Genomic DNA, 55,213 nt, shown 5'->3' on the forward strand with positions numbered 1-55,213 from the left:
CGTACGAGTCGGGGACCATCCGCGTGACGGGGGACCCGCCGTCGGACCTGCCCGGCGTCGAGTACGACGAGCGCTCGCAGACAGATCGAGCGCCGGCCTACCGGTACGCCGAACTCCGGGCCGCGCTCGACGAGCGCGGGCTGGCATACGAGGACCACGTCAGTTCGCTCCCGTCGCTGTCGCTCTCGACGACGTACGACCTCAGAGCCTACCAGCAGGCAGCGCTGGACGCTTGGCGAACGACCGGCGATAGAGGCTGTCTGGAACTCCCGACGGGGAGCGGCAAAACCGTCATCGGCATCGCGGCGATGGTCGCGCTGGGGACGCCGACGCTGGTCGTGGTCCCGACTATCGACCTGCTGGAGCAGTGGCAGCGCGAGCTACAGCGGGAGTTCGACCAGCCGGTCGGCCGCATGGGCGGGGGCGAACAGCGCGTCGAGGACATCACGGTGTCGACGTACGACTCGGCGTACCTGCGGGCCGACGAACTCGGGGACCGATTCGGACTCGTGGTCTTCGACGAGGTCCACCACCTCGGCGGGGAGGGGTACCGGGACATCGCTCGGCTGCTCGCCGCGCCGGCACGGCTCGGGCTGACGGCGACGTTCGAGCGCCCGGACGGAGCCCACGAGGTTATCGAGGACCTCGTCGGGCCGCTCGTCCAGCGAGTCAGCGTTGACGACCTGGCGGGCGAGCACCTCGCGGACTACGATATCAAACGAATCGAAGTCGCGCTCACGCCGGACGAGCGGGACCGCTACGAGGAGTCTCAGAGGACGTTCACCGACTACCTGAAGCAGTCCAACATCCAACTCCGGTCCGGCAGCGACTATCAGGAACTCGTGAAGCGGTCCGGCAACGACCCGGCGGCCCGCGAGGCGCTGCTGGCGAAACAGCGCGCCCGCGAGGTGATGATGAACGCTCAGCGGAAGGTCGACCGGCTGGCGACGATTCTGGACCGCCACCGCGAGGACCGCATCATCGTCTTCACCGCCCACACCGACCTCGTGTACCGCCTCTCCGAGCGGTTCCTCATCCCGGCGATAACACACGAGACCGGTGCGAGCGAGCGTCGGGAGATCTTAGAGCGGTTCCGCGACGGGACCTACTCCCGGGTCGTGACGGCGAACGTCCTCGACGAGGGTGTGGACGTGCCCGACGCCAACGTCGCCGTCGTCCTCTCGGGGAGCGGGTCAGAGCGGGAATTCACCCAGCGACTCGGCCGGATTCTGCGGCCAAAAGCCGACGGCGGTCGGGCGCTGTTGTACGAACTCGTGACCGAGGAGACTGCCGAAGAGCGCGTCGCCAGGCGACGCAGATAGCGGGCGGTGCAGCATCGAGGTAGCCCTTAAGCGTATCGAGAAATTGCCCTGACTCCCTGTTTTTTGTCGCTCCGTGGCGGACACACGCGTGTGCTGACGAAAGACCTCCTGCGGGTGTCCCGGGCCGGCGGCGGCTACCACCTGCAGTTCGCCGACGCCGACGCGGAGCGGCTGGCGGCCCGCGTGCTCGGAATCTATCAGGGTCACGTCGGCGAATCCCGCGGGACGCTGGTGGCGGCACTCACAGACGTAGAGCGAGAGGCCGACGATTTCAAACTCGTCCGCGGGCTGGCGAAACTCGTCGAGCGGGAGGCGACCTTCGGGACGCAAGCCACTGTCGACCCTGTCCGCGCCCGTCGTCGAGTGTTCGAAGCCGCTGCGGACGTCGGCGTCGTGACCGAGGCCGAGCGCCAGCAGGCACTCTCCGAGGCGGCCGACCACTTCGGCACGGATGCCGAGACGCTGGCCGACACACTGTACGCCGACCGCGACTCACGACAGATTCTCACCGATGTCGACTCGCGCTGGGGGCCGGCCGAACTGCGGACCCAGTACGACCTCTCGCTGGCGCAAACGGCGCTGTTCGACGCCACCGAGGTACGGGTCCGCTCCTCCGACCCGAAGGCGCTCGTCTCGGCAGTCAAGCGCCTCCGGCTGATGTACGAGATTCGACAGACTGCGAACGGTCGGGAGGTCATCGTCACGGGGCCGGACGCGCTGTTCTCGAATACACGCCGGTACGGCACCCGCTTCGCTCGTCTCCTTCGGACAGTCGCGGCCGCGAGCGAGTGGGAATTGACGGCGACCATCGATGACCGGGGTACCGAGCGGGAACTCACCTTTTCAGATGCGGATGTCTCCGTTCCCGGCGTCGAGCCCGTAACTGAGGTCAGCTACGACAGCGGCGTCGAAGCCGACTTCGCCGGGCGGTTCGCCGCGCTGGACCTTGACTGGGACCTGATCCGGGAACCGGAGCCTCTAGCGGCAGGGGAACACGTCATCATCCCGGATTTCGCCTTCGAGTGGCGACCCGGCGCTGATACCGGCGTTCGGGACACCGGGCGCAGTGGCGGGGGCTCGGACGGGGCTGCCAGTGACGCTCCCTTCCGGATTTTCTTCGAAATTATGGGTTTCTGGACGCCGGAGTACGTCGAGAAGAAACTCACCCGCCTTGACGCCTTGGAGGACGTCGAGATGCTGGTCGCCGTCGACGCGTCTCTTGGCGTTGGGGAAGACATCGAAGCGACGGAGACCCGAGCGATCCCGTACTCCGGGACGGTCAGCGTGAAAGACGTGCGGGACGCGCTGCGGCCCTACGAGGAGCGGCTGGTGCGCGAGAGCGCCGCGGAGATACCCGATGAACTCCGGCCGGATGCCGACGTTACCTCGCTCGCCGACCTCGCCGCGGAGTACGGCGTCAGCGAGGATGCGCTGGAAGACGTGGCCTATCCTGACCACGAGCGCGTCGGGCGCACGCTCGTTTCCCCTGCCGTGTTAGACGACTTGGCCGAGGAGATCGAGCCCGGAATGGCGTACGAGGCGGCGAGCGACAGACTGGCAGACTACGGTATCGAGGACGACAGCGCCGCCCTCGCACGCCTTGGCTACCGCGTTGCCTGGGAAGGGCTGGGTGAGGGGACAATCCGGCCACGGGAGTGAGCCGCCTGTGGGATACCGCTGAGAATCAGCCCCCAGATACAGCGAATCGTCGCCGGAACGAAGCGAGCGACTCGGCGTTCAGGTCGCTTCGTCAAGTGGCTCTTCGGACCGCTGTCGCTGCCACTGTGGCACTTCGAGGAGGAGTCGGAGCGGCCAGATGACGTAGTACAGCGGATGCAGCGGGCCGGGGAGCGGGCAAAACTGGTACTCCGAGTAAGTCGGGTGAAGCGACGAATGCAACAGCAGGAGCGGCACCAGCGCAGTTGCCGAATCGCTGGCAGCCAGGTGAAACTGAGCGGCCTCGAACTGCGTGAGTGCCTGTGGCGTCCCAGCGGCCAGCGACTCGACGACGGCCTCGGTTAACTCGGTGACGCGGTCGTCCGTGCGAAGGCGATCCAGTATCGGCGTTGGGAGGGCATACCCGAAGACAGTACGGGCGAGCGCGGCCCCGAGCAGTAGGTTCCGCTGGACGCCAGTTTCCCGCGCCCGAGCGAGGACGTGTGACCAGTCGGCTTCCGTCGACTCCAGCGCCGCAACGAAATCACAGAGCCACTTCAGGAGATACCAGCGGTGCTTGGTGCCGTGGAACGCTAATACGAGTAGCCGATCTGGCTGTGCAAGCGCCGGAAGCGGTTGGCCGCCGACCGATACGGTGTCGCGGCGGTCCCAGAGTTCACCGAAGGATGTGGAGAACGGTCGCTCGGCATCGCCAACGCGCCAGCGAAGTTCCACGTCGAACTCCGGACCGCGCATTTCGTACTCGTGAACGATAGCCTTCGTCACGGGACCGCCCAACAGCGCCGCGTCGTCCAATCGCGGCGTGCCCCCGCGCCACTCGTAGCCTCGCTCTTCCAGAATATCCGCGGCGACGGTGATATCTTCAGGATGGACGAGCAGATCCAGATCGTTGTACTCCCGCACCGTTGCGTCGTCATAGGCGGCGGCGGACAGCGTCGGTCCTTTGAACGGTACCGCGCGTACACCGCGTGTCTCAAAACTCTCGATTATCTCCTGTAGCTCGGTCGTGAACGCGAGATTCCGCATCCGCTTTCCCTGTACTGTGCTGTTAAGTCGTGTCAACACGGACTCTGGCACGGTGAACGCAGCACTGCTCTCGCGTGCCATCGGTTCCAGCCCCTGATAGAGGAGTTGCACGACGCCGTGATACTGAGCGAGTTCAACGACGCGGTCCCAGTCTGGCGTGTCATCCAGCGCGGGAAGCTCGGGGGAAGCGTCGGTGACGATTGCGGTACGAACACAGTCGACTACCAATTGGAGTTCGGGTTCAGCCTCCGTTAGCATGGCTTACTCTCGAGATCAGACTGAATCCGGTCTACGACCTCCGGGAGTATATCGAGATCGAACGGTCGGCGGAGCCGTTTTATATCTGTCATATCGACGATCTCCCCGCAAGCACTGAAATTGGCCACGGCCTGGCCGTCGGCATCCAGCGCGCCCAGCGTGTACGTGTTATCGACGAGCGCCATGACCTGTTCGTCCGGCCTGACTGAGTCCACCCCGATAGATTCACCGTCTTCGAGCAGATAGATGCGTTCTAGCGGCACCGGAGTCGCGGGCTGGTCGTGTCTGAGCCCGTAGAAGTGTCGCGGGCGCCCGCTGTGGACCTGTTCCGGCGGCTCGACCGGGGGGTCAAACGCCGCAACTGCCTCCGGGTCGAGTTTCATCGATGGGTAGCCGCTCCGAACGACTGGTCCCGCATTATCCAGCGTTATCGCAGCCACGTCGTCGCTCAGGACACGGTGCCCGTCAAGCAAACAGGCCATCGCAGTCGTCGTTTTTCCGACCCCGGACTCCCCGACGAACGCCACTGCACGCCCGTCGATGCTGACAGTACTGGCGTGCAGTACGAAGTAGCCCCGCTGGTCCAGCAGGTGGTTCAACGCCGGGCCGACCAGTACGTGGCGGAGGACTTCGCTTGGCACGTCCGAGGCCGGGTCTACAGCGATGGACGTCCCGTCGAGAATTCTGACCGTTGCGGCGTCGTATAGAAGGTAGTATTCGCGCTCGTCTACCGCGTGAAAGGTCGATTCGGAGTCAGCCGACAGTGGGCGAGGGAGCCGTTCTTCAGTGATGGTGACGTCGGCCCGCCCGTCGGGCTCTGTCTCAGCGGGCGGAAGCTCCGGTACGTCGAATGCCGAGCGGACTGTCAGTCCAAAAGCTTCGTACGTGGCTGTGCTTACTGTTGCCATCCTGCTAGGTCCCTCCCTGCGTAGTTGTCCATCGATTCCGTCCGTGCTGAAACACACCCCATCTACGACACCCCTGGTTCATACCAGATCGCTTGACTTCTGTGGTGGATAAGAATGCGCTCTCTACTTCCGACACACAGCCACGAAACCGTCACGACGTAGCCATTGACCGGTGCCAGTGTCGGGGATCAATAAAGGAGGGATCAGTTAGATACGTGAACCGACTGCGGACTTTAGCTCCACTTCCCGTATCCGTCGTCGTGGTCCCACCAGTTCGTCTTTTCTTCGACAGTTCCATACGTTTCGACCGACGGCGTTTCGTATTCCTTCATGGGTTACCCCCGCCTCTGGTTTCAGATGTAGGTGTATTTGTTATAGTATCCATTACCGTTGAATTCACACAGAATAGCGTGTTTACTATCCGTTAGCCACGTACTTCGCGTTCCGTGAGTGTGCGGAAGCGCCCGAAGTCGTCGACATCCCCGATAAGGACAGCCCCGTTAGACTCGATCCAAGCGTGAGCCTCGAACGTCTCGGACTGGGTGTCCACGCCGAAGCGGAGACGATGCGGCAGGTTGTTGGCTACCAGCAGTGTGCTACCAGTGAGCGCTCGGTCAAGACAATCGTAGGTGCCCGGAAGACGTGATCCCGCTGTCAGAACCGCCCACCGCACTGACTCTGGTGACCCGGACTGACGATGACACGGGAGGTACTGAGAGACTATACCGAAATATCGCTCTGCGTCCTCCAGCCCAGCGACTGCAAGCAATACCTTGCTCGCAACGATCAGTACCACAGCTTCACAGAGCAATAGCTTCTGCGCCCGTGGCAACGCCCTGAACTCACGGAGTCGGGCTCGCATCGATCTTGACGAGTTGCTCCGCGGCAAGCGTTTCCAGGAATCGTTCCACGTCAGTTGCCACTCGGTCTCTGTCGACATCGTACTCCTCGACTAGCGTTGAGACGATAGCCGCTGGTTCCGTCGGTTCCTGGATTCGGTCCCAGATGTCCGGGCCGACGCCCGACAGGCCCTGGTACCGCCCCGTCTCGTTGTTGAGCAGCACGATCTCGCCGTCGATAGTCGTGGTCACACAGTTATCAGTTGCGACGACAGTCGATCCAGAATCTATCGCGACCATATGAGGACTCCAGGGATACTCGCACTATTTGTTATGGCCTCTTTTCGTCGCCGTCACAACCCAGACAGGTGGTAGACGCTCCCTTCGCTCCCGTACTGCCCAACCGTAGTGAGTCGGTAACTATGTTACATAGCACTCGCATCCGGAACAATGACTGATACTCCCTCCGTCAGTGAAAAATACGCATCGCTGCGCCGTGTGGCACTGTATCGTCCGGCACTGACGGGGAGTATCGTCGCCGCCAGCCTCTTCGTGATGCTGCTGGAGGGCGTTGGCCTCTCGTTCCTGTTTCCCATACTCGACGCTGCACAGGGCGGGCAAGGCCTCCCACTGCAGGCGGACGGCGTCACCGGCCAGTTCCTGTCCGCGTACGCCGCCGCCGGACTGCCGCTCACGCTCGAATCCCTGTTACTCGGTCTCGCGTGCGTGATGGTCGTCCGGTTCACGGCATCGTTTGCGGTGAAGTGGCTCGCGGCGAAGCTTACACAGACGTACGAACGCGATCTCAAGAACAGGGCCTATGAACTGGCGATGGGCGCGTCGGTCGCCTACTACGACGACAAGGGCTCCGACGACATCATGAACACGATTCTGACACAGACCCGGTACGCTGGCCGTGTCATCGGCCGGATTATCCAGTTCTTCCAGCAGGCAATCCTCTGTCTAGTGTATATCGGGATCGCACTCGCTATCGCTCCGGTGCTGGCAGTCGGTGCAGCTGTCGCTCTCGGCGGTGTCACGGCGATCATCAGATACGGCATCGAGCCCGGGTACGCCGTTGGCGACCGTGTGGCGACGGCAAACGAACAGCTACAGGAGACAACACAGGCGGGGACGCAAGGTATCCGTGACGTGAAGCTGTTCGGTATGCGCGACGGACTGCTTGCCGAGTTCCGGGCCACGCTCGACCGATACACCTCGACCAGCATCGCCGTTCGCCGGAACGAGGTCGCAATCGGTAGCTTCTATCGGCTCTCGGTCTCGCTGCTCCTGTTTGGGCTCGTCTACGTCGCAATCAGTTTTCGGGCGCTGTCTATCGCGGAACTCGGCGTGTTCCTGTTCGCGATGCTCCGACTCGCGCCCCGACTGAGTTCGCTCAATTCTACCATCTACGCCGTCGAGGGAGAGCTCCCACATCTGGTTCGCACCCACCAGTTCATCGACCGCCTCGAAACCCAGCAGGAGCCCACTGGCGGGCAGCCAGTCCCGGACTGCATCGAGGAAGTCGCGTTCGAGAACGTCTCGTTCGCCTACGAGGACGAGCCAGTGCTCGCGGACTTCTCGATGGCTGTCGAGCGAGGCGAGTTCGTCGGTATCGTCGGTGAGTCCGGTGGTGGCAAATCGACAGTCGTCTCGCTGCTCACTCGGCTCTATGCGCCGGATAGCGGTGACGTTCTGGCGAACGGGACGCCGATTTCGACCTATGCCCTCGACGAATGGCGTGACGCTGTTGCGATGGTCCGACAGGACCCGCATATCTTCAACGACTCCTTGCGGTACAACCTCACCGTCGGCAGGGATATCTCCGACGAGACGCTGTACGAGGTCGCCGAGAAGGCCCTCGTCCTCGAATTTCTCGATGACCTTCCGCAGGGGCTCGACACGGTGCTGGGCGACGACGGCGTGAAACTCTCCGGCGGGCAACGCCAGCGCGTCGCACTGGCCCGCGCGCTGCTGACGGACGCAGAGATACTCGTACTCGATGAAGCCACCAGCGACCTCGACTCGAACCTGGAACGGCAAATCCATCGAACCGTCGAGACGCTCGACGGGGACCAGACCGTGATCGCAATCGCCCATCGGCTCTCGACCGTCTCTAACGCCGACCGAATCTACACCGTCGAGGACGGGCAGGTCACAGAACGGGGCAGCCACGCCGAACTGCTTGACGACGACGGCACGTACGCGGAGTTGTACGCGATGCAGGGAACGCCGGCCGCGAAGTCTTCCAGTGGCTAATCGGTTCTCAGTGGGACGGGTGGGTCCTCGGGTTAGACCTCTCGGCGACGTCCTTTCGGCACCTGGGACCTGAGTTCGCCGTACACGTACAGGCCGACGCCGACCGGTTCGGCCTCGCCGGCGAGGTCGTGGGTGACGACGAGATACCCCCAGTCGCCGTCCCAGTCGAGTTCCTGATCCTCGCCCGCGACGAACGCTCGGGCAGTGTCCTCGTCGAGGTGAATGACGTTCTGGCTGGCGTGCTCGCCGAATCGCTGGACGGCCTCCAGCGTCGGCTTCCAGTGTTCCTGGCGCGTCCGCAGGAACGTCATTCCAAGGCCCTCGATGTCGACAGGCGATGGCGGACTCCCCTGATACAGCCACAGTTTGCCAGCGCCGCGTTCCCAGAACGTGTATCCCTCGAAAGTCTCCGGCGGGACGCCGAACCGCTCGGTCCAGAAGTCGAGGACTTCCTCGCGGGTCGCCCGCTCGGGGTCTTCTCGCTCTTCGTCTGTCTCTGGGAGCCGCGTGAACTCCGTGCTCTGGTCGCTCATTCCGCGGGTACCTCCAGTTTCGCACAGAAGAACCCGCCCGTGTCGTTGTGATGCGGGTAGATGCGCTTGGCGTCGGCGACGCTGGGGTCGAATGTCTCGTCCTGCCACTCGGTGATGCCGGGGGCGTGGTCGAGCGGGAGGTCGTAGTCCACAATTTCGCAGGCCGTCTCGCCGAGAACGTAGTCCAGTACGGCCTCGTTTTCCTCCGGGGCAAATGTGCAGGTGGAGTAAACGACGGTTCCGCCGGGTTCGGTCACTTCGACGGCTCGCTTGAGGATTCCTTTCTGGACGCCGGAGATGCCTTCGACGTGCGAGAGCGTCCAATCTTCCAGCGTATCGGGGTTCTTTCGAATGGTCCCTTCACAGGAACAGGGGACGTCAACGAGTGCCCGGTCGTATCCCTCGCCGCCGAAGGGCTTGAGCGAGTGGTTGCGCCCGTCCTCGTGGGTGACAGCGACCGTGGTCGCGCCCAGCCGCTCAGTGTTGGTCCGTAGCGCCGAAATCCGTCCGAGGTTGTTGTCGGTCGCGACGACTTCGCCGGTGTCCTCTATCAGCGCGGCGAGCTGGGTCGTCTTGCTCCCCGGTGCCGCACAGGCGTCCCAGACTCGCTCGCCAGGCTGGGGGTCCAGTACGGTCGCCGGAATCACGGACACTTCCTCCTGCCCGTGAATCCAGCCGTGGAAGTACGGCCAGTTCGCGCCGGGGGAGTCCTCGGGCAGGACGAACAGGCCGTCGTGCCAGTCGACGGGTTCGTAGGCGATGTCCGCGTCCGCAAGCGCCGTTCGGACCCTCTCGACGGAGGCTTTGATGGTGTTGACCCTGACAGCCGACGGTAGCGGGCGTTCACATGCGTCGATGAACGCCTCGAAGTCGTCGATGATGGGTCGGTAGCGGTCGAGTGGTTCCATTGTCCGGCGTTCGCTGGCGGTCGGTTTGTGGGTTTCGAACGGCACTGGCCCATGGCTTTCAAGCCGCCGGCGGCCGATACCACAGACATGGCACACATACAGGTCCACCGCGACGACATTTCGCTCGATTCCCCGACACTGGTCGAGGGGCTCCCGGGCGTCGGACTCGTCGGCAAGATAGCCGCCGACCATCTCGTCGACGTCTACGATATGGAGTACTACGCGTCAGCCCACTGCGAGGGACTGCCAGAAATCGCCGTGTACGGGACGGACGATCCGGACGTTCGCCCGCCGGTCCGACTGTACGCGGATGAGGGCCGTGACCTGCTCGTCCTCCAGAGCGATGCACCGATCTCCCCGTCCGGCGCGAAGGAGTTCGCCGGCTGTATGGTCAGCTGGTTCGAGGCCAACGACGCGACGCCGATCTACCTCAGCGGCCGTCCTGCCGAGAAAGACGGTGTACCGGACGTGTACGGCGTCTCAACCGGCGACGGGGCGGCGATGCTGGAGGAGGCGAACGTGGACTCGCCCTCGGAGAACGGCGCGATCACCGGGCCGACCGGGGCGCTGGTCCACGAATCACAGCGGGTCGGGCTGACGAGCATCGGGCTCATCGTCGAGGCCGATCAGCGCTTTCCTGACCCGGAAGCGGCGCGGGCGCTCCTGCAGACGGCGATAAGCCCGCTGGCCGACTTCGAGGTCGATACCGAGGCACTGGTCGAGCAGGCCGAGGAAATCGGTCGAGCCAAGGCGCAACTCGCACAGCAGCTTCAGGAAAATCAGGAGGAGAGCACGAGCGCACAGCCGCTCGGGATGTATCAGTAATGGCGGGCACAGACGACATCGTTCGTGGGTTACTGGTCGTAATTGTGGTCGGTATCGGCACGGTCCTGGGCTGGGTGCTGTTCGTCAGAACGCCCGACAACCTCGCCCAGTTGCTCGGCGTCCTGCTGGTCGTCGCTGTCGCCGTCGCCACCGCCCGTATCGGCAGCAACATCGCCGGTTCCCTCCTCCCGGCACACAACGTCGCGGAGGTCGCCGTCGAAGGGCCGATCAGCCGTGACGGCGGTGGCGGCATCACCAGTCCACCGGTGGGCGCGTCGGCCGACGACATCGTCGAACAGATAGACCGTGCCGACGCGGACCGGGGCTCAGAGGCGCTGCTCCTGAAACTGAACACGCCGGGCGGCGAAATCGTCCCCAGCGAGGACATCCGCATCGCCGCCGAGGAGTTCGACGGCCCGACCATCGCCTACGCCACGGACGTCTGTGCCAGCGGCGGCTACGACATCGCCGCCGGCTGTGACGAGCTCTGGGCGCGCGAGGGCTCTATCGTCGGCTCGATCGGCGTCGTCGGCTCGCGGGTCAACGCCAAGGAACTGGCCGACCGGCTTGGCCTCTCCTACGAGCAGTTCACCGCCGGCGAGTACAAGGACGCCGGCGTGCCGTTGAAGGAGATGACCGAGGACGAGCGCGAGTACCTCCAGGGTATCGTCGACGACTACTACGACCAGTTCATCGACACCGTTGCCGAGGGCCGCGAGATGGACGCCGAGACGCTCAAGGACACCGAAGCGCGCATCTTCCTCGGCGACGAGGCCGAAGAGCGTGGGCTCGTCGACCGGCTCGGCACGCGCGACGACGTCGAGGCGAGCCTGGAGCAACGGCTGGGCGAGGCTGTGACGATCAAGGAGTACGAGCCCGAGCGCGGCCTGACCGGCAAACTCCGCGGAGGCGCACAGCAGGTCGCCTTCGCCCTCGGCGCGGGTATCGCCGGCGTCGCCGACGGCGATATCGAGGGCCTCTCCTTCCGGCGATAGCTCGGGAGGTTTTTTATTCGGGGACCGCCTTCGCCGTAGTGTGACTACGCTGGTGGTGTGTATCGACAGGGACAGTCCGGCCGCAGCGGCGTGTCCCGTCGTCGGCCGCGACGCCGTCGAGTCACTCATCACGCAGACGGGCGTCGTTGACCCGGAAGACAGCCGGGTCAACTGTTTGCTGGAAGGGCTCGCGGTCGCGGACGAACTCGAAGCCGAGGGGTCCTCGCCGGTGCTTGCCGTCGTCGGCGGCGGGAGCGACAGTGTCGGCTCGGACCGGGAGATCGCCAGCCAGATCGACGATCTGGTCGCCAAGCACGACCCGGACTCCGCGGTCGTCGTCGTCGACAGTGCCGACGACGAGCGGCTGGTTCCCATCATCGAGAGTCGCGTCCAGGTCGACGCCGTCGACCGGGTCGTCGTTCGTCAGGCCCGCGACATCGAATCCACGTACTACCTGCTCAAGCAGTTCCTGGCCGACGAGGAACTGCGCAAGACGGTGCTGGTCCCCGTCGGGATCATCATGCTCGCGTTCCCGCTGTTGCTCGTCGTCACCAGCCCGACCATCGCCGTCGGCGCTATCGCGGCCGCCATCGGCGTGTTCCTCATCTACAAGGGACTGGGTATCGACGCATACCTCTCCCGACTTCCCAGCCAGACCCGGGAAGCCCTGTACTCGGGACAGGTGTCGCTCGTGACCTACGTCGTCGCCGCCGGCCTTTCGCTCGTCGGCATCTTCGCCGGCGTGCTGGGCGTCTCGGCGGTCGGCGATATCAGCCCCTTCCTGCTTGCGAACCGCTTTGCCTTCGCGTCCGTCCCGTGGCTGACCGGCGCGGCACTGGCCGCCTCGCTGGGCCGCCTGCTGGACGAACTCATCCAGCAGGAAGGGGTCCGGAGCGCGTACGTGAACCTCCCCTTCGGTGCGGTCGCGGTCGGGCTGGTCGTTCGCGGCTTTTCTGCGTACTTCCTCGAACGCGGTGGCGTGTTCGAGCCGTTTCACGTGCCGGAGACGAACCTCGGCATCGTACAGATTCAGGGGTTCTCGCTGGAGGCGGGGACCCGCCTCGGGCTGTTCATCCTCGCAGGTATCCTCATCAGCATCGTCGGCGTCCGGGTGGCGACCTACGTCAGCCACACCGACATCGAGGACGAACTGGTGGAATAGACAGCGATTTACGCCGCCGCCGGCTACCGGCGGCTATGACAGACGGCGCGTGGGTTTCGCTGTTCTCCGGCGGCAAAGACTCCTCGTGGGCGTTGTACCGGGCACTGGAACGGGGCCACCCTGTCGAACATCTGGTGACGGTCCACCCGGAGGGCGACTCCTACATGTACCACGTTCCGGCGACTCGACTGGCCCGCCTGGCCGCCGAGAGCATCGGTATCCCGCTGGTGGAAATCGAGCCCGATGACTTCGAGGCCGACGACGTGCTCGACTCCGGCGACCAGGGCGACGCCGAACTCGAACCGCTGGAGGCCGCGCTACGCGAACTCGACGCCGAACTGGACGGCGGCATCACCGGCGTCACCGCTGGCGCAGTCGAGAGCGAGTACCAGACGACCCGCATCGAATCGATGGCCGACCGCCTCGAAGCCAACGTGTTCGCGCCGCTGTGGCAAGAGAACCCACGCGACCTCGCCGACGCGATGCTCGACGCCGGCTTCGAGATACGGATCATCCGCGTGGCCGCCTACGGGCTCGATGAGTCCTGGCTGGGTCGCACGCTCGATGCCGACGCGCTCGACGAACTGGAGGCGCTCAACGACGAGTACGGCGTCCATATTCTCGGCGAAGGCGGCGAGTTCGAGACGCTCGTCACCGACGGGCCACACATGGACCGCCGGATCGAACTGGAGTACGAGACGGAGTGGGACGGCAGTCGCGGGACGCTACAGATCGAAGACGCGTGGCTGGCGTAATCGGGAGAATCAAGACGGCTAGGCGGAGTCAGTCGCCGTTCGTCAACTGTGTGTGTGCGCCGATGAGCGCTCCGGCGAGGTCCAGACTCTCGACCTGCGTATCCCGGTCGATAATCGACTCGCGGATGTCCGAATCGAGGATGGTCGTGTCCGGGAACACGATGGTGCCGTCGAGGCTGGAGTTGACGATTTCTGCCCCCGAGAGGACGTGGACGTTCTCGCCGAGCGTGGTGTTCTCGATGGTGGCGTCCTCTGCGACGACGTTGTCGCCGTCGAGTTCCCACGCGACGGCCTCCAGATAGCTTTCGGGCGTCCCGATGTCGTACCAGGCGTCGTCGAAGGTGAACGCCCGGACCGGACCGTCGTCGACGAGCCACTGGATGAACCAGCCGGGTTCGTCGGGGTTGTTTCCATCTTCGAGATACTCGTTGAAGCGAATCGCATCGGCCGGGAACGCGTAGCAGGCAATCGAGACGAGCGTGCTGTTGGGGTCGTCGGGCTTCTCTTGAAAGTCCGTGACTTCCTCGCCGTCCAGTTCGATGAGGCCGTAGGAACTCGCCTTCTCCCGCGAGCCGACATCGTAGGCGGCGAGCGTGGGATCGCCGTACTGCTCGAAGTAATCGACGAAATCGGCGATGTCGAAGCTGATGAGGTTGTCGCCGGCGATGACCAGCAGGTCCTCGTCGCCGAGCCCCTCCCGGTCGACCAGTTGGGCGAGCGCGCCGACGACGCCGAACTTCTCGTCCTCTTCGGCGGTTTCCTCGACGGTCAGGGACGGCTTCTCGAAACTACTCGCGGCGATGTGGTCCCGGAAGTCGTCGGCAAAGCGCTGATTCGTACTGACGAACACGTCCGAGATGCGATCGTCCTTCTCCAGTTCGCCCAGAATCCGGTCGATGACAGTCGTCTCACCGACTGGAAGCAGCATTTTGGGCCGGTTCTTGGTGACAGGCCAGAGCCGGGTGGCGTACCCGCCTGCGAGGACAATCGCTTTCATGTCCGGAAGCAGACAACCAGAATACAAGTTCTTTTTCATCGGCTGGACCGCGGCACTTATCGGTGGCCCGCAGTATCACCTCGTATGACTGGCGACGACACCCCGGCCGACGCGGAGGCCGGCGACGCGAACCTCACAGAGAAAATCAACCAGACGAACGTCGACAAGCGCATTGCGAGCCTGGAAGCGGCCTACGACGAGGTTCCGGTCACCGAGGAGGCCTTCGAGCTGTCGCCCGACGAATACGCTGACGTGTTCGCTGCGACACGCGGGACCGGCTACTCCGGAAACAGCGTCGTGTTCGTCACTCGGGACGGCTCCGAGTTCCCGGAGCTAAGCGACCAGATACCCGATCAGGCGGCCGGCGACACCCGCAACCGCGTTCTGCTGGTGCTGGGCCGCGGCGCTGATATGTGGGCGCTGCCGGGCGGCGGCAAAGGCGACGAATACGAATCGGTACAGGGGACCGCCGTCCGCCGCGTCAACGAACAGACCGGCATCCGCTGTACGGTCACCGGCGTCGCAGAGGTCGTTCACTCGAAGTACTATCCGGATACCGACGCACAGGGGTCGGTACACACGCTAGACATCTACCTCGAAGCGGAGTACAAGAAGGGAAGCCTCGATGTGGACGAGTCGGAACTCGTTGGAGCGGCGTGGTTCGCGGAGCCGCCCGAGCGGCTCACGCCCGGTGCCGAAGAACGGTTTGCAGCGTTGCTCGACGACGAGTGAATCCGGGCCCGGGACGAGAAGCCGATTAGTGTTCGACTAACTCCACGAGCACCCCACCGGTCGTCTTCGGATGGAGAAAGGCCACGTCGTGTCCCCACGCGCCGGGCCGCGGCTTCTCGTCTATGAGGTCGATGCCGCAGTCACTGACTGTCTCTAGCGCGGCAGCGATGTCGTCTGTCTCCAAGGCGACGTGATGGATTCCCGGGCCGTTGCTGTCGAGATATCTGGGAATCGCGCCGTCGGCGTCCGGCAGCGGTTCCAACAGTTCGAAGTACCCGTTGCCCATCTCCAGAAACGTCACCTGCAGGCCGTCGAACGTCTCCTCGTGGACGACCGGTGTTTCGAAAGCCTCGGCGAACAGTTCCGCGAGCGGGGCGGCGTCGTCAGTTGCGATACCGGCGTGGTCGAATCGCATGGACGGCCGTACACCGGGGTAGCTTATAATTCTGGAGCACAGATGGCTCGAAAACAGGACGGTCCCGCGTTTCGACCGACCTTACATCGACGAACCGGGCTGGTACTCGCCGAACACGTCCCGGAGCACGTCACACACCTCGCCGGTCGTGGCGTACACCTTCACGGCGTCGATGATGTAGGGCATGACGTTCTCGTCGCCCTCGGCGGCCCCCCGGAGCGCGTCGAGTTTCGCCTCGACGGCCTCCTCGTCGCGCTCCTCCCGGACGGTGGCCACGTTGTCTTGCTGGGCCTGTTCGACGGCCTCGTCGACTTCCTCGATGTCCTGTTCGCCCTCTTCTTCGACCTGATACTCGTTGACGCCGACGATGATGCGCTCGCCGGCCTCCTGTTCGCGCTGGCGCTCGAAGGCCACGTCCTGGATCTGGCGCTGGACCCACTGCTCCTCGATGGAGCGGCGCATCCCGCCGCGGTCGTCCACCTCCTCGATGAGGTCGCGGGCCTCGGCTTCGAGTTCGTCGGTCAGCGACTCGACGTAGTAGCTGCCGGCTAACGGGTCGATTGTGTCGGCCGCGCCGGATTCGTGGGCGAGTATTTGCTGGGTCCGCAGCGCAGTCCTGACAGACTGCTCGGTCGGCAGGCCGATGGCCTCGTCCTTGCCGTTGGTGTGGAGGCTCTGGGTCCCGCCGAGGACCGCCGCGAGTGCCTGGTAGGACACGCGGACGACGTTGTTCTCGATCTGCTGGGCGGTCAGCGTCGACCCGGCGGTCTGAGTGTGGAACTTCAGTTGCTTGGACTTGGGGTTCTGGGCGTCGAAGCGCTCGTCCATGATTTTCGCCCAGAGGCGACGCGCGGCCCGGAACTTCGCCACCTCCTCGAAGATGTTGTTGTAGGAGGCGAAAAAGAACGACAGTTGCGGGGCGAACTCGTCGACATCGAGGCCGGCCTCGATGGCTGCCTCGACGTACTCGATGCCGTCCCCCAGCGTGAACGCGATTTCCTGAGCGGCCGTCGAGCCGGCCTCGCGGATGTGATACCCCGAGATGGAGATGGTGTTGAACTTCGGCGTTTCGGCGGCACAGAACTCGAAGATGTCGGTGATGAGCCGCATCGACGGCTCCGGCGGGTAGATGAACGTGTTCCGGGCGATGTACTCCTTGAGAACGTCGTTCTGGATGGTCCCGCGGAGTTCCTCGCGGTCGACGCCTTGCTTGTCGCCGACGGCGATGTACATCGCCAGCAGCACCGACGCGGGGGCGTTGATTGTCATGCTCGTCGACACCTCGTCCAACGGGATGCCGTCGAACACGGTCTCCATGTCGTCCAGCGAGTCGATGGCGACGCCGGTTTTGCCGACTTCGCCGGCAGCCATCGCGTGGTCGGAGTCGTAGCCCATCTGGGTGGGCAGGTCAAAGGCCATCGAGAGCCCAGTCTGGCCCTGGTCGAGCAGGTAGTTGAACCGCTCGTTGGTCTCCGTCGCAGTTCCCATCCCGGCGTACTGGCGCATCGTCCAGAGGCGACCCCGATAGCCGGTCGGATACACGCCGCGGGTGTACGGTTCTTGGCCGGGAAACCCTAGGTCCTCCTCGTAGTCGAGATCGGAGATGTCGGCCGGGGTGTACAGGCGGTCTACCTCGTGACCTTCGGTGTCCGTGGTGAACGTCTCCTTGCGTTCGCCAAAGCGGTCGACGGTGGGCTGGACGTCGTCTTCCTCCCACTGAGCCTTCGACTCCCGTATCTCTTCCAGCTCGTCGGGGTCAAACATGGACGGATTGTCGGACGGCGGAGGCTTAAGGGTTCTTAAATCCTTCACGGTTTGTAATACATCCCGTCACGATACGGCAGCGCGCTGTTCCGAGGTGGGTTTATATCGTCGGTATCTATCGAGGACGTATGCCAATCGAACCGGGAGACGGCGTCACCATCGAGTACGTCGGCCGCTTCGAGGACGGAAGCGTCTTCGATACGTCACGTCCCGAAGTCGCCAGAGAGCACGGACTCATCGAGGCACAGGGCGTCGAGGCGAGCGAGTACGCACCGCTTTCCTTCACCGTCGGTGCAGGGGATATCATCGAAGGGATCGACGAGGCCATCGCCGGAATGACTGCGGGTGAGGAGGCCACTGTCACGGTGCCTCCGGCGAAAGCCTACGGAGAGTTCCAGGCCGACCGCGTCCGCGAGTACGACCCCGAGACGTTCGAGGGTATGGTCGGAAAAGAGCCGGAGGTCGGGCTCCACGTCGAGGCCGAGAACGGCCTCCACGGGGACGTGACTGCGGTCCGAGACGACGCTGTCGAGGTGGATTTCAACCACGAACTGTCCGGCAAGACGCTCGTGTTCGATATCGAAGTCGTCGACGTCAGATAATCCGTCCGTCGTCGGATAATCAGTCGCCCGTGTCGTACTTGTAGGTCGCTTCGTCGGGATCGATGCCGAAGTCCTCGGGTCCCTCCTCCGGCTCGGGTTCCTCGGACTCGCCGGCACTGGCCTGCTTGAACCGTTTGCGGAGGTGCCCCGGTACTTCGAAGCGGTCGATGGCCACCCGGAGCGGCACCGCGTCGGGCTGGATGTTCTCCTGTTTGGTCGCGAGCCGGTCCCGGAGCCGGTCGGGGAGTTGCGCCGGTTCGATGCGCTCGAAGCCGAACTGCGAGAGATACTCCGAGGCGTTCGTCAGCGAGTAGACTGTGTCGAACCCCTCGTCGCCCGCGTACTCGACCAGGCGCTCGATGACGTGTGCGCCGACGCCTTGGTTGCGCCATTCGGACAGGACGCCGATACTGGTCAGTTCACAGACGGACTCCTCGTCGCCCTTGTGGATACGGATACGGCCGAAGCCCGCCTTTTCGTGGCTCTCCTCGTCGATAGCGACGACGTAGTCCCGGGATCTGAAAGCCGTCTCGTCCAGCCCCATCTCCTCGATACGGTCGAGCAACCAGACTTCCTCTCGGTTTTTCGCATCCCGGACGTACATACTCGAAAGTTAACTGCCGCAGTCAAAAGGGTTTGCGGCGTAACTGGCACGGTCGAGTTACGTAGCGGATAGGCAATCACTAAGAGAGTTCAACATGATTGATTACTCATGATCTCGCTCGAGATGGACATGGTCCAGTACGACTGTCCGTATATCGACACAACACGGGACTACGAAGTGTCGTTTCTGGCCAAGCAGTGGGATTTCCACCCTGTCGAGCGGGAGTTGGAGACGCGGATCATGGTCAACGGCGCAGACCGGGAGGAACTGGATCGCGGGCTGAACGCGCTCGAAGCACACGACCACATGGAGTCCTATCAGCTCCTCCGCCGGAAAGGCGACCTGGCGCTCATCCGCTCACGAATCGACGAGACGAACGCGATGAGCGTCATCCGCGACCACAGCGGCTACATTACCGGGCCGTTCCGCATCCGGAACGGGTCGGAAATCTGGCACGTCGGCTTCGATACCGAACGCGTCGCGGAGGGCACCCTGTCTGAACTGGAGCGGGACAACGACTACACCATCCGGTCCCGCGAATCGGTCGACCTCGAAGACTACTACGACCTGCTGCAGAACATCGACTCGGCAAAGCGGCTGGTCGATGGCTGCCGGGAGCTGTCGGATGTGGAGCGGGACACGCTGGAGAAAGCCGTCGAGGGCGGCTACTTCGACACGCCGCGGGACGCCACCCTGTCGTCGCTCGCCGAGGAGTTCGATGTCTCTAAGATGGCTATTTCGAAGAATCTGCGCCGCAGCCAGCGGAAAATCCTCGACCGCGTCACGACGGCGATGAACGACGTGACCGAGTAGGCCACCGATCCGGCGCTCCGGTTTTCCGCTACTCCGTACCGCTCCCCTGCATCAATTTCTGGATGTCTTCGTCGGCCGCCAACTCCTCCGGGTCGCCGCTGGCGACGATGTCGCCCCGTTCGATGACGTACAGGCGGTCGACGACATCGGGGACGTGCGTGACGTTGGACTCCGCGATGAGCACCGCGATGTCGCGGTCGTTAATCTCCCGGATGTAGCGTTTGAGGCTCTCGACGACGACCGGGGCTAGCCCCTCTAGCGGTTCGTCGAGGATGAGCAGGTCGGGCTGAAGCGCTAGCGCCCGGCCAATAGCGACCATCTTTGCCTGGCCGCCACTGAGGTTCTGGACCTTCGCGTCCCGGCGGTCGTCGAGTTCGGTCAGCACGTCGTAGACGCTCTCGATGACCGCGTCCTCGTCGTCGATACCGCGGGCCTTCCCACTGGTCCAGATGGGGAGCCGGAAGTTTTCGTCGACAGTCATCCCGGTGAACAGCTTCCGGTCCTCGGGCTGGTAGCCGATGCCCCGCTTGGGAATCAGCTCCGAGCGGATGTCGGTCAGCTCCTCACCGCGGAACCGGACCGAGCCGCTCCAGACTGGCGTCAGGCCCATGATGCCCCGGAAGGTACTCGTCTTGCCGGCCCCGTTCCGGCCCACGAGACCGACCGCCTCGCCGGCGTTTACGTCGAGGTCGACGTCCTCGGTCACCTGAAACCCCTCGACGGCGGCGTTGAGACCGCGGACGGACAGCAGGGCGTCGCTACTCATCGTCACCCACCCCCAGGAGGAGCCGTCGGAGTTCGTCGTCCGTTTCGAGCATCGTCGGCGGACCGACCCCGTGGACGGTCCCCTGATGGAGGGCGACGACGCGGTCGGCGTACTCGGTGACGATGTCCATGTCGTGCTCGATGGTAACCGTCGTGACGCCTTCGGCGCGGCCGACCTCGACAATCGTCTCGATGACGTACTCCTTCTCGCGGGTCGACACCCCGGAGGTCGGCTCGTCGAGCAGGAGGTAGTCCGGGTCGAGACCGAACGACATCGCTACGTCCAGTAGCTTCCGGTCGCCGTGGGGCAGTTCCTCGGCAATGGTATCGGCCGCGTCTTCGAGCCGGAACTTCGCAAGCAGTTCATCGACCTTGGTCTCCACTTCCGCGTGGCCGTCGGCCATCGAGAACAGGCTCCAGGTTTTGCCCTGTTCGGTCAGCACGACCGTCCGGAGGTTCTCACGGACCGTCATCTCCTCGAACACCTTGACGACCTGGAAGCTCCGGGCGATGCCGGCGTCGACGCGCCCGTTTGCCGACATGCCGGTGATGTCGTCGCCGTCGAGGACGATGGAGCCCTCGTCCGGCGAGAGAAAGCCGGTCAGCAGGTTGATGAACGTCGTCTTCCCGGCCCCGTTCGGGCCGACGATGAAGACGAGTTCGCCGTCCTCTTTCCCGAACTCAAGCGTGATGTCGTCAGTCGCGACCAGTTCACCGAATGACTTCCGCAGATTGCGTGCTTCGAGCATATCAGTCGACTCCGAAGAGGATTATCCGCAGGCTGGTCAGCGACTCGGCCACCTTCTGCTCTATCGATTGCACGGCGGTCCGGCCCCACGATGACAGGACGGAGGGCTCTCGACGCAGTTCATTGAGCCGCGTGTTGACGATGCCGCCGGACCGGAGCGAGCCGACGATTCCCCGCGGGAAGCCGTACACCAGGATCAGGAGCACTACGCCCGTCAGGAAATCGTAGTACTGGGTCACGTCCTGCCCAACGTCCTGCAGGAAGACGAGGACGACACCGCCGATGAGCGGGCCGGCAAGCGTCCGGAACCCACCCAGAATCGCCATGAACAGGATGTCACCGGACCGGAGGAAAAACAGCGTCCCCTCCGGACGGACGTACTGGCGGACGACGGCGTACAGCCCGCCCGCGACGCCGCCGTAGATGCCCGAGATGACGAACGCGGCCCAGACGTAGCGGCGGACCGGCAGGCCGATGAACCGCGCCCGGGTCCGTTCCTGCCCGATGGCGTCGAGGGCGTTTCGGAACGGCGACTGCGTGATGCGGTACATCACGAACAGGCCGATGAGGATGACGACCACTGTCAGGTAATACGTCAAGATCTGGTACACGTCGGGGCTAAACGCGGTCCCGAACAGGAGCGGCTGGTTCGCCGGCCCCGGCCGGATCGGGAGCCCGTCGCTCCCGCCGAGCGCGCTCTGGCCGAGCGCGATGGCGTACAGGAGCTGGCCGAAGGCCAGCGTCAGGAGGGCGAAGTACAGCCCGGTGTGTCGCAGGGATAGCACTCCGATGATGGCCGCCATCACCGTCGCGGCGGCGATGGCCCCGAGCAACAGCAGGCCGACGCTCTGGACGCCGGCGTAGCGGGCCAGCACTGCGGTCGCGTACGCGCCGGTGCCGAAGAAGGCCGCGTGGCCGAACGACGTGAGCTTCGTGTGGCGAAGCAGGAGGTTCAGTCCGACCGCCGCGAAGCCGAACAGCAGGCCCTGGTGGATGACGCTGAGCTGGAGGCTGTCGGAGACGGTCGTGAGGTCCGGCACGATGAACAGAACGACGACCCCGAGGACGAGGAAGGCCGCTTCCCGACGGGTCACTTCGACCCCGAGGAAACGATACGCCGGCGTCCCGTCGCGGTCGACGCGCTCCGGCCTCACGCTGTCTCACCCCATGTCCCGAACAGCCCTTCGGGCTTGACTAGCAGGATTAGCGCCATGATAGCGAACGGGGCGGCGATCTCACCCGGCGGATACAGCGTGATCATCCAGCTCCGGATGACGCCGACCAGGAGCGCGCCGACGAACGCCCCGCGGAGGCTTCCCAGGCCGCCGATGACGATGACGACGAACGAGAGCACCAGCGGGTTGGTGCCCATCTCCAGGGTCGCCGACGTGGGCGGGACCGCCATTGCACCGGCGAAACCGGCGAGGAAGGCTCCGAGCGCGAACACCAGCGTGAACACGCGGTCGGTGCTGACGCCGATGGCGGTGGCCATCTCGCGGTCGATGGCCGTCGCGCGGATGATGCGCCCCGTCTTTGTGCGCTCGAAGAACCAGAACAGGCCCACGACGACGACCGAGCCGACGAGGATGACGAACACGTTGTAAGTCGGGTAGTTCAGCCCGACGAGTTCGCTCGTCGGAATCGTGTTGATGGCGCTGTACACGGCGTCGGTCCGTATCGAACTGTCCCCCCAGATGAACTTCTTCACGTCGAGGAGGATGAGCAAGAGGGCGAAGGTCAGCACCAGCTGGTACACCTGGTCGCGGTCGTAGATCTGCCGGAGGAACACCGCCTCGAAGAGGGTCCCGACGGGGAGGAGGATGGCTGCTGTCACCAGAACGGCTGCGAGAACCGCGAGAACGAACACGGCGGTGCCGACGACGCCGCCCCCCGGTGGGCCGACGACACCGATAATAAACCCGAACACACCGATGGCGGTGTACGCGCCGATGGAGAACAACTCTCCGTGGGCCAGGTTCAGGACGTCCAGGATGCCCAGGATGACGGTCAGGCCCGAGGCTATCATGAACAGAATGAACCCGAACTGGATGCCGTTGAGCGTCTGGACGAGCGCGGCTGTGGGTGTTACGGCCATGGCTCGGTATCAGGCGCTCCAGCTGTCCAGCCAGTCGCTGCCGGTGACGCCCGGCGGCGGCGCGGTCTCGGTCGCCGCGTAGGTGTTCACGTCGTCGAGCCTGGCCGCGCCGAGGTCGTCGTCGTACACCATCTGGCCGGCGAAGGAGTTCGACGCGCCCTGGTGGTCCTCGGCCATGTTGTGGTAGCCGGCCGGTGTGAAGAAGCCGTGGCCCTCCAGAACCTGCGCGATTTGCTCCTGGCTCGGGTAGGTGCCCAGCAGGTCGATGGCCTTCTCGACGGCCGTCGCCCACGCGGTGACCGCGCCGTAGCCGCTCATGTAGTGAGCCGTCGGGACCGTCACGCCCTCTTGCTGTGTCGCGGCGTCGAACAGCTCCCGGCCGGGCTGCCAGTTGCCCAGCGCCGGCTTCCCCCAGTAGTAGTTGCGCGACCCGGAGTAGATATCCGTCCCGGCCAGCGCGTCGCCCGGTACGTCGCCGGCCGCGCTGTACAGCGTCGTGCCGAACACCGTCGTGTTCTCGAACATGTCGTTGGCGTTCGCCTGTCGCACGAATGTCGTCACGTCGCCGCCCCACAGGCTGGAGAAGGTCACGTCCGGCTCCTCGTTGTTGATCGAGGTGATGTGGTTCGACATGTCGCTGGCTCCGAGTTCCGGGAACCCCTCGTAGACGATTTCGGCGTCCGTGAGTTTCTGGATTGCCTGCGTGAACACCCGCATCTCGTCCTCGCCGAAGGAGTAGCCGGGGTTGACCCCGGCGACGGTCGAGATGTTGTCCGCACCGATGCGCTCGACGGCCTCGCGGGCCATCGTCACCACCTCCATGATGTCGTAGTTCTGGAAACGGAAGGAGTAGGTCGGGTCAGGGACGGTCTCCTCGTAGAGCGTCGTCACCGTCCCGTCGGTGCTGACGTTGATGATCTCGTTTTTCTCGACTTCGGGGGCGATCTGGCTGTGCGTGCCGCTGGAAATCGGGCCGAACGTGACCTCTTTTCCCTCCTCGATGAACTGGTTGTAGCTGTCGAGCGGGTTCGACCCCTCGTTGACGACGTCCAGTTCGATTTCGCGTTGTCCACCGACACCGCCCGCTTCGTTGATGCGCTGGACGGCGAGTTCGGCCCCGCGCTGGGCCTGGATACCGAGTACGCCCGGTGCGCCACGCGTGAACGTCAACAACCCGGCCTGTATCGGGTCGTCGGAGATATCGCCACCGGACTGCCCGCCCTGGTCCGCTGTTTCACCGTCGCTCAGCAGCGTCGAGCAGCCAGCGAGTGCTGCGGCGACGGCCGAGCCGCCGACGGCGGAGAGCAGTTGTCGCCTGCCGATGCCACCAGTGTCATGGTCCGTTGTCGTTTGTTCCATAGGTGTGTCCCAATACGCCCCGGATGAGTCCGGGATGTCTGGTCACGCGGTGTGTGCCACGCTCACAGGGATGACTGATTCTTCCGACGTAACCCCCGAATAACGGGAGGTTTACACGTAAACCACGTCGTCGGTGAGACAGCGGAGCAGCGTTCTCGCGCCGGGCTGTGACAGCACCACACGGTCAGTCGGGTATACATGTCAACCCGCCCCTATTCGGACATGTCTAGAGAACGTGTGACTGAATGGCATCCAGCACCTCTCACGAACGGCTCGAAGTCGAGCCCATCGACGAGTCCTCGATCCTGTTCGTCGACGACGACCACTACACGAGCGACACGGTCTGTCTGGTGACCGGCGGCGGATCGGGCATCGGCCGGGCGACAGCGCTGGCGATGGCCGCCAACGGGGTGACTGCCGTCGCCACGGATATCGACGAAGACGGTCTCGCTGAGGTCGCGGACACGGCGGCGGACCTCGACCTTGATGGGGCCGTCGAGACCGTGGCCGGCGACCTCGCAAACGACGCGGATATCGAGTCCATCGTCGAGACCGCGGCCTCCCACGGCACCATACGGTATCTCGCGAACATCGCCGGCCTCCAGCACATCGACGCCATCGAGGACTTCCCGATGGAGACGTACGACCAGATGCACGACGTAATGCTTCGCGCGCCGCTCGCGCTGTCGAAGCGCGTCATCCCTCACATCCGCGGGACCGACGACGGCGTAGGTGCCATCGGGAACATGGCATCGGTCCACGGCCATTACGTTACCTCGGATAAGGTGGCCTACAACGTCTCGAAGTTCGGCCTGCGGGGACTGACACAGTCTATCGCCGCGGAAGGCGGTGACGGGCTCCGTGGGTTCTCTATCAGTACCGGCTACGTCAAGACGCCGCTGGTGGTCGACCAGATTCCCGACACCGCCGAGCAACGTGGCATCAGCGTCGACGAGGTCATCGACGACGTGATGCTGGGCCAGGCGCGGGTCAAAGAGATGATGGACCCCATTGACGTGGCGAACCTCTTCGTGTTCGGGCTCTCGACACACGCCGACCATCTCAACGGCGGGGACCTGCTGTTCGACGGCGGCATGACAACGACCTACGAGTGAGACAGTGGTGTGTGGACATGCACTGTCCCTGCGCCACACACAAGCGACGCGGAGTCGGGCTACCCCGACCGACCAACGGACGCACGGGGCAGCGGCGGTACGAGTTTATACCAGACGGCCAAACACTACGGAATACTGACGCTATGAGTGAACAAGACCACGTAGACTCCATCGTCCACGAACCGAGCCACGCGTTCGTCGAGTCGACGAACGTCTGGGAGTTCATGCAGGAATACGACATCGACAACTACGACGAACTCATCGAGCGAACGACCACGGACCTGCCAGAGGAACCAGAATCCGGCGTCGAGTGGTTCTGGGACCTGCTCCCGGAGTACCTCGACATCGAGTTCTTCGACGCGTACGACGAAGTCCGAGACGATAGTGAGGGACCACAGTTCACCGACTGGTACCCCGGCGGGACCATCAACGCCGCCCACAACGTTCTAGACCGCCACGCTGCGCGGGACAGCCCGACTCGAAACACAGTCGCGCTCATCTGGGAGGGTGAACCCGGCGACGTTCGGGAGGTCACGTACCACGAACTGAACCGGCAGGCCAGCAAGGTGGCGAACTACCTGGAATCCGTCGGCGTCGGCACCGGCGACACTGTCGGCCTGTACATGCCGATGGTCCCCGAGGTGGCGTCGATACTGTACGGCTGTCTCAAGGTCGGCGCGATCGCCGTGCCGATCTTCTCCGGGTTCGGCGTCGACGCGACGGCGACCCGCATCGCCGATGCCGAGTGCTCCGTCCTGTTCACTGGTGACGGCTTCTATCGCCGGGGCTCCGGTGTCCACCTCAAGGAAAGCGCCGACGAGGCCATCAAGCAGGCCGGCGAGGAACTCGGGACGACACCGGTCGAACACACTGTCGTCTATGACCGCCTCGGTATCGCGGACGACCCCGACGAGACCATCCGCTGGACCCGCCGCGACGAGTGGTGGGACGAAGCGATAGAGACCGCCAACGACGAGTACGCGGCGAAGGAACTCCCGAGCAACCAGGAGTCGATGCTGCTGTACTCCTCCGGGACGACCGGGAAACCGAAGGGCATCGTCCACACGCACGCCGGCGCACTCATGCAGGCGGCCAAGGAGATCTACTTCGGCTTCGACCACAAGCCAAGCGACCGTTTCTTCTGGGTAAGCGACATCGGCTGGATGATGGGGCCCTGGACGCTGCTCGGGAACCACGCCTTCGGCGGCACCGTCTTCATGTACGAGGGTGCGCCGGACCACCCCGAACCGGACCGCTTCTGGGAGATGATCGACCGCCACGACATCACCACGTTCGGCGTCTCGCCGACCGCGATTCGGGCGCTCCGAAAGAAGGGAGACGAGTGGCTGGAGGGCCACGACCTCTCCAGCCTCCGGTTGCTGGGCTCGACCGGCGAACCCTGGGACCCCGAGAGCTGGCTGTGGTTCCACGAAAACGTCGGGAACGAGGACTGTCCAATCATCAACATCTCCGGCGGGACCGAGATAATGGGCTGTTTCCTCATGCCGATGCCGATTCAATCGCTCAAACCCTGCACACTCGGCGGTCCGGGACTGGGGATGGACATCGACATCGTTGATTCCGATGGCGAATCGATAGCCGACACCCACGAGCGCGGCTATCTGGTCGCCAGGGACTCTTGCCCGTCGATGACCCGGTCGCTCTGGTCGGGCGACGACCGCTACCTGCATGAGTACTGGTCGACCTGGGACGACGTCTGGGACCACGGCGACTGGGCGCAGAAAGACGAGGACGGCCTCTGGTTCCTCCACGGCCGAGCGGACGACGTGCTCAACGTCGCCGGGCGGAAGGTCGGGCCGGCGGAGGTCGAGGGTGCGGCGATGGAACACGACGCCGTCAATCAGGCCGCCGCCGTCGGTGCGCCGGACGACACCACCGGCACTGCCGTCGTCCTCTACGCCGTGCTGGAACCCGGCTACGAACCCGACGACGACCTCCGGGACGACATCCGCGCCGCCGTCGGCGAGGAACTCGGCAAGCCGTTCCGGCCCCGAGAAGTACTATTCGTCGATGAGTTCCCCAAGACCCAGAGCGGGAAAATAATCCGCCGGGCAATCGCCGGCGTCTACCGCGGCGAGGACCTGGGCGACATGTCCAGCATCGAGAACCCGGGCGCACTGGACGAGGTCCGCGAGGCGTCGTAGTCAGCCCCCGACGGCGTCCTCGGCCGGCTTCTCCAGTCGTAGCAGTCCGGGCAGCGCCAGCACTGCGAGGACGACCTCCGTCCCGCCGGCGACGAGGAACGCAACGGGGTAGCCGAAGGCTCCGGCGACAGTGCCGCCGACGAGGATGCCGGCGAGGAAGCCGACGCTACCGAAAATGTTGAAGCCGGCCATAGCGGTCCCACGCTCCGTCTCGACGGCGAGGTCCGAAACGAGCGCCATCGTCGCAGGGGCCATCAGTGCCCCGATAACGCCGGTCAGTACCATCCCTGCACCGGCGATGGCCACCGTCGGCGCTTGCCCGACGCCGACAACAGTGAGTCCGTACAGCACCGACCCGACAACGATAGGAGCGGTTCGACCGATGCGGTCAGAGAGCACGCCGAAGGGATACTGCAGCAGGGCAAACGGAGCGAAAAACAGCGCCAGCATGACACCGGTTTCGCCGGGGCCCAGTTCGAACGTCTCCCTGAAATACAGCGTGCCGACAAGCGCGAAAAAGCCCGCAGTGAGCCGGTCGATAAACCCGAAAGCGTACGGCACGCCGAGCGTCGGTCGCTGTTTGAGCCCGGACACGGTCGCGGCCAGGCCTGACCGCCCGTCCGACGGTGCGCGGTCGGTCACGAGCAGCGTGGCCACTGCGACGACAAGCGACAATGTACTCGCCACATACAGCGGGAGCGTCGTCTGGATTTCGTAGAGTTGGCCGCCGAGTGGCGCCCCAAGCGCCGTCCCACTGCCGATAGCGATGCCTGCCGCACCCATGTTCTTGCCGTGGCCGCCGCCGAGGTCCATCAGCATCGTCATTGCCAGCGAGAACGCGGCGATAGTGGCCCCACCCTGAAGCGCTCGCAGGACCAGTACGCCGGCAAACGGGAGCGAGACAGCGCCGGGGAGCCACGCGATGAGGGCGTACAGCACTGCGCCGGCGCCCGCCCCGCCGATGATGAACGGCGTGCGCCGTCCGGTGGCGTCGCTGAGCACGCCCCATACGCCAGCGAAGACGACGAAAGACCCGAACTCAGCGGCCAGGAACCACATGCTGGCGTTCAGGTCCGTCGTCGCACCCAGCGACCGGACGAGCCTGTCGACACCCGGATACAGCAAGACCTGCGCCAGTAAAACGGCGAAGATAACGCCCGCGAGAACGCCCCGGTCTGTGCGGTCCGTCACAGACAACGGATACAGCGAGCCGAGAAAAATAGATGTCGACCCGAATACGTGACGCTAATCGTAGGATTCCACAACTATCTACCACAGAACGTCGCAGCCGCTAACTCGGGCCAAACCGCCTTACTCAGCGCTATGCGGCGGAACGAACCCGCAGTTCGAACAGCCGTTGTGCTTCGTCGTCTGGTAGCTCAATTCCGCCCCGCAGTTCGGACAGTTGTACTGGTCTGAACTCATTCACCTACTCGTATTGTTCGACAGTACCTAAACCTTTTCTCGACAACCGTCTATAACGTTTTTTCGGCCGCGTTACGGGACGTAGCGAGGCTTAGACTGCAATCAACCGGCTTGTGGGACGGATAATTGCATCGTTCAGAAAGGATGAACAAGGGTCTAAAACGGGTATTGGTCGCCGCCTGTAGCCGTTGCCGCGCACATAACGGCAGCCGTGTCCACTCTGTGCGTTCGACCACACCGGGTTCGGGATTGCTGCCGGCGCGGAATACATCGACTCCTGTCGAAGTGTTAGAGTGACAATATTCAGTGCTGATAGGGGCTTCTGTGCTCCGGGGGTCAGCTACCGGCGACCACTCGTCTCGGTCGACAGGCGGATTCGGCCGTGTATTTACTGTTTGTCGTGGCGAACGTCGCTACTGAGACAGCAAGAGAAACAGCGATACGGAACCGGCGTCGTTCCGTGGCCGTTTACATGTAGCCGAGGTCGCGCAGGCGCTCCATCAGGTCTTCCTTGTCCTGGGCGCGGCCGGCGCGCTCGGTCGTGTTCGCCATGTCCTGCAGCCAAGCGGGCTCTTCGGCGGACTTGTCGGTGCTGACCTCGCTCCCGAGCGAACGGAATCCGGCGAAGTACTTCGGCGAGACCGGCACGTCTTCCTTCTCGATGCCCTCAGGCAGGTCGTCCTGTCCCTGCGGGACGTAGCCGTCGTCCGGGTAGCCCTCGACGGTGTCCGGGACGACGAAGTTCCAGAAGGCCTCCCACACGTCGGCTTCCGCGAACTGGAGAATCGACTGGATGCGGTCGTGCGGCGGGTAGATGTCCGGGTCGTGACGCGGCGAGAAGAACGTCTCGTCGGCGCGGGACTCCTGCTCGTCCCAGCGGATGCCCGACAGGATGCCGTCGACGTCGTGCTCCTCGATAGTGTCGTTGAGCGCCACCGTCTTCAGGAGGTGGTTGCCGACGTAGGTGTCGAGCAGGAACGGGAACGTGTCCTCCTCGTATTCGAGGATGTTCCGAATGTGGTGCTGGTTGTGCTCAGAGAGTTCGTCGACGGGGATGTCGTCACCCGGTTCGAGGCCGTTTTCGTCGACGTAGTTGCCCACGTCCTCGTTGCGCGCCCAGATGACGTCGAGGTCCCACTCGTCGGCCCAGTGTTCGACGAAGTCGATGAGTTCGTCGAAGTGCTGATAGTGGTCGATGAAGACGACCGGGGGTACTTCGAGGTCGAAGCGCTCGGCGACTTCCTTGACGAAGTACAGCGTCAGCGTCGAGTCCTTGCCGCCGGTCCACATCACGACAGGGTTCTCGTACTCTTCGAGGCCGGTCTTCGTGACCTCGATTGCCTTCTCGATCTTGTGGTTGACAGTCGGGTACTCTTCGGGGTCTTCGCCTTCCCCGTCAGTGTAATCAACGTCCAGATAGTCCGGGAACTCTGCTGATTCGGACATAGTGTAATGAGATATAATTACGAGTGCCAAGTACTTTTTGGATGGCCGACAGGTGTGTGAGGCGGTGGCAAATAAAACGGCGGCCGCGCCCGTTCAGGTCACTCGGGTTTTTTGCTGCCGGCGCGAAAGGCGTGGTATGGACGACCGCCCAACCCTCCCGGCTCGCCTCTTTCACCGCTGGCTGTTGCGCTATGTCCCTGTAGCCGCGCTGATCCTGATAGTCAGTGGACTCCTCGGGTACGGACTCGGCAGTCAGGTACCCGCCGAGTGGCTTCAGAACCCCGGAACGACCGGCGAGAATCCCTTCATGCCGGCTGAGCTCACGACAGTCTCTCTGACCGTTAACAACCTCGGGGCGTTGCTCGTGATGGCACTCGGCGCTATCTCGCTCGGTTCGATGACGGTCCTGTCGCTCGTCTTGAACGGCCTGCTCATCGGGGTCGTCGTCGGTATCGCACTCAAGCAGGTCTCGCCCGTCGTCGTCGCCGCACTCATCGTCCCACACGGCCTCATCGAGATCCCCGCACTGCTCATCGTCGCCGCCGTCGGGCTCCGGTTCGGGTGGCGCACGATACAGTACATCCGCGGCCGCACGGACGAACTGGTCACCGGACAGGATCTCCGGGAAGCCGGCTGGCTGCTTGCGACGGCCGCCGTACTAATCGTGATTGCGGCCTACATCGAAGCGAACCTCACCATTGAAATCGCATCACGGTTTACCGACGCCGACCTCTCAGGTATCGCGTCGGCGTAGCGACTTGAACTGGCCGCTATACGGCGTTGAGCTACGGCTCGGCAAAATTGAATCCGTGACCGGACTACGCGCGTTACGAGATGAACTCGTTGTCGCGCCAGTTGACGCCCTCTTCTTCCTCGCCGTCGCGGGGTTCCTCTGCAACGTTGATCGCGGCGGGTCGCTCTTCCCCATCGACGATGCGGACAGCTTCGAGTTCCTCGTCGACCGCCGCAATTGCCGTCAGCGTGCCCTTTTCCGCGACTTTCGCGACCTCACACAGGACCTCGAACATCGCGTACTGGAGCGCTGTGTTCTGGAGCACGGTCTCGCGGTCGCCCTTGAAGCAGGCGTACTCAACGAGTTCGGACTCGATTTCTTCCTCTTCCTCTTCGAGTGCGCCCCACTGGGGGCCACCGCCGGAACTCCCGGTACTCGCGGCCCCGGGCGGTCCCATCTCGTCGGGGTCTTCCTCGTACACCCGATTCTCCGTGACGCTGGCCTTGAGCTGGGCCGTCGGGGTGTACTTACTCATGGAGTCGTCTTTGGCGACAGCGCTGACGATTAGCGTATTGTTTCGACGGGTGATGTCGATGTCAGCGATTTCGGGGGGAAGGTCCGGATCCTCGAAGAAATCGTAGGCGTCTTCCAGTGGCAGTTCAAGTGTCGAGTGAAGTCTGTATACGCGGCTGGTCATGGTTGGGGAAGCGTGTATCAGTCGTCGAAGGCCGTCCGCTGACGCTGTAGTCACTACTCTATAGGGGCCACTTGCTTATATGACCTGTCCTTCATTCGCGGTTTCACCGCTCTATATCAGGCAATATATCAGGCGTATGTTAAAGGTATTTACAGACCTTCTAGCAGGCTATATGGTAGTGGTATTCAGTGCCTACTAGTCGTCCGCAGGCGTGGGATCGCCGTCCTCCAGGTCGACATCCGCTTCAATACTGGGCGGGTACTTCCCGCGGTCGAGTTTCAGGTCCGACTGCGGCCGCGCCATGCAAGTCAGTGCGTAGTCCTCCCGTTCCCGGTCGGTCAGTCCGCGGGCGGCAGGCTGGGTAACCGACCCCTCGACAATCTTCGCCGAGCAGGCCAGGCACATCCCCACGCGGCAGGAGTACTCCTGGGCGATACCCTCCTCGATACACCGCGAGAGAATCGTCTCCTTCTCGGAGACGGTGATTTCCTCGCCCGTCCCCACGAACGTCACCGTGTACTCGGTCATGCTCGGCCCTTTGACACCCCCCAGCAAAACTCTTTATCACCGCTGTCCCGGAGTGAAACGGACCGCTGTCCGTCAATGCCGCATGACGCACCCGTAGTCGGCTGTGCATCGCAGAAACAGTTATAGCAGTGCGTAAAACCGATAGTCGGAATAATTTTCTCTCTCCGGGCAGGACGGGAGTGCATGACCACACACCAGGACGGCAACGCCGGCGGAGCGTCGGCGACTGCACGGACCGTTTCCGTGGACGTTGTCGTCGTCGGGGCCGGGACATCCGGCTGTTACGCCGCAGCGACCATTGCGGACGCGGGCTACGACGTCGTCGTCGTAGAGCGAAAGGACGAGACCGAGGCCGGCCACATCGCCTGCGGGGACGCGCTCAAGGGAGCCAGCGACTTCCCTGAAGCGATTCCGAAGTCACAGCTCGAACCGGCGTTTACCAACACCGATGTCGACCACGGCCGGTTCGAGATTCCACAGGAGGACACCGTTCTCGAAATTCCCGTGCCGGGCGAACTCGCCGTCATCGACCGCTGGGAGTACGGTCGCTGTCTCATCGAGGGTGCAAACGACAGCGGTGTGGAGTTCCACTACGACACGGTCGTTCAGGACGTGTTGCAGGACGACAGCGGCCGCGTGACAGGCGTGAAAGCCATGCGGAAAGGCGACCCCGTCACATACGAGGGTGACATGGTCATCGACGGGGCCGGCGCGCTCTCGATTCTGCAGGACAAGACCGACCTCGAAGACGCGACCTTCGACACGAACGTCCAGTACTCGCAGTTTTGCTCTGCCTACCGGGAGATTATCGAGGTTGACGAGCCGGTCGAGTGGGACGACGCGCTCGTGTTCAAGCCGACCGAGCGCTCCGCCGGCTACCTCTGGTACTTCCCGCGTACGGACACGGAGATCAACGCCGGCCTCGGTTTCCAGATGAACGAGGAGCCGATGGAACTGGTCGACGACCTCAAGCGCGACCTGCAGGGCCGAAGCGAGTTCAAGGGCGCGGAGGTACAGGATAAACTCGGCGCTGCGCTGCCGACGCGCCGGCCATACGACTCCGCCGTCGCGCCCGGATTCATGGCCGTCGGGGATGCCGCTGGACACGTCAATCCAACCACCGGCGGCGGTATCGCCGGTGCGGCCTACGCCGGGACCTACGCCGCCGAACAGGCAATCGAGGCTATCGAATCCGGCCGGACGGACGACGAAGCCGCGCTCTGGGAGTACAACGAGCGCGTGATGGAGCACTTCGGCGCCCGGTACGCGGCGCTTGACGTGTACAACATCTTCACCACCGCCTACGACGTCGACGACCTGATGGCGCTGCTGGCCGCGTTACCCGGCGAGAAGCTCGCCGAGGCGCTGTACGGCGGCTCGACCAGCATCGGGCTCGGACTCAAAATCAAGATGGCAGTCAAGAGCATTGGCCACCTCGGGACCATCCGGGACCTCTACCAGACGAAGAAAGCTGCCGACCGGCTGCTGGACCATTACCAATCCTACCCCAGCGACCGCAGCGGCTTCGAGGCCTGGCAGCGCGAGCGTGATTCGATTATGGACGATATCTACGAAGTCACTGGCGCAGAGCCCAAGTACTGATTCCGCGGCTCGTTGCGTTTTCCGTTTGATTCTGATATTCTGGCGCGGGGTTGCCAGCAGCAGCGACGGCGTTTCGAACAGCTATTCGGATAGTAGTTGCTGAAATCATGAACTATAGTTCTGAACAACAAGTTTTATTATTTAACAACATGATATCAAAATGAAGTCACACTGGGGTCGGTCGACCGGGGGGTCACCGAGACGGAGACAGCGTGTCGACCGTCGCCCGAGTGGGGGTCAATCATGCTAGCACGCAGATTCCAATCCGACGATAGTGCAGTCTCGCCAGTTGTTGGTGTCATTCTAATGGTTGCAATAACAGTGCTGTTGGCGGCGACAGCAGCGACGTTCTTCCTCGATTTCGGTTCTGGGAGTCTCGGCCAAAGCGCGCCACAGGCGGCGTTTACGTTCGATTACGACGCGGGTAGTCCCGACAGCCTGACAATCGAGCACCGGAGCGGCGACTCTATTCAGGCCGGGAATCTGTACATCACCGTTAGCGGGGCTTCAACCGCCAACGGACAGCACGATTTCCCGAGTCTCGGCGGCGCACCGGCGGCCGGTTCGGAAATCACAGCCGGGTCGAAGGTGACGTTTTCGAAGGCCGCTGATCTCTCGGATGCGACGGTCACGCTGAACTGGAAGTCGCCGGATAGCGGCAAATCGATCCAACTCGCCAGCTGGGAAGCGCCGTAGCGTATTCACTCACTCAGTTGGCTAATCGCTTTACTGACGACATCGATACCGATTGCCAGTGAATTCTCGTCGACGTCGAACGTGGGCGTGTGGTGGCCGCCGGGGTGGTCGGTCCCGATACCGACGAACGTCGCCGTCCCGCTGCGGCCCTGGACGCGGTCCATCAGATAGGTCGCGTCCTCGCTCCCACCGAGGTCGTCGGTCCGAAGGCGGCTTGTGACGCCGGGAACTGATTCTGCTGCGTCGTACACTACACCCGCAAGCGCGTCGTCGCTCACCGCACTCGGCGCTTCTGCGGTCGTCTCGACAGCGACTTCGCAGTCGTGCATCTCGGCCGCGGACGACATGACGGTGTCCGCCCGTTCGCTCATGTATTCCTTGAGCGAGGTCGTCTCACCCCGGACTTCTCCTTCCAGCGTCGCTTCCTCGGGGACGATGTTCGTGGCTGTGCCACCCTCGACGACCCCGGCGTTGACCCGGGTCGCGCCGTCGCCGTGCCGTCGAATCGCGTGAAGGTTCTGGACGGCAGTCGCCAACGCTTGTACGGCGTCCCGTCCCTGTGCGGGATGCCCTCCAGCGTGCGCCGTCTCGCCGGTGAACGTCGCCTCGAACTGCCGAACCGCGAGGAAGCCGCCGACGCCGGCGACGATCTCACCGGTCGGATGATCGAGACCGATATGTATCGCCAGCAAGTGGTCCACGTCATCCAGATGTCCACTCTCGGCGACGGCCTTCCCGCCGCCGATAACCTCTTCGGCCGGCTGGAAGACGACTTTGAACGTTCCGTGGAAACCGCTCTCTTTCACTGCCTCCAGCACGCCAAGGCCAATCGTCGCGTGGGCGTCGTGCCCGCAGGCGTGCATATACCCCTCGTTGGCTGAGCGGAACTCCTCCGTCACCGGGGCATGTGCCACGCTGTCTGACTCCGTTATTGGAAGCGCGTCGATGTCGACCCGGAGCGCGACGGTCGGCCCATCGCCCTGTTCGAGCACAGCGAGGGCACCGGTGAATCCCCCAGTGGCGGCCTCCAGCACGTCCTCACGGGCCCCGGCCTCTCGGGCCTTCGCCTGCCAGTCTTCGAGTTCATCAGCGTCCGGGACTGCCATCCGCGCGTCGCCATCCACGACATCCTGACCGAGATGCAACTGGTCGACGCCGATCCGTTCGAGTTCGTCGACGATGCGACTGGTGGTGTAGAACTCCCGCCACGCGGGTTCGGGACAGCTGTGTAAGTCGCGCCGAACGGACCTGAGCCGTTCCTGTTGAGACTCGTTCATGCCGGCGAAACGGGGCACAGCTACTTATACGAATCCACAGGAGCGGACGACAGTCACTCCGGGGCTACGACCCGCTGCCGACCTGCGTCCGCTGTTCGACGCCGGCCTCGACGTGGATGGCGTTCGGGAAGGTTCGCTGAGTAACGTTCCGAGCGAACTCCTCGTACCCGACGATCTCTATCGTTCGGGTGTAGACGGTGTGGGTCCAGGACTCGAAGCGGCCGCCGCTTGGCCCCAGTGACTTCGACTGAGGAACCCGCAGCTCCTGTGGCTGCTTCGGATGCGGGCCTTTCAGTTCGACCCCCTTCTGTTCGGCGCTCTCTTTGATCTCTGTGACAATGTCCTCGAGGCGGTGTCGGTCCCCACTGGTGAAAGTCAGCGTCGTGACGAAGGGCATCTGTAGACGAACACTCAGCCGCGAGTGACAAAAGGCCATCTGTTTCCGTTGTGTCTCCGATATTCTCTTAAGTAGCGGTGTCATAAAATCCGATAATGATAGAGGCCACGAGCGCGGGAGCCATCCTCTTTCGCGATACGCGTGGCCGGCGGGAGTACCTCCTGCTCAAGAGCCGACCCGGCGATTGGGAGTTCCCCAAGGGCGGCGTCGAGGGCGAGGAAGAGCTCCAGCAGACCGCCATACGCGAAGTGAAAGAGGAGGCCGGCATCGGTGATTTCCGGCTTTTAGACGGGTTCCGCGAAGACTACGACTACGTGTTCGAGGCGAACGGCAACACCATCCACAAGACGGTCCACCTGTTCGTCGCGAAATCGTTCGAAGCGTCAGCCGAACTGTCCACAGAACACCGCGACCTGCAGTGGCGCGACTACGAGCAGGCCATCAACACAGTCACGCAGGACGGCCCCCGCGAGATACTCGAACAGGCAGACGAGTTCCTCGACGAACGAGCGGACGACGAGGAGTAGAGAGAGCGGCGACACTCGGCCGGATTCATCCAGCACCGACGCGGCGCTCTGGATAGCTACCGCTCCGTCGTCGCTTGCTGACCGGCTCAAGTGACCTCACCGGATAACCAGCCCATGAACACAGATCCCCTAAACTACCATATAAATTAAAATACAGAATTACATTCGATAGTAAAATGCACGACTGCCCACCCCATATGTAGCCTAACCTTTATTTCCGCGATATCATCTGCCGTTGAGATAATTACGAATGGGGATTTATTTTATAAACAGTATTTCCCCCAATACTAACAGTATTTTTAAATAGGATAAGATTACAGTTTTCAAAGAGGCGTCTAAAATGTTAGAAGACGGACTATCGTACCCAATGCAAGGCGACAGTTGGATAGCACAGATGTTGATCGGCGGCGTACTGCTGGTGTTCTTTTTCCTCCTGATCCCAGTGTTCGCGTTCAACGGCTACTTGCTTCGTGTGATCGGAACGACCGTCGAGGGCGAATCCGAACCACCTGCCTGGGACGACTGGGGTGAACTCATCATCGACGGAGTCAAGTTCAGTATCGTCGGTCTCGTGTACTCTATCGTTCCCATAGCTGTCATCTTCGGTATCGGGAGCGTCCTCCTCGGATTGGGTGGTGCTGCTGGGAACTCTGGCGGCGGAATCATCGCCGGCTTCGGGCTCATGACACTGCTCCTTCTGATTCCGGTAATGTTTCTCATTTACTATATTGTCCCGGCAGCACTCGCCAATATGGCGGTCGAAGGCAGCCTTGGAGCAGCGTTCGACTTCTCGCTGCTGAAAAATGTCGTCCTTACGAGTGACTACTTCATCGCAGTCCTGATGCCGATTGTCGTTGGCATTATTACGAACCTCATCAGCAATATTCTGGCGTTTACTGTCATCGGACTCGTTCTCGTTCCGTTCGTCACCTACTACGGGCAGGTCGCCGTCTTCCGTATGTTCGGAACGGCATTCGCAAGCCAGACGAACAAGAGCGCACAGCAGGTAACAGGTCCGACCACGTCAGCCTAACCCAGCAGTTCTTACGCGGCCGGCTATTTTTTCGAGATACGTGACATCGAGTGGTGGAGCCGATTCAGACTCCGAGTTCGCCTTCGAACTGGCCGTCTGTCAATGGGCCGAGCGAGCGTGGTCGCCGTCGGACGATGCGGCGGTGCTGATCGCCAGACAGTTCGGGACGAAACACCGACGCTGGGACACGATTGTACTGGAGTGTGACCCCGACGGACTCCGCGAGCGAGCGACGTTCGGCGGAGACGCGTTCGACTCGGACCTCCTGCACGTCCTGCAGAACGCGCCGGCCGACTGGACGTACTACCGCGACGCGCTGCCTGACCCGGGCTATCCGTGGCGGTACGTCCGAGAGTCGATTCACGAGGCGGCTGACCGGGACGCCATCGAGACCCGAAAGCGGGGCAACCGCATCGAAATCCGTCGGGTGCGACCCTATCCCGACTGGCTCCGTCGGGTCGTCGCCATCGAGAACAAGCCCGACCTGACGGCCAGCGCCGCCAGGAATCTCGTCCCACAACTGGAGCGGGACATCGCGCTGTCGCTGGCCGACGAGGTGTGGGTCGCGACGGCGACGACCGACGAGCGCGTGGAACCGGTCCTGCTGGCGGACCTGCCCGCGGCCGCCGGCGTGCTGACTGTCGATCCCGAATCCGGCACAGCCGAGGCGGTCTGGCAACCGCGGTCGCTGTCAGTGACCGACCCCGGAACGCGCATTCTGGACCGACCGGACGACGACACCAGCGCGGCGCGGTTCGAGTACGCGAGTCCTGATTGGAAGCAAGAGCGGCGGCTCGCCATCGCCGAACGGGCATACGATCGCGGCTGGCGCGCGTACGCGGACACGATGCGCCCCGACTGCAGGCACTTCCAACTCAGCGCCGACGAAACTGGCGTCTATCCACACTGCGCCGCGAAAGGGTGTCTCCCGACGGCGGCGGAGTGTCGGGGGCAGTGTCCGTCTTACGAGCCGGAACCGCCGGCGTGGCGGTCGAAGGACTGGCCGCTCGACGGCGGGCCGGGCAAAGCAATAAAACGGGTGTTAGCGCGGCGACGCCGCCGCCAGCGGCCGGGGCTGTCGGAGTAGCGGACCGACACCGCGGCCGGGCTGTCAGAGTAACCGACCGGTACTGCGGGACGCACTCACTCCTCGGATAGCTCGATGTCCAGTTCGTCCCGGGGAACGGCGAGCCTGAACGTCGGCACCGTCTTCTCGACCGTCTCCACGATACCTTTGTCTGCGAGGCTGCGGAGCGCGGAGCGAACATCGTCAGTGTCGCGGTCCTCACCGACCTCACGGAGGGCGTGTAACACGGCGACGACGCTCTGGCTCTCCTCGTCCGGCCCGGCGATCACGTCGACGATAGCCTGCTGGAGCGGGGTGACTGTCACCGTCTGTATCCGTTCGGAGTCCTCCCCGTCGATGAGCGTCGTCGCCTCCGGCGTCGCACAGATGAGGCTGTTGTCGTTGCGGTAGTAGTACTCCTTGAGTTCGGATTCGAGGTACTGGTGTACCTCGCTCCCGCTGTCCATGTCCCAGCGCTCCTGTAGCTCGCCGTTTTTCGTCGGCTGGAGTTCGACGATGTCGGCGAGTCGCTCGCGGGCCTCCTCCGAGAGGGTCATGGCCCGTCGGTACGACGACCACGTATTTCGGTGTTCTGAATCCCGATCACTCGTGCCTGAGTGCGTCGATGGGGTCGACCCGCGCCGCTCGCCAGGCCGGGTAGAGACCGGCCACGACGCCGACAAGGACGCCCACGCCGACCGCGAGCGCCATCCACAGCGGCGCGAGCGAGAACGTGACCTCGGCGTACCGGGTCGCGCCGTAGCCGACGAGCAGTCCGAGCGGGACGCCGAGCAGCGAGCCGATAGTCCCGAGCAGTGCGGCCTCGACGAGGAACACCTGCATCACGTCGCGGTTGCGCGCCCCGACGGCTTTCATGATGCCGATTTCGCGGGTCCGTTCGGTGACGCTGACGAGCATCACGTTGGCGATGCCGATAGCGCCGACGACCAGTGCGATGACGGCGATGCCGGTGACGAAGCGCGTGATGCGCTCGATGACGTCACTGATCTCCTCGACGAAGTCGTTGCCCGAGCGAGCGACCAGTTCCGTGTCGTCGGCCGACAGCGACCGCGCGTCAGAATTACCGGAGAGGTACGTCTGAATCGCCGACTGCGTTTCCGGGATCGCCCGAGGATCGACGACGAGGGTCACCTGCGGATACGCACGCTGTCGCACGCCCGCCGAAGGACTCTCGACGACGGAGTCGTAGAACGGATCTATCGGGACGTACACCCGCGGCTGGCGGGCGAACTCGCTGACCGGGACCTCGCCGCGGGTCCCGTTGACGACGCCGACGACGGTGACGTTCCGTTCGCTGCCGTCGGGCATCGTCATCGTGAGCCGCTCGCCGGTCGTGAGGTTCTCGGAGAACGACCCGGCCATGCGCTCGTTGACGACGACGGCTTCCTCGTCGGCCTCGAAGGAACGCCCCTCGACGAGGACGCCGTCGGTGATGCTGGCCGGCCGCGTCGCCGTGACCTGCTGTCTGGCGAGCGTCCGATTCCCGTGCTGTATCGATTGTGTCTGGACGATTCCGCGCGGGAGTACCGCCTGTACCCCCTGGATTCCCTCTAGCTGCTGAATGTCGTACTCGGTAAACACCGGTTGGAGCGTCCGATCGAAATCGTCGTCCTCCGCCGGCGTTCCGAACACGTAGATGTTGCCCGCGTTTGACGTCTCGATGTCACCGACGATCTCGGCCTCGACGCTGGCCCCGAACGTGGCGAAGGTGATGACCGACGCGATGCCGATGACGACGCCGACGACAGTCAGCGCCGACCGGAGCTTGTGCGCCCTGATTGACCGGAGCGTGATGCGAACGCTCTCGCCGGTGTCCATCAGTGCTCGCCTCCGGAAACGTCCTCGACGGACTGGATGTGGCCGTCCTCGACGTGGACGATGCGCTCGGCCCGCTCGGCGACGTGGCGCTCGTGGGTCACCAGCAGGAACGTGTTGCCCGCCGCGTGGAGGTCGTCGAACAGGTCGAGTATCTGCGCGCCGGTGTCCGTGTCGACGTTACCGGTGGGCTCGTCGGCGAGTATCAGCGCCGGGTCGGTCGATAGTGCGCGGGCGATGGCGACCCGCTGGCGCTGGCCGCCGCTGAGTTCCGAGGGGACGTGGTCGGTACGGTCGGCGAGCCCCACCTCCGAGAGGAGCGACACTGCCCGTTCGCGGCGACGGTCGCGGTCCCAGCCGTCGAAGACGAGCGGCAAGGCGACGTTCTCCACCGCGGACAGGCGCGGCATAAGGTTGAACGTCTGGAAGACAAAGCCCACCTCGGTGCCGCGGATGTCAGCCCGTTCGGCCTCGCTAGCCGACGAAACGTCCTGTCCGTTGACCACGACCTGCCCCGACGACGGCGTGTCCAGCCCGCCGATGAGGTTCAGGAGCGTGCTCTTGCCGGAACCGCTTGGACCCATCACCGCCGTGTACGACCCCGCCGACAGGTCCAGGCTCACGTCGTCCAGCGCCGTCACCGTCCCGCCGAGGTCGTACTGCTTGCTGACGCCGTCGACGCGGACAGTCGTGTTCGCTGACTCGCTCACAGCCCGGCGTACGGACTGGACAGCAATGAGGGGTTCGCCGGGTGCAGATTCCGCCGGATACAGTCCGTTTTCTGACAAGAGGAACCCACTTACCACTCCAGTCCTAAGCCCGGACAATGACAGCCGATACCGGACGGAGACTAGCTATCGTCGCGGTGTTCGTCACCATTGGACTACTGGCTGCTGGGGCGGTCGCCGGCGTGTCCGGCCTCAGCGAAATGGGGCAGCCGTCCGGCGACGACGTGCTCGACCGAACCGAGCAGCGCTACGATGCGGCCGAGACAATTACCGGGACCGCGACAGTGACCGTCACGAACGACTCGGAATCGAAGACTGCGACGGTGGAGTACGCTGCCGCTGAGCCGAACAAGACGTGGGCCGCCGTCACGAGTGAGAACCGGTCCTACGAGATGGGGACGAACGGAACCGTCGTCTGGGCGGTCGGCGAGAACCAGTCCTACGGCCGCGAACTGCCCGAGGAAGCCGCGGCGATGAACGACACTACGGACCCGGTTCCCGAGGAGAACGTCACTGCGACGCTCCGCGGGACCGCCGAAGTCGACGGCGAGTCGACGTACGTCCTGGACCTCGAACCGACGAACGAGAGCATCGACGCGCCGAACACGACGCTATGGGTCGATACCGAGGACTACCGGGTCCACAAGCTGACCACCGACGACGGGACGAACCGGACGGAACTCACCGTTGAGGAGACGAACTTCAACGTCAGCATCGACGACAGCCAGTTCGCTCCACCGGCTGACCGGGTCGCCGTCACGACCGTCGAGAGGTACGACTCCTACGACGCGGCCCAGTCCGCGACGGACCTGGACCTGCCGAAGTACGAGAACGGGACGTTCGAAGAGGCACGGTACATCAGCCGGCCCGAGAGTACGGCTGTGGCCCAGCAGTACGACGCTGACGGGGAGAACGTGACAGTTCTGACCGCTACCGGCGCGTCGAGCTATCTTGACGACGTGGAGAACGGGACGGCAGTGCAGGTGAACGGGCAGAACGCGACCGCAATCGAGCGCGACGACAGTGCTGTCGTCTACTGGACCGAGGACGATGTCACGACCGGCGTGGTCGTCGAGGGGACGACCGAGGAGGCCGTCGCCGCGGCTGAAGAACTGTAGCGACGCCCGCTGACTTTCTACGTTCTACAGGCCGTCCAGCGTCGCCTGAACTGACGCCCAGTGGCTCCCTTTCCAGAAGTGCTGTCCACAGTCGGTACAGCGCCAGACCGTCTCGTCGTCCGCGTTCGGTGCGTACTCCGGCGTCGGTGCCACCGGATCGACCTGTTCGACCGGCCCGTTGCAGACGCCACAGTGGGCCGGCTCCGGAGCGAGTGAAAGATGGAAGCCGGCATCGGCGAGTTCCCGCAACTGGTCCTCGACTGCCCGCTCGGTGAGGAGCACGCTCTCGGGTGCGCGGGCGGCGAGGTCGCTGTCCCGAGTAATCACCAGCCGGTCCTCACGTTCCGCTATAGCGAGGAGGTCGTCATCAGCCTCGGCGTCCCGGTCCAGCGCGTACGCCGTGTCGTAGCCACACATCCGCAGATAGGTGGCGAGCTTGCCGAGCATCGCATCGAGCACGAGCCGGTCGCTTGGGGAATTCTCAGGCATCGAGGAACTCGCGGAGGTCCTCGGCGTCGCGGGTGTTCAGCACGTCGTCCGTCTCGACCCAGCCCCGCCGCGCCGTGTGGACGCCGTAGCGCAGGAGTTCGAGATCGCGTGGGCTGTGTGCGTCCGTGTTGATGGCGATTGTCGCCCCGGCTTCGAGGGCCTGCTTGACCGCGCCGCCGCCGAGGTCCAACCGGGCGGGGTTGGCGTTTATCTCCAGCGCTGTGTCGCTGGCAGCGGCGACTTCCGCGAGGCGCTTGATGTCGACGTCCAGCCCCTCACGACGGTTGAGATACCGGCCTGTCGGATGGCCAATGACGTTCACGTCGGGGTGTTCCGCTGCGGCGACGAGGCGGTCCGTGCCGTCCCCGTCCAGCGCGGCGTGTGGCGAGGCGACGACCACGTCCAGGTCCGCCAGCAAGTCGTCGGCGACCGAGACGCTGCCGTCCGCGGCGATGTTGGCCTCGACGCCGGTGAACACGTCGATGTCGGCGTCCGCCGCGACCGACTCGACCTCTACTATCTGCTCGCGGAGTTTCTCGTCCGGGACGCCGACGCCGCCGACCATCCCCGGCCCCGTCGCGTGGTCCGTGACCGCGAGGTAGTCGTGACCGAACGCGGCGGCCCCTTCGACCATCTCCGCAATCGTGTTGCTGCCGTCCGACCAGTTCGTGTGGGTGTGGATATCGCCGCGGACCTCGCCCTCGGCGAGGAGGTCCGGGAGCGACCCGTTGGCGGCGGCTTCGACCTCGCCGCGGTTCTCGCGGAGTTCCGGCGGCACCCACTCCATGCCCAGCGCGTCGTACACTGCGTCCTCGGTTTCGCTGGCCACTAGTTCACCGGCCCGCTGGTCGTCATCCTCAACGCCCTCGACATCGAAGACCCCGTACTCGTTGACCTTCAGATCCCGCTCGATAGCGCGGTTGCGGACCGCCACGTTGTGGTCCTTGCTGCCGGTGAAATACTGCAGCGCCGCGCCGAACTCCGATGGGTCGACGATCCGCAGGTCGACCCGAACGTCGTCCGCGTAGGCGCTCGCTTTCGTCTCGCCGGACTCGATGACCCGGTCGAGTCCCTCCCAGTCGGCGAACCGCTCGACGACGGCCTCGGGATCGGTGCTCCCGACGAGCACGTCCACGTCGCCGATGGTCGGTCGCCAGCGACGAATCGATCCACCGAGCGCGCACTCCTCGACGGCGTCGCCGCCGGTCATGTACTCTCGAATCCGGTCGCCGTACGGCCGCGCCTCGCCGAGCAGCGACCGCTCGTGGGCCTCGCGGGCGAAGTCGATGTTGTCGAGGATGTTCTGCTCCGTTTTCGCCCCGAAGCCCGAGACTTCCTGTATCTGGCCGGCTTCGGCAGCCGACTCCAGTTCGTCGAGAGTGGTGATGCCAAGCGCCTCGTACAGCGAGCCGACGGATTTCGGTCCCACGCCCTCGACCGCCGTGAGAGCATCCATCTCGACGGGGAGTTCCTCGCGGAGTTCGGTTAGCTCCTCGATTTCGCCAGTGTTGACGTATTCAACGACCTTCGAGGAGATTGCATCGCCGACGGCGTTGATTTCGCCGACGCTGTCTTCCCCCTCGGCGGCCAGCCCCTCGATCGCCCCGGGGAAGTCCCTGATGTTCTCGGCCGCCCGGCGGTAGGCTCGGGGTTTGTACTCCACCCCTTTCGCGTCCAGCAGGTCGGCAAACTCTTCGAGCAGTGTCGCGATTTCGTCGTTCCGGCTCATGTTAGTAGCTCCGCCCGGCACGACCCGTGCCGGAGTCCGCGTCCTCGTGACCCAGTGCTTTCTGGAGGAACTTCATCCAGCGCTTCCTGTCGGCCGTCTCCTGGGTCTGCGCTTCCTGTTCGATGTTGGCCGCACCGAGCTGTTCGAGCGCGTTGAGCGCCCGGTCGATACCGATGATGGCCGTGGCAAGCTCTTCGCCGCGCTCGTAGCTCACTTCGTTGTCCTCGATCCGCTGCTTGCGCTGGAGGCGCTCGCGCCGCAGGTTCTTTTTCGCCTGCTCGACGCGTTCGCGCTCGCCCCGCGGAATCGTCTCCCGACGCTTGATTTCGAAGACGAACGACTGGAGTTCGATCTCCTCGCCCTGCACGGTGATCTCATCGGGGATATCCGCACCGACGGTCGCGCTGTCGCGTTCGATGCGCTCCAGCAACTGTTTGCGCTCGAACTCTTTCACTACCTGAGTGTTAGACCGGGGTGCCCTTACCCGCTTCGCCCATCGGCTACCAGGGTTTACACGGGAGTGCCTGCTTCGCACCACCCGACTGAGCCCGGTCAGCGCCCTGTTTCAGGCGACCCTCGTGGGCGGCCCCGACCGATAGAAAACGAAGTCGGCGATATCTTTTTCATGGTTTCTGTCGTTCTCATTGTACGAGAGTAATACCGTCCCCCTCGCTTATTACATGACTCTAACGTTCGAACCGCTTGACGACCGCCCTGGACTTGCGGTTATTGATCAGATCGAGCGCCAGCGCTACCGGATACACACGCCGACCCCCGTCGCGCTCCGGGAGGCAGCGACCGACGTGTTTCAGTACCCGGTCGGGGACGCTGTCCGGATCCGAACGCGCGCTATCGAACTGCCGACAGTGGTCATGGTGTACGTCCGTGACGATGCCGGCGCGATAGCCGCCGAGGTTGCCCAGTTCGAGTCTGAGACGCTGCCGGCGGATGACTACGTGCTGGACCCGCTGACCCAGATCAAGACGTATATGCGGGTCGAAGACACCGCGATGGAGGTCACCGTCGACTCGGACCGGACCCGTATCGAGTTCGACGCCCCGACAGACCTGCTCATCGGCGCTCGCTCCCAGCACGACCGGCCGGCGGCCACGGTCACGACGACCGAGCAACCGACCGACGTGATGGCCGCGGTCGAGACCTTCGGGTCGGCGCTCAAGGCCTACGACCCCGAGCGCTCCTACCCGACGCTTCGCGGCCATCCACCGGCGCTTGAGGTCGGAGACAGTCTGGACATCCCGACGGATATCGACAGGCCGGACACTGGTGTCACGCTCGAACTGCCGCCTGACCTCGCTTCGATCTTCGTCGCCGCACCGCTGTCGTACTACCTCGGGGCTTCGCTCGTTCCCGCGTCCGAGCCGCGGCTCACAACCGACACAGGATTCACGTACTCGCTCGATACCGCACGGGGTTTCGAATCCGAGGTCGGACGCACGCTCAAACGCCTCTTCTTCCTCGATTGTGTCACGCGCACCGAGGGATTCCACCAGATCGACTTACACGAGCGAGCGGCCATCGAACCGTACGTCGACCTCAACTTCCAGTCGCTGTATCAGCAGCCGCTGGCGGAGCAGGTCGCTACCTATCTGCAGGTCCCGTACGACGTCATCGAGGACCACATCCCGAAGTGGCGGTTGACGACGCACATCGACCCGGTGCCGGCGAACGCGGAACAGCTCCCGTACGTCGTCGACGACCTGGCTATCGTCCGAACGCATCAGCAACAGCGGCTGAATCAGGCGAGCGTTCCGGCGGAGGTCGAGGCCGAATTCACCCGGGACGACGTCATCACCCGCGCCGCGAGTTCCGACGCTGCGACCGCTCCATCTGAGGCGGACTACGTCGAACCGCAGGCCGAGGACTCATTGGAACAGGCCTGGATCGGGGACAGCATCCCGATCGGTGCGAGCAAGCTGACCAAAGCGGCGTTCGAACACCGACTCGACCGTGACACGAACGCCGAGGACATCACGATTCGCGTCGTCCAGAACGACGCCCGCATGGACGAGGAACGGCAGGTCGTCGACGACGTGTACGGCACCCGCGACGACTTGCCGTTCGATGTCACGGTCCACGACGACCTGACGACGGCGGAGCTCAGGACCGTTCTCACGACCGACGCGGAGTTCTTCCACTACATCGGCCACACCGAACACGACGGCTTCGTCTGCAGCGATGGCAAACTGGACGTGACGGCGGTCGACTCTGTAGGGGTCGATACGTTCCTGCTGAACGCCTGCAACTCCTACAACCAGGGGTTAGCGCTCGTCGAAAAGGGTGCAATCGCTGGCATCGTCACGCTTAACGAAGTGCTGAACGACGGCGCGGTTCGCATCGGTGAAACAGTCGCCAGGCTGTTGAACTGTGGGTTCCCTCTTCGAGCCGCGCTTACTATCGCACGCGGTGAGAGTATTCTCGGTGGGCAGTATATCGTGGTTGGTGATGGTGGTATTACGGTCGCACAAGCAGACGGTGGGATCCCAAATCTACTTGAAATAGAACTAACTGAAACCGGCTACAGCGTAGGGATGAATACATACTCGACGGATAATAAGGGGTTAGGAGCTATTATGTTCCCCCATTTTAATGATTGTGAGGAGTATTATTTAGTCCCGGGTTCTGTTGACAGATTCACAATCTCCAGGGAGGAATTAGTAGATTTTCTACATATGCAACAGGTACCTATCAAAGCCAATGGAGGTCTCTACTGGAGTGCTTCGATAGATTTGGACAATATTAAGTGAAATTTCGAATTGCTTCGTAGTTTGTATTGTAACACAGAGACTACTGCGCTGTCTTAGGTAACTCTATTTTTATGGCCCAATGTACGTGCTATTATTAGCTGCTGCAGTCCCCGCCTGTGACAGTAGCATCAGGAGGGTGAACAGTGCGCCGGCCATTTTCGGGTGCTCTGCGAGGTATTCGCGCATGGTAGTATCGGACATGATACGATTTTGATGTAGGTGGGGCAATAATTAAATTTATCTGAAGTGTACCTACATATTATATATTGTATTAAGTATAGAATTAAAAGATAAATCCACAAATCAACACAGACAGCACTTATATCGCCCGTCTAGCGATCAAATAGCACGGACGGGTCGAACGTTCTCAAGAAGGCCCACAGCGATACACCCCATCAGTAGCGTTTAGTAGACTGGTATGTAACTACGGCCAGGATTAGGTATTGATGCCTAGATGGAACTCGCCTGACTATTATTTGAAATATATACGTCCTGCTGGCTCGCTTCGGGGACCAGACGTGGTGGGATCGGGGTATAGAACAATCACTACCAGCCTGACTGGATGGCTGATTGCGTTCGTCTTCTGTAGTATCGACAGCACCGGGGAAAAAAGATGACCTCTGAGGAGGAGTGGCGGCTCGGAGACAAGATAGTGGAACTCTCCAGCGAGGCCATCAGTGGAAGTCGCCGCGCGACGACGCGTCACACACCGCTTCTCCGGACCGAATCAGCGGATCAACACGACGAAATGCAGACAGAGGTACCGATTCCGCTGGCGAAAGTCGAGCAGTCCCAGCAGTGTACCGTGTTGCACGTCGACGACGATCCACAGGTGGGTGAACTGGTCGAGGTGTATCTCGAACGCATCAACGACGACTTCGACGTCGTGACGAAGACCAGCGCCGTCGCCGCGCTCGATTTCCTCCGGACCGAGCAGGTCGACTGTATCGTCAGCGACTACGACATGCCAAACACCGACGGGCTGGAGTTTCTGGAACTCATCCGCGAGCAGTACCCGGACATCCCGTTCATTCTGTTCACCGGCAAAGGGAGCGAGGAGATCGCGAGCGAGGCCATCGCGTCGGGCGTGACGGACTACATGCAGAAGGGAGGCCGGTCAGATACGTACGACGTCCTCGCCAACCGAATCGAAAATGCTGTCGAGCAACACCGCACCGAACAGCGGTTCTGGAACGCCCTCTCGTGGTATCAACGGCTCGTCGAACAGGAGCTCGCGGGTGTCTGTATCATTCAGGACGGGACGTTCGTCTACGTGAACCAGAAGCTGGCCGACATTTTCGGCTACGACCAGAGTGAACTCATCGACGAATCACCGACTATACTCACTCCAGAGGGCGACGAAAGCCGATTCCCCGGCGCACTCCGAACGGCAGAGTCAAACGAGCTTGATACGTTCCATTCGGAATTTGCGGGGCAACAGGCCGACGGCGAAACGCGCACCATTGAGGTGTCCGGCGGGTCAATCGAGTACGACGGCGAACCGGCGTGGATCGGCGTGCTCCGGGACGCTGAAAGCAACCCTGACATCGGCGAATAAGCCGCTGCGTCGCGAAACCCGTCACAGACTGACAGCCGACAGTATAAGCACAATCCCTTTCCACCGCCCACTCCTACCGTAGGACAATGTCGGAGTGCGATGCCTGTGGAAAGCAGGAGAACATGCCGTACCAGTGTGGGCACTGTGGCGGGACCTACTGTGCGGAACACAGACTGCCCGAGGCCCACGATTGCCCCGGACTGGATAACTGGAGCGATCCGGGCGGCGTGTTCGACAGCGGGTTCGACGAGAGTGTAAACACTGGCCAGACCTCCGGGGGCGGCGGCGTCGCCGACCGGCTCGGTATCGACACCGGACCCGGCGGGCCGCTGGCGTACTTCCGGGGGAACGTCACGTACCTGTTCCTGGCGATCATGGGTATCGTATTCATCCTCGAACACGTCGTCATCCTTTCCCTCGGTCGCGAAGCCTTCCAGACGCTGTTCGTCCTCCATCCGAACAATCCAGAGTACGTCTGGACCTGGGTCACGTCGGTGTTCTCACACGCCCCCTTCGGATTCTATCACATCTTCGGAAACGGGATTATCATCTACTTCTTCGGCCGACTCGTCGAGCAGCAGATCGGGTCGAAGAAGTTCGCGATTTTCTTCCTCGTGTCCGGCGCGCTGGCTGGCCTCGGACAGATCGCAATTCAGACCGTGCAGGGAACGTCCGCCGGCGTCCTCGGAGCCAGCGGTGCGGCGCTAGCTATCATGGCGTTCCTGACCGTCCTGAAGCCTGATCTCCGCGTGTACCTGTACTTCTTGATCCCGGTCCCGATCTGGGCGATCACCGGCTTCTACTTCCTGTTGAGCATCTTCGGGTCGCTCAATCCGATGGGGGCCGGCCTGCTCGGCGGGAACGTCGCCCACCTCGCCCACCTCATCGGCCTCGTCATCGGCCTCTGGTACGGCCAGAAAATCAAGGGGCAGACCCGGATGCCCGGCCAGATTCAGTTCGGCGGTGGCGGCGGCCCAGGCGGCCCCGGTGGCCCGGGCGGTCCCGGCGGTCCGGGCCGGCGTCGTCCGTGACGATGGACCCAGTTCGCCCCGATTTCATCCCCGACCCGTCGCTATCTCAGGCGGAGATGGAGGCGCTGCAACGCGACATTGCCGAGGTCGCGCGGTTCGAGGACGACCTGGATGTCTCGCCAGCGGCCATCGCGTCCGCTGGGGATGCACCGGACGACGACCAGACGACGCTGAGCGCCAGCACCGACGACACAACGAACCCGCCGCTCGTCGCCGGCGTCGACCAGGCGTTCGTCGACGACAGAGCCGTCTCGGCTATCGTCGTACTACGGAACGGCGAGGTCATCGAGCGGGTCAGCGCCGTCGAGCGAACCGAGATTCCATACATTCCCGGCCTGCTGTCGTTCCGCGAAGGCGGCGCAATCCTGGCCGCGTTCGCGGAGTTGGAGGCCGATCCGGACGTGGTACTCGTCGACGGCAGCGGTCGAATCCACTTTCGGGAGGCCGGCCTGGCGACACACATCGGCATCACACTGGACGTACCGACCGTCGGTGTCGCCAAGAGCCTCCTCTGTGGCGCGCCGGAGCAGTCCCTCGACGAGACGTACCCGGAAGGGACGCGGATTCCGATTGCAGCCGACGACAGCGTCGAGACCTGTCCCGACGGGACGGTCATCGGCCACGCACTCCAGACGCGGCAGTACGACTCGCCGAACCGGTATATCAATCCACTTATCGTCAGCCCCGGCCATCGCGTCAGCGCAAGTACGGCGGCGGACATCGTCGAAGCCACCGCCGACGGCTACAAGCTCCCCGAGCCGACCCGGGTGGCCGACAGCTACGCCGACGAGGCAAAGGCAGCCGTGAATAATCCGTCCGAATAACCGACAGTATAACTTCCCGGGGTGTGTTCTCCCGGCCAACACATGGCGAAGACGGTGCTGATTACGGGTGCGTCCTCGGGTATCGGGCGGGCGAGTGCCGAGGCGTTCCTGGCCGACGACTGGACTGTCTGGGCGACCGCCCGCGAGGAATCGGACATCGAAGACCTCGGCGAAGACGGCTGTGAGACTGCCGAACTCGACGTGACGAACCCGCGCGAATGCGAGCGGGTCGTTGAGTCGCTCATCGAGGCCGAGGGACGGCTCGACTGCCTGGTGAACAACGCCGGCTACCCGCAGTTCGGCGCGGTCGAGGACGTGTCGACGGCGGCGCTCCACGAACAGTTCGACGTGAACCTCTACGGCCCGCACCGACTCATCCGCGAAGCGCTCCCACACATGCGTGCCCGGGAGAACGGGACCATCGTCAACGTCTCCAGCGTCGCAGGCCGTATCGCGTTCCCGAATCAGGGTGGCTACGCCGCTTCGAAGTTCGCCCTGGAGGGGCTCAGCGACGCGCTCCGGATGGAGGTCGAGGAGTTCGGCATCGACGTGGTGCTCGTCGAACCCGGACCGGTGGAGACCAACTTCGACGACCGCGCCGAGGAAGAACTCGACGAGCTCGACAAGTCCGGCGCGTACGACTGGCTGTACCAGGCCCACGAGGATTCGAACCTCGTCGGCATCCAGGACGCGCTGTCGGTCACGCCCGGCACGGTCGCGCTGACTATCCGTGACGCCGCCAGCGCCAGCGACCCCGAGCCGCGGTATCCCGTCGGTCAGGGCGCACAACTGCTTCTCATGCTCGATTACCTGCCGGCGCGGTGGCGCGACGCGGCCTTTGGCGTCATCCGGAAACTGACGAGTTAAGCAACGACTGCCGCCCGATACACCAATCCGTCTCAGTCCAGACAGGCCGCCACAACCGACAGCAACCGCTCGCCGCGCACTTCCTCGGCGAACAGCGGGACGCGGCGCACATCGTGGCCGCGGAACATGTCCTGTGACCGGGCCAGCGCGTCCTGCTGGACCTGCCAGCGCCGGGCACAGAACTCGCAGTCGGCGTGGTTCGGGCCGGCGATGTCTACGTCCTCGCCGAGCACTTCGCTCGGGTCCTGCATCACCCGGTTGACGACGACGGTGCTGACGGGAATGTTGAACTCGCCGAGCTGGGCGAGCAGTCGCTCGGACTCGACGACTGAGAGTTCTTCGGGCACCATCACGATGCGGAAATCCGTCTTTTGCGGGTCCTGTAGAATCCCCCGGAGGTGCTCTATTCGGTCCGAAAGCTCCTGCAGGTCCTCGATGCCGGCCTCGGCGTCGACGTCCTGATCGTCGCCGAACATGCCGGTGAGGTTGTCCATCATCCCCGAAAATCGCTCGCGGAGCTGGAGGATCTTCCCAACCATCGAATCCATCGTCTCGGGGAGTTCCAGCAGTCGGAGCGTGTGACCGGTCGGGGCGGTGTCGATGACGACGCGGTCGAAGCGGTCGTCGTCGACGTAATCCAGCAGGAGGCGAAGGGCCGCGGCTTCGTCGGCCCCGGGCATCGACCCGCCGAGGAGTCCCTCCTCGCCACCGATGGGGTCCTCGCCCTGGCCTGCGCCTGCTGCGCCGCCTGCGCCACCGCCGAACATGCCGTCGCCGCCGAGCAGTTCGCCCACGCCGCCGAGTGCGTCCTCTTCGACGCCGAGCGGCCCTTCACCGACGGCGGCCTCCGGATCGATTTCTGCGGCGTACAGCGGGATGTCCTCGCGGATGCGCGTCGGTGTTGCCGGGATATCTGCCTCCAGCGTGTCCGACAAGGAGTGGGCGGGGTCCGTAGAGACGACGAGCGTCGCCGTGTCGTCGCGCGCGGAGGCCAGCGCGGTGGCCGCGGCACACGTCGTCTTGCCGACCCCGCCTTTCCCGCCGTAGAGGACGTACTCCGCCGCGTCGATTCCCGCGGGTGCGTCGATGTCGTCGACCGCCTCGACGTCGAGTTCGCTCATGCCAGAAGCTACGCTCGTCCGGCCTTGAGTACTTCCCGAAAAGGAGTTGTCCTACTGCCTCGAGGAACGCGCTTCGCGGACATCCGCGCCGTCCCGGAGTTTGTCCTCGCAGTTCGGACAGACCCGGGGGCCATGGCCTTCGACGGCTTCTGGTGTAAAAACCCGTACGTACTGCTCGGTTACGAACTCGCCGCAGTTCTGACACTCGGGCATCTATAGGTACACTCGTTCCACGATGTAAATGCTTTCCGCTGACAACGAAATCTTCCGGTTAATCAACAGGCGGCACTACTGGTGGTCGGCCCAGAACGAACCCAGTTGGCTCGCGAGGAAATCGGGTGTCATCCGGGTGAACTCCTCGCGCTCGCCAGCGGGCAGGTACTGATACACCGAATGGCGCGCGTCCGACGTGTATCGGCGGCCGACTAGCGCCCGCACGCCGACCTCGTCGACACCGCGGATGACGCGACCGATGGCCTGGCGCGCGCGCCGCACGGCCGGCACTGTCAGGGCGTACTCGAAGGCGTTGTCCTCGCCGAAGGCGTCGCCGTATGCTCGCTGGACACCCCGGACGCGGGGCGACCCGATATTCACCAGCGGGATGCCCACGACGGCACAGGTCGATAGCTTCTCGCCGTCGTAGTCGACACCCTCCGTCAGCGTTCCGCGCGTCGACGTGACCATGACTTTCCCGTCGCCGCTGAAGAACTCGCGTTTCAGCCGCTCGGTCTCCTCGTTGCTCGATGACTCGTCCACGAGGACCGACTTCTCGACGGCCGCTTGCAGGTACGCGCCGGCCCATCGGGCCTCCCGGTAGTTCGGCATCGCTATCATCACATTTCCGGGTGAGCGACCCAGCGCGCGCAGCGCCTGGGCGTACTCATCACGCGTCGGGTTCCAGCTGTCACCGAGCGGCCGCATCGTCTCGGGATCGCCGCGGTTGCGCGCGGTAAACGGCGTCGCATCGACGAGATACGACGCCCGGTTCTCGGACGGGAACGGCAGATCGTACGTGGTCGTGCGGACCGGTCGTCCGTCGCCGGAATCCTCGTCGGGGGCCGTCGACCCCGTCTCGGCCATCGAGTCCAGCCCGGAAACGCGGGTGAACACGTCCAGCGGCTCCAGCGTCGCGCTCATCAGGATACCGCCCCCGAGGTCGTCGAAGACGTTCCGCAGGGCCGTCGCGGGCATGCAGTTGTAACACAGCAGGCCCGGCGTGTACACGGCCTGGTAGTCGGCGTCGAGGCTCTGCCCGTGATTGGGCGAGTGCTCCAGTTCGATCTCCCGGAGGAACGTCGCGTGGTCGCGCTCCCACCACTGCCCGGCCAGCACGCCGACGGCGGCACAGACCGGCTGGCGGGTCAGCCCGAGCTGGTCGATCGCGTCCTCGACGGCGGCCCCGACCTGGGACAGCGAGCGCCAGAGCGACCCGTCGTAGCCCTTGCGCTCGGCCCACTCGGTCAGTTCGTCCTGCTCGACCGTGTCGGGGTCCCGCAGCGGGATTTCGCGGTCGTGCTCCGGCAGGGTCGACGGGTCCGCACGCCACCCCTCGTGTTCGGCGTCGAGAAACGCCTCGACGCGGTCGTCGAGCCACCGCACGAGGTCATCGTAGAACTTCCGGGCCTGGTCGACTGCGTCCAGCGGGACCTCGCGGGCCGACAGTACCTCGCGGACCTGCGCCTTGTGGTCGGCGCTCTGCTGGGCGCGCTGGATGAGCGTCGTGCAGTCGTTGCGCGCCTGGACGAGCGTCTGGCGGCCCAGACGGTCCGACAGGAGGTCCCGCACGCGCTCTTCGAGCCGGTGGGCCTCGTCGACGATGACGAGCGTCTGGTCGTCGAGCACGTCCGACAGCAGGGGTCGAGAGCCCGGGTCGAACAGGTGGTTGTAGTTCCCGACGATCACGTCGGCCTCAGAAAGCATGACGCTCATGACCCGGTGCGGGCAGGTCCCGCGCTCCGTCGCCGCCGGGAGGTAATCGTCCATCGTTACGACGTGTTCCTCGCCGGCCGAGAAATCGACAGGCGACCCCTTGTTGCGGGCGTACCAATCGGCTTCGAACGGACAGTACAGCGGCGGGTC

55 protein-coding genes (2 of these 55 running past the window's edge) are annotated in these 55,213 nt (G+C 63.6%); 24 read left to right on the forward strand and 31 right to left on the reverse strand.

Annotated features, from left to right (window positions below; translation table 11 throughout):
• Both AV929_RS08045 and AV929_RS08050 read left to right on the forward strand, forming a co-directional pair.
• Positions 1 to 1,322: the 3' portion of a DEAD/DEAH box helicase gene (locus AV929_RS08045; RefSeq protein WP_064288200.1), read on the forward strand. The gene continues 13 nt to the left of window position 1, outside the view; the window shows 1,322 of its 1,335 coding nt (coding positions 14-1,335); its start codon lies beyond the left edge, outside the window; its stop codon occupies positions 1,320 to 1,322.
• Positions 1,323 to 1,412: 90 nt separating this feature from the next.
• Positions 1,413 to 2,981, forward strand: a complete 1,569-nt coding sequence (locus AV929_RS08050) for a DUF790 family protein (RefSeq protein ID WP_064287950.1) — start codon at positions 1,413 to 1,415, stop codon at positions 2,979 to 2,981.
• A gap of 78 nt (positions 2,982 to 3,059) precedes the next feature.
• On the opposite strand, the gene AV929_RS08055 is transcribed toward AV929_RS08050, so the two are convergent.
• From AV929_RS08055 to AV929_RS08070, 4 genes are all read right to left on the reverse strand, one after another.
• A complete protein-coding gene (locus AV929_RS08055) occupies positions 3,060 to 4,283 on the reverse strand; it encodes a nucleotidyltransferase family protein (RefSeq protein ID WP_064287951.1) in 1,224 nt (407 codons plus the stop codon).
• Positions 4,277 to 5,191, reverse strand: a complete 915-nt coding sequence (locus AV929_RS08060; protein ID WP_064287952.1) for a hypothetical protein — start codon at positions 5,189 to 5,191, stop codon at positions 4,277 to 4,279. The genes AV929_RS08055 and AV929_RS08060 overlap by 7 nt, the downstream gene beginning before the upstream one ends.
• Before the next feature lie 424 nt (positions 5,192 to 5,615).
• The gene (locus tag AV929_RS08065; RefSeq protein WP_318526335.1) at positions 5,616 to 6,131 is read right to left on the reverse strand and encodes a lasso peptide biosynthesis B2 protein; all 516 of its coding nucleotides are present in this window, start codon (positions 6,129 to 6,131) and stop codon (positions 5,616 to 5,618) included.
• Entirely contained in the window at positions 6,034 to 6,330 is a 297-nt protein-coding gene (locus AV929_RS08070; protein WP_023843231.1) for a PqqD family peptide modification chaperone, read from the reverse strand. Before AV929_RS08070 ends, AV929_RS08065 begins: the two co-directional genes overlap by 98 nt.
• 150 nt (positions 6,331 to 6,480) lie before the next feature.
• On the opposite strand from AV929_RS08070, the gene AV929_RS08075 reads away from it, so the two are divergent.
• On the forward strand, positions 6,481 to 8,289 hold the full coding sequence (locus tag AV929_RS08075; protein WP_064287953.1) for an ABC transporter ATP-binding protein: 1,809 nt from the start codon (positions 6,481 to 6,483) through the stop codon (positions 8,287 to 8,289).
• Positions 8,290 to 8,321: 32 nt separating this feature from the next.
• On the opposite strand, the gene AV929_RS08080 is transcribed toward AV929_RS08075, so the two are convergent.
• On the reverse strand, positions 8,322 to 8,822 hold the full coding sequence (locus tag AV929_RS08080; RefSeq protein ID WP_014040158.1) for a hypothetical protein: 501 nt from the start codon (positions 8,820 to 8,822) through the stop codon (positions 8,322 to 8,324).
• Positions 8,819 to 9,730 (reverse strand): RsmB/NOP family class I SAM-dependent RNA methyltransferase, encoded by a 912-nt coding sequence (locus tag AV929_RS08085; protein WP_014040159.1) that lies wholly within the window; start codon positions 9,728 to 9,730, stop codon positions 8,819 to 8,821. The genes AV929_RS08080 and AV929_RS08085 overlap by 4 nt, the downstream gene beginning before the upstream one ends.
• 51 nt (positions 9,731 to 9,781) lie before the next feature.
• On the opposite strand from AV929_RS08085, the gene AV929_RS08090 reads away from it, so the two are divergent.
• The 4 genes from AV929_RS08090 to AV929_RS08105 are packed head-to-tail and all read left to right on the forward strand — an operon-like array spanning position 9,782 to position 13,467.
• Positions 9,782 to 10,555: a proteasome assembly chaperone family protein gene (locus AV929_RS08090; protein ID WP_079980829.1), complete on the forward strand. Its 774-nt coding sequence runs from the start codon at positions 9,782 to 9,784 to the stop codon at positions 10,553 to 10,555.
• Positions 10,555 to 11,550: a signal peptide peptidase SppA gene (sppA, locus tag AV929_RS08095; protein WP_050037941.1), complete on the forward strand. Its 996-nt coding sequence runs from the start codon at positions 10,555 to 10,557 to the stop codon at positions 11,548 to 11,550. The genes AV929_RS08090 and sppA overlap by 1 nt, the downstream gene beginning before the upstream one ends.
• Before the next feature lie 40 nt (positions 11,551 to 11,590).
• Positions 11,591 to 12,712, forward strand: a complete 1,122-nt coding sequence (locus tag AV929_RS08100) for a DUF373 family protein (RefSeq protein ID WP_064287954.1) — start codon at positions 11,591 to 11,593, stop codon at positions 12,710 to 12,712.
• 35 nt (positions 12,713 to 12,747) lie between these two features.
• Positions 12,748 to 13,467, forward strand: coding sequence for a diphthine--ammonia ligase (locus AV929_RS08105; RefSeq protein ID WP_014040163.1), 720 nt, complete (start codon positions 12,748 to 12,750; stop codon positions 13,465 to 13,467).
• Between the two features lie 28 nt (positions 13,468 to 13,495).
• Here AV929_RS08105 and AV929_RS08110 read toward each other — a convergent pair whose 3' ends face one another.
• Positions 13,496 to 14,464: a sugar phosphate nucleotidyltransferase gene (locus tag AV929_RS08110; protein WP_023843233.1), complete on the reverse strand. Its 969-nt coding sequence runs from the start codon at positions 14,462 to 14,464 to the stop codon at positions 13,496 to 13,498.
• Between the two features lie 84 nt (positions 14,465 to 14,548).
• Here AV929_RS08110 and AV929_RS08115 point away from each other — a divergent pair, with 84 nt between their 5' ends.
• Complete coding sequence (locus AV929_RS08115; protein ID WP_064287955.1) at positions 14,549 to 15,196, forward strand: NUDIX hydrolase; 648 nt, start codon at positions 14,549 to 14,551, stop codon at positions 15,194 to 15,196.
• Between the two features lie 25 nt (positions 15,197 to 15,221).
• Here AV929_RS08115 and mce read toward each other — a convergent pair whose 3' ends face one another.
• Positions 15,222 to 15,611 carry a methylmalonyl-CoA epimerase gene (gene mce, locus AV929_RS08120; protein WP_064287956.1) on the reverse strand — a complete coding sequence of 130 codons (390 nt, stop codon included), beginning with the start codon at positions 15,609 to 15,611 and terminating at the stop codon, positions 15,222 to 15,224.
• Positions 15,612 to 15,692: 81 nt separating this feature from the next.
• Complete coding sequence (locus AV929_RS08125; protein ID WP_004961982.1) at positions 15,693 to 17,375, reverse strand: methylmalonyl-CoA mutase; 1,683 nt, start codon at positions 17,373 to 17,375, stop codon at positions 15,693 to 15,695.
• A 128-nt stretch (positions 17,376 to 17,503) separates the two neighbouring features.
• On the opposite strand from AV929_RS08125, the gene AV929_RS08130 reads away from it, so the two are divergent.
• Positions 17,504 to 17,977: a peptidylprolyl isomerase gene (locus AV929_RS08130; protein ID WP_064287957.1), complete on the forward strand. Its 474-nt coding sequence runs from the start codon at positions 17,504 to 17,506 to the stop codon at positions 17,975 to 17,977.
• Between the two features lie 19 nt (positions 17,978 to 17,996).
• Here the strand turns inward: AV929_RS08130 and AV929_RS08135 are convergent, their stop codons facing one another.
• Positions 17,997 to 18,581 carry a GNAT family N-acetyltransferase gene (locus AV929_RS08135; protein WP_064287958.1) on the reverse strand — a complete coding sequence of 195 codons (585 nt, stop codon included), beginning with the start codon at positions 18,579 to 18,581 and terminating at the stop codon, positions 17,997 to 17,999.
• Positions 18,582 to 18,689: 108 nt separating this feature from the next.
• Between AV929_RS08135 and AV929_RS08140 the strand changes: the two genes are divergently transcribed.
• Positions 18,690 to 19,394 (forward strand): helix-turn-helix domain-containing protein, encoded by a 705-nt coding sequence (locus AV929_RS08140; protein WP_014040170.1) that lies wholly within the window; start codon positions 18,690 to 18,692, stop codon positions 19,392 to 19,394.
• 28 nt (positions 19,395 to 19,422) lie between these two features.
• Here AV929_RS08140 and AV929_RS08145 read toward each other — a convergent pair whose 3' ends face one another.
• The 5 genes from AV929_RS08145 to AV929_RS08165 are packed head-to-tail and all read right to left on the reverse strand — an operon-like array spanning position 19,423 to position 24,361.
• Positions 19,423 to 20,160, reverse strand: coding sequence for an ABC transporter ATP-binding protein (locus tag AV929_RS08145; RefSeq protein ID WP_014040171.1), 738 nt, complete (start codon positions 20,158 to 20,160; stop codon positions 19,423 to 19,425).
• Positions 20,153 to 20,908 (reverse strand): ABC transporter ATP-binding protein, encoded by a 756-nt coding sequence (locus tag AV929_RS08150; RefSeq protein WP_064287959.1) that lies wholly within the window; start codon positions 20,906 to 20,908, stop codon positions 20,153 to 20,155. The genes AV929_RS08145 and AV929_RS08150 overlap by 8 nt, the downstream gene beginning before the upstream one ends.
• A gap of 1 nt (position 20,909) precedes the next feature.
• Entirely contained in the window at positions 20,910 to 22,061 is a 1,152-nt protein-coding gene (locus AV929_RS08155) for a branched-chain amino acid ABC transporter permease (RefSeq protein WP_064287960.1), read from the reverse strand.
• On the reverse strand, positions 22,058 to 23,002 hold the full coding sequence (locus AV929_RS08160; RefSeq protein ID WP_064287961.1) for a branched-chain amino acid ABC transporter permease: 945 nt from the start codon (positions 23,000 to 23,002) through the stop codon (positions 22,058 to 22,060). The genes AV929_RS08155 and AV929_RS08160 overlap by 4 nt, the downstream gene beginning before the upstream one ends.
• A gap of 9 nt (positions 23,003 to 23,011) precedes the next feature.
• Entirely contained in the window at positions 23,012 to 24,361 is a 1,350-nt protein-coding gene (locus AV929_RS08165) for an ABC transporter substrate-binding protein (RefSeq protein ID WP_064287962.1), read from the reverse strand.
• A 245-nt stretch (positions 24,362 to 24,606) separates the two neighbouring features.
• Between AV929_RS08165 and AV929_RS08170 the strand changes: the two genes are divergently transcribed.
• The gene (locus AV929_RS08170) at positions 24,607 to 25,476 is read left to right on the forward strand and encodes an SDR family oxidoreductase (RefSeq protein ID WP_050037951.1); all 870 of its coding nucleotides are present in this window, start codon (positions 24,607 to 24,609) and stop codon (positions 25,474 to 25,476) included.
• 143 nt (positions 25,477 to 25,619) lie between these two features.
• The gene (locus AV929_RS08175; protein WP_064287963.1) at positions 25,620 to 27,641 is read left to right on the forward strand and encodes an AMP-binding protein; all 2,022 of its coding nucleotides are present in this window, start codon (positions 25,620 to 25,622) and stop codon (positions 27,639 to 27,641) included.
• Here the strand turns inward: AV929_RS08175 and AV929_RS08180 are convergent, their stop codons facing one another.
• Both AV929_RS08180 and AV929_RS08185 read right to left on the reverse strand, forming a co-directional pair.
• Positions 27,642 to 28,832, reverse strand: a complete 1,191-nt coding sequence (locus tag AV929_RS08180; protein ID WP_064287964.1) for an MFS transporter — start codon at positions 28,830 to 28,832, stop codon at positions 27,642 to 27,644.
• Between the two features lie 702 nt (positions 28,833 to 29,534).
• The gene (locus tag AV929_RS08185; RefSeq protein ID WP_005534748.1) at positions 29,535 to 30,512 is read right to left on the reverse strand and encodes a phosphoadenosine phosphosulfate reductase family protein; all 978 of its coding nucleotides are present in this window, start codon (positions 30,510 to 30,512) and stop codon (positions 29,535 to 29,537) included.
• Between the two features lie 136 nt (positions 30,513 to 30,648).
• Here AV929_RS08185 and AV929_RS08190 point away from each other — a divergent pair, with 136 nt between their 5' ends.
• Positions 30,649 to 31,266, forward strand: a complete 618-nt coding sequence (locus AV929_RS08190) for a stage II sporulation protein M (protein WP_064287965.1) — start codon at positions 30,649 to 30,651, stop codon at positions 31,264 to 31,266.
• Positions 31,267 to 31,339: 73 nt separating this feature from the next.
• On the opposite strand, the gene AV929_RS08195 is transcribed toward AV929_RS08190, so the two are convergent.
• Together AV929_RS08195 and AV929_RS08200 are read right to left on the reverse strand one after the other, a co-directional pair.
• Entirely contained in the window at positions 31,340 to 31,942 is a 603-nt protein-coding gene (locus AV929_RS08195) for a hypothetical protein (protein WP_008309489.1), read from the reverse strand.
• Positions 31,943 to 32,137: 195 nt separating this feature from the next.
• Positions 32,138 to 32,470: a 2Fe-2S iron-sulfur cluster-binding protein gene (locus AV929_RS08200; RefSeq protein WP_014040180.1), complete on the reverse strand. Its 333-nt coding sequence runs from the start codon at positions 32,468 to 32,470 to the stop codon at positions 32,138 to 32,140.
• Positions 32,471 to 32,653: 183 nt separating this feature from the next.
• Here AV929_RS08200 and AV929_RS08205 point away from each other — a divergent pair, with 183 nt between their 5' ends.
• A complete protein-coding gene (locus AV929_RS08205) occupies positions 32,654 to 34,072 on the forward strand; it encodes a geranylgeranyl reductase family protein (RefSeq protein ID WP_050037954.1) in 1,419 nt (472 codons plus the stop codon).
• A gap of 243 nt (positions 34,073 to 34,315) precedes the next feature.
• On the forward strand, positions 34,316 to 34,768 hold the full coding sequence (locus AV929_RS08210; protein ID WP_079980830.1) for a type IV pilin: 453 nt from the start codon (positions 34,316 to 34,318) through the stop codon (positions 34,766 to 34,768).
• Positions 34,769 to 34,773: 5 nt separating this feature from the next.
• On the opposite strand, the gene AV929_RS08215 is transcribed toward AV929_RS08210, so the two are convergent.
• Together AV929_RS08215 and AV929_RS08220 are read right to left on the reverse strand one after the other, a co-directional pair.
• Positions 34,774 to 36,045, reverse strand: a complete 1,272-nt coding sequence (locus AV929_RS08215; protein ID WP_064287966.1) for an amidohydrolase — start codon at positions 36,043 to 36,045, stop codon at positions 34,774 to 34,776.
• A 64-nt stretch (positions 36,046 to 36,109) separates the two neighbouring features.
• On the reverse strand, positions 36,110 to 36,442 hold the full coding sequence (locus AV929_RS08220) for an uS10/mL48 family ribosomal protein (RefSeq protein ID WP_008309480.1): 333 nt from the start codon (positions 36,440 to 36,442) through the stop codon (positions 36,110 to 36,112).
• A gap of 95 nt (positions 36,443 to 36,537) precedes the next feature.
• Here AV929_RS08220 and AV929_RS08225 point away from each other — a divergent pair, with 95 nt between their 5' ends.
• The 3 genes from AV929_RS08225 to AV929_RS08235 all read left to right on the forward strand — a co-directional run bounded on the left by AV929_RS08225 (position 36,538) and on the right by AV929_RS08235 (position 39,089).
• A complete protein-coding gene (locus AV929_RS08225) occupies positions 36,538 to 36,969 on the forward strand; it encodes a bis(5'-nucleosyl)-tetraphosphatase (RefSeq protein ID WP_008309479.1) in 432 nt (143 codons plus the stop codon).
• 367 nt (positions 36,970 to 37,336) lie between these two features.
• A complete protein-coding gene (locus tag AV929_RS08230; protein ID WP_225306753.1) occupies positions 37,337 to 38,002 on the forward strand; it encodes a DUF4013 domain-containing protein in 666 nt (221 codons plus the stop codon).
• A 40-nt stretch (positions 38,003 to 38,042) separates the two neighbouring features.
• Entirely contained in the window at positions 38,043 to 39,089 is a 1,047-nt protein-coding gene (locus AV929_RS08235) for a DUF5787 family protein (RefSeq protein ID WP_050007300.1), read from the forward strand.
• A 56-nt stretch (positions 39,090 to 39,145) separates the two neighbouring features.
• Here the strand turns inward: AV929_RS08235 and AV929_RS08240 are convergent, their stop codons facing one another.
• The 3 genes from AV929_RS08240 to AV929_RS08250 are packed head-to-tail and all read right to left on the reverse strand — an operon-like array spanning position 39,146 to position 41,614.
• Positions 39,146 to 39,625: a DUF5797 family protein gene (locus AV929_RS08240; RefSeq protein ID WP_004516865.1), complete on the reverse strand. Its 480-nt coding sequence runs from the start codon at positions 39,623 to 39,625 to the stop codon at positions 39,146 to 39,148.
• Between the two features lie 46 nt (positions 39,626 to 39,671).
• Positions 39,672 to 40,907, reverse strand: coding sequence for an ABC transporter permease (locus AV929_RS08245; protein ID WP_064287967.1), 1,236 nt, complete (start codon positions 40,905 to 40,907; stop codon positions 39,672 to 39,674).
• A complete protein-coding gene (locus tag AV929_RS08250) occupies positions 40,907 to 41,614 on the reverse strand; it encodes an ABC transporter ATP-binding protein (protein WP_050037958.1) in 708 nt (235 codons plus the stop codon). Before AV929_RS08250 ends, AV929_RS08245 begins: the two co-directional genes overlap by 1 nt.
• 116 nt (positions 41,615 to 41,730) lie before the next feature.
• Here AV929_RS08250 and AV929_RS08255 point away from each other — a divergent pair, with 116 nt between their 5' ends.
• Positions 41,731 to 42,750, forward strand: coding sequence for a hypothetical protein (locus AV929_RS08255; RefSeq protein WP_014040189.1), 1,020 nt, complete (start codon positions 41,731 to 41,733; stop codon positions 42,748 to 42,750).
• A 24-nt stretch (positions 42,751 to 42,774) separates the two neighbouring features.
• Here AV929_RS08255 and AV929_RS08260 read toward each other — a convergent pair whose 3' ends face one another.
• From AV929_RS08260 to AV929_RS08270, 3 genes are read right to left on the reverse strand one after another with little or no spacing between them, the layout of a single operon-like run.
• Complete coding sequence (locus AV929_RS08260) at positions 42,775 to 43,239, reverse strand: Mut7-C RNAse domain-containing protein (protein WP_023843238.1); 465 nt, start codon at positions 43,237 to 43,239, stop codon at positions 42,775 to 42,777.
• Complete coding sequence (gene polX, locus AV929_RS08265; RefSeq protein WP_064287968.1) at positions 43,232 to 44,968, reverse strand: DNA polymerase/3'-5' exonuclease PolX; 1,737 nt, start codon at positions 44,966 to 44,968, stop codon at positions 43,232 to 43,234. Before polX ends, AV929_RS08260 begins: the two co-directional genes overlap by 8 nt.
• Position 44,969: 1 nt before the next feature.
• Positions 44,970 to 45,422 (reverse strand): DUF5788 family protein, encoded by a 453-nt coding sequence (locus AV929_RS08270; RefSeq protein WP_014040192.1) that lies wholly within the window; start codon positions 45,420 to 45,422, stop codon positions 44,970 to 44,972.
• Positions 45,423 to 45,648: 226 nt separating this feature from the next.
• On the opposite strand from AV929_RS08270, the gene AV929_RS08275 reads away from it, so the two are divergent.
• On the forward strand, positions 45,649 to 47,733 hold the full coding sequence (locus AV929_RS08275; RefSeq protein ID WP_064287969.1) for a caspase family protein: 2,085 nt from the start codon (positions 45,649 to 45,651) through the stop codon (positions 47,731 to 47,733).
• Between the two features lie 69 nt (positions 47,734 to 47,802).
• On the opposite strand, the gene AV929_RS22780 is transcribed toward AV929_RS08275, so the two are convergent.
• Entirely contained in the window at positions 47,803 to 47,934 is a 132-nt protein-coding gene (locus AV929_RS22780) for a hypothetical protein (RefSeq protein WP_255359471.1), read from the reverse strand.
• 412 nt (positions 47,935 to 48,346) lie between these two features.
• Here AV929_RS22780 and AV929_RS08280 point away from each other — a divergent pair, with 412 nt between their 5' ends.
• The 4 genes from AV929_RS08280 (at position 48,347) to AV929_RS08295 (ending at position 52,013) form a co-directional block, all read left to right on the forward strand.
• Positions 48,347 to 49,291 (forward strand): response regulator, encoded by a 945-nt coding sequence (locus AV929_RS08280; RefSeq protein WP_064287970.1) that lies wholly within the window; start codon positions 48,347 to 48,349, stop codon positions 49,289 to 49,291.
• A gap of 86 nt (positions 49,292 to 49,377) precedes the next feature.
• On the forward strand, positions 49,378 to 50,322 hold the full coding sequence (locus tag AV929_RS08285; RefSeq protein ID WP_050037963.1) for a rhomboid family intramembrane serine protease: 945 nt from the start codon (positions 49,378 to 49,380) through the stop codon (positions 50,320 to 50,322).
• 2 nt (positions 50,323 to 50,324) lie between these two features.
• The gene (locus tag AV929_RS08290; RefSeq protein ID WP_174878658.1) at positions 50,325 to 51,146 is read left to right on the forward strand and encodes an endonuclease V; all 822 of its coding nucleotides are present in this window, start codon (positions 50,325 to 50,327) and stop codon (positions 51,144 to 51,146) included.
• Positions 51,147 to 51,188: 42 nt separating this feature from the next.
• On the forward strand, positions 51,189 to 52,013 hold the full coding sequence (locus AV929_RS08295; RefSeq protein ID WP_014040198.1) for an SDR family oxidoreductase: 825 nt from the start codon (positions 51,189 to 51,191) through the stop codon (positions 52,011 to 52,013).
• 32 nt (positions 52,014 to 52,045) lie between these two features.
• Here AV929_RS08295 and AV929_RS08300 read toward each other — a convergent pair whose 3' ends face one another.
• From AV929_RS08300 to AV929_RS08305, 3 genes are all read right to left on the reverse strand, one after another.
• Positions 52,046 to 53,134 carry a TRC40/GET3/ArsA family transport-energizing ATPase gene (locus AV929_RS08300; protein ID WP_064287971.1) on the reverse strand — a complete coding sequence of 363 codons (1,089 nt, stop codon included), beginning with the start codon at positions 53,132 to 53,134 and terminating at the stop codon, positions 52,046 to 52,048.
• Positions 53,135 to 53,185: 51 nt separating this feature from the next.
• Entirely contained in the window at positions 53,186 to 53,347 is a 162-nt protein-coding gene (locus AV929_RS22295; protein WP_004516852.1) for a hypothetical protein, read from the reverse strand.
• Between the two features lie 75 nt (positions 53,348 to 53,422).
• On the reverse strand, positions 53,423 to 55,213 hold the 3' portion of the coding sequence (locus AV929_RS08305; RefSeq protein WP_064287972.1) for an ATP-dependent DNA helicase. It continues 657 nt past the right edge of the window; the window shows 1,791 of its 2,448 coding nt (coding positions 658-2,448); the start codon falls outside the window, past its right edge; the stop codon is at positions 53,423 to 53,425.

Source organism: Haloarcula sp. K1, from assembly GCF_001647155.1.
GTDB classification, from domain to species: Archaea; Halobacteriota; Halobacteria; order Halobacteriales; family Haloarculaceae; genus Haloarcula; species Haloarcula hispanica.

What these genes read in the sequence shown, in the direction of transcription:
- AV929_RS08090 (WP_079980829.1), top strand. Translation starts at nt 9,782, where the DNA reads ATGGCTTTCAAGCCGCCGGCGGCCGATACCACAGACATGGCACACATA.
- AV929_RS08085 (WP_014040159.1), bottom strand. Translation starts at nt 9,730, where the DNA reads ATGGAACCACTCGACCGCTACCGACCCATCATCGACGACTTCGAGGCG.
- AV929_RS08295 (WP_014040198.1), top strand. Translation starts at nt 51,189, where the DNA reads ATGGCGAAGACGGTGCTGATTACGGGTGCGTCCTCGGGTATCGGGCGG.
- AV929_RS08170 (WP_050037951.1), top strand. Translation starts at nt 24,607, where the DNA reads ATGGCATCCAGCACCTCTCACGAACGGCTCGAAGTCGAGCCCATCGAC.
- AV929_RS08300 (WP_064287971.1), bottom strand. Translation starts at nt 53,134, where the DNA reads ATGAGCGAACTCGACGTCGAGGCGGTCGACGACATCGACGCACCCGCG.
- sppA (WP_050037941.1), top strand. Translation starts at nt 10,555, where the DNA reads ATGGCGGGCACAGACGACATCGTTCGTGGGTTACTGGTCGTAATTGTG.
- AV929_RS08130 (WP_064287957.1), top strand. Translation starts at nt 17,504, where the DNA reads ATGCCAATCGAACCGGGAGACGGCGTCACCATCGAGTACGTCGGCCGC.
- polX (WP_064287968.1), bottom strand. Translation starts at nt 44,968, where the DNA reads ATGAGCCGGAACGACGAAATCGCGACACTGCTCGAAGAGTTTGCCGAC.
- AV929_RS08145 (WP_014040171.1), bottom strand. Translation starts at nt 20,160, where the DNA reads ATGAGTAGCGACGCCCTGCTGTCCGTCCGCGGTCTCAACGCCGCCGTC.
- AV929_RS08190 (WP_064287965.1), top strand. Translation starts at nt 30,649, where the DNA reads ATGGACGACCGCCCAACCCTCCCGGCTCGCCTCTTTCACCGCTGGCTG.
- AV929_RS08225 (WP_008309479.1), top strand. Translation starts at nt 36,538, where the DNA reads ATGATAGAGGCCACGAGCGCGGGAGCCATCCTCTTTCGCGATACGCGT.
- AV929_RS08150 (WP_064287959.1), bottom strand. Translation starts at nt 20,908, where the DNA reads ATGCTCGAAGCACGCAATCTGCGGAAGTCATTCGGTGAACTGGTCGCG.
- AV929_RS08115 (WP_064287955.1), top strand. Translation starts at nt 14,549, where the DNA reads ATGACTGGCGACGACACCCCGGCCGACGCGGAGGCCGGCGACGCGAAC.
- AV929_RS08210 (WP_079980830.1), top strand. Translation starts at nt 34,316, where the DNA reads ATGCTAGCACGCAGATTCCAATCCGACGATAGTGCAGTCTCGCCAGTT.
- AV929_RS08285 (WP_050037963.1), top strand. Translation starts at nt 49,378, where the DNA reads ATGTCGGAGTGCGATGCCTGTGGAAAGCAGGAGAACATGCCGTACCAG.
- AV929_RS08280 (WP_064287970.1), top strand. Translation starts at nt 48,347, where the DNA reads ATGACCTCTGAGGAGGAGTGGCGGCTCGGAGACAAGATAGTGGAACTC.
- AV929_RS08080 (WP_014040158.1), bottom strand. Translation starts at nt 8,822, where the DNA reads ATGAGCGACCAGAGCACGGAGTTCACGCGGCTCCCAGAGACAGACGAA.
- AV929_RS08055 (WP_064287951.1), bottom strand. Translation starts at nt 4,283, where the DNA reads ATGCTAACGGAGGCTGAACCCGAACTCCAATTGGTAGTCGACTGTGTT.
- AV929_RS08200 (WP_014040180.1), bottom strand. Translation starts at nt 32,470, where the DNA reads ATGACCGAGTACACGGTGACGTTCGTGGGGACGGGCGAGGAAATCACC.
- AV929_RS08240 (WP_004516865.1), bottom strand. Translation starts at nt 39,625, where the DNA reads ATGACCCTCTCGGAGGAGGCCCGCGAGCGACTCGCCGACATCGTCGAA.
- AV929_RS08255 (WP_014040189.1), top strand. Translation starts at nt 41,731, where the DNA reads ATGACAGCCGATACCGGACGGAGACTAGCTATCGTCGCGGTGTTCGTC.
- AV929_RS08220 (WP_008309480.1), bottom strand. Translation starts at nt 36,442, where the DNA reads ATGCCCTTCGTCACGACGCTGACTTTCACCAGTGGGGACCGACACCGC.
- AV929_RS08065 (WP_318526335.1), bottom strand. Translation starts at nt 6,131, where the DNA reads ATGTCGACAGAGACCGAGTGGCAACTGACGTGGAACGATTCCTGGAAA.
- AV929_RS08275 (WP_064287969.1), top strand. Translation starts at nt 45,649, where the DNA reads ATGACTCTAACGTTCGAACCGCTTGACGACCGCCCTGGACTTGCGGTT.
- AV929_RS08135 (WP_064287958.1), bottom strand. Translation starts at nt 18,581, where the DNA reads ATGTACGTCCGGGATGCGAAAAACCGAGAGGAAGTCTGGTTGCTCGAC.
- AV929_RS08075 (WP_064287953.1), top strand. Translation starts at nt 6,481, where the DNA reads ATGACTGATACTCCCTCCGTCAGTGAAAAATACGCATCGCTGCGCCGT.
- AV929_RS08110 (WP_023843233.1), bottom strand. Translation starts at nt 14,464, where the DNA reads ATGAAAGCGATTGTCCTCGCAGGCGGGTACGCCACCCGGCTCTGGCCT.
- AV929_RS08195 (WP_008309489.1), bottom strand. Translation starts at nt 31,942, where the DNA reads ATGACCAGCCGCGTATACAGACTTCACTCGACACTTGAACTGCCACTG.
- AV929_RS08070 (WP_023843231.1), bottom strand. Translation starts at nt 6,330, where the DNA reads ATGGTCGCGATAGATTCTGGATCGACTGTCGTCGCAACTGATAACTGT.
- AV929_RS22295 (WP_004516852.1), bottom strand. Translation starts at nt 53,347, where the DNA reads ATGCCCGAGTGTCAGAACTGCGGCGAGTTCGTAACCGAGCAGTACGTA.
- AV929_RS08175 (WP_064287963.1), top strand. Translation starts at nt 25,620, where the DNA reads ATGAGTGAACAAGACCACGTAGACTCCATCGTCCACGAACCGAGCCAC.
- AV929_RS08160 (WP_064287961.1), bottom strand. Translation starts at nt 23,002, where the DNA reads ATGGCCGTAACACCCACAGCCGCGCTCGTCCAGACGCTCAACGGCATC.
- AV929_RS08230 (WP_225306753.1), top strand. Translation starts at nt 37,337, where the DNA reads ATGCAAGGCGACAGTTGGATAGCACAGATGTTGATCGGCGGCGTACTG.
- AV929_RS22780 (WP_255359471.1), bottom strand. Translation starts at nt 47,934, where the DNA reads ATGTCCGATACTACCATGCGCGAATACCTCGCAGAGCACCCGAAAATG.
- AV929_RS08060 (WP_064287952.1), bottom strand. Translation starts at nt 5,191, where the DNA reads ATGGCAACAGTAAGCACAGCCACGTACGAAGCTTTTGGACTGACAGTC.
- AV929_RS08185 (WP_005534748.1), bottom strand. Translation starts at nt 30,512, where the DNA reads ATGTCCGAATCAGCAGAGTTCCCGGACTATCTGGACGTTGATTACACT.
- AV929_RS08205 (WP_050037954.1), top strand. Translation starts at nt 32,654, where the DNA reads ATGACCACACACCAGGACGGCAACGCCGGCGGAGCGTCGGCGACTGCA.
- AV929_RS08215 (WP_064287966.1), bottom strand. Translation starts at nt 36,045, where the DNA reads ATGAACGAGTCTCAACAGGAACGGCTCAGGTCCGTTCGGCGCGACTTA.
- AV929_RS08290 (WP_174878658.1), top strand. Translation starts at nt 50,325, where the DNA reads ATGGACCCAGTTCGCCCCGATTTCATCCCCGACCCGTCGCTATCTCAG.
- mce (WP_064287956.1), bottom strand. Translation starts at nt 15,611, where the DNA reads ATGCGATTCGACCACGCCGGTATCGCAACTGACGACGCCGCCCCGCTC.
- AV929_RS08140 (WP_014040170.1), top strand. Translation starts at nt 18,690, where the DNA reads ATGATCTCGCTCGAGATGGACATGGTCCAGTACGACTGTCCGTATATC.
- AV929_RS08245 (WP_064287967.1), bottom strand. Translation starts at nt 40,907, where the DNA reads ATGGACACCGGCGAGAGCGTTCGCATCACGCTCCGGTCAATCAGGGCG.
- AV929_RS08105 (WP_014040163.1), top strand. Translation starts at nt 12,748, where the DNA reads ATGACAGACGGCGCGTGGGTTTCGCTGTTCTCCGGCGGCAAAGACTCC.
- AV929_RS08165 (WP_064287962.1), bottom strand. Translation starts at nt 24,361, where the DNA reads ATGGAACAAACGACAACGGACCATGACACTGGTGGCATCGGCAGGCGA.
- AV929_RS08125 (WP_004961982.1), bottom strand. Translation starts at nt 17,375, where the DNA reads ATGTTTGACCCCGACGAGCTGGAAGAGATACGGGAGTCGAAGGCTCAG.
- AV929_RS08260 (WP_023843238.1), bottom strand. Translation starts at nt 43,239, where the DNA reads ATGCCTGAGAATTCCCCAAGCGACCGGCTCGTGCTCGATGCGATGCTC.